The organism is Vibrio sp. 10N.286.48.F5 (assembly GCF_041469785.1).
In the GTDB taxonomy this organism is placed as follows: Bacteria; Pseudomonadota; Gammaproteobacteria; order Enterobacterales; family Vibrionaceae; genus Vibrio; species Vibrio crassostreae_C.
In genome coordinates this window covers 1-57671 of the sequence record NZ_JBFRLG010000014.1, presented here as the reverse complement: position 1 = coordinate 57671, position 57671 = coordinate 1, and the positions used below count along the sequence as shown (strand labels likewise).

Genomic DNA, 57671 nt, shown 5'->3' with positions numbered 1-57671 from the left:
CACCCAGTTCATAAAGTTTCTGATCCAGTTGCGGAGACAGCTGAACATCGCTGAATTCACCGCGAGCACCGAACACAGTCAGGTAGTCGTCGATGGTGATGCGGTCTTGAACTTGTGCATCTTCTTTACCATTTGGGTACAACCAACACAGCTTGTCACTGTTTGGTTCAACCACGAAGATTGGCCAGTGGTAAGTACGGAATACTTCGTACACAGAAAGTAGGCGGTGACGAAGGCCACAACTTGCGTTGAGCTTCACTTCTTGACCGCGTGCTTTGAGGTCTTCGGCAAGGGTTTGGATAGATTCTTTAATGACGGACGTATTTACGATGGTCGGAATTTCGAAAAACTCACTCGTAATGTCGCGCTTATGCAAAACGCTGTCTAAACGTTTGTACATACTGACTTGATTCTTGTCGCCGATAAACACGATGTGGGTGCTGACCGTTCGGTTATCAAGTAATGGGGTGAGCAAGCGAATGGGGTCTTGATCGATAATGCCAACATGAACAGCCATATAAATTCCTTAATAGCGGCTCGCTCATAAAGGTGAAAGAAAAAACGGGAAGCAGCAAGCCTTAATAATCATATAATGACAAAGCTCATAAAAAACAAGGGCAACCCTTGATAAAAGTTGCCCTAGCTCAATTAGTTACCACTATTGGGTAAGAAGTCTCAACAATCTCACTAAATATCTATCGATTCTTCATTTATCTATAGTTTGAATTGATGTACTAAATCACCTTGCTGATTCGCCAAAATTGTTAGGTTTTGGCTGGCTTCTGCAATTGAAGACATCGCTTGGTAACTCTTATCTGCGATATGGTTGATGTCTTCGATGTTGCGTGCAATATCACCAGACGTTTCACTCTGCTCAGCGGCTGCTTGAGAGATGTGTGTACTCATGTGGCTGATCTCTAGAATCAAGGCTTGGATCTCTTCCATCGCACTGTTTGCACTTGAAGCTTGTTGAACCGACATGTCCATATCGCTCATACAGCTTTCAATAACGTTGCTTGCTGTTTTCGAGCTTGATTGCAGGTTACTGATCATGGTCTCGATTTCAGAGGTCGATTGAGTGGTCTTTTGCGCTAGCACTCGTACTTCATCGGCAACGACTGCAAACCCACGGCCTTGTTCACCAGCACGCGCTGCTTCGATTGCCGCGTTAAGTGCAAGTAGGTTGGTCTGTTCAGCAATACCACTAATAACGTCAAGGATTGAACCAATCTGGCTACTCATCTGTTGTAGCTCGCCTACAGCGCCCACTGATTCAGTAAGGCGAACTTCAAGCTGATTAATGGTGCTGATGTTGGTGTTCATGATCTGACGACCAGACTCAGAAGCCGATTCTACTTGTTGAACCATGGTGAGTGAGCTTTGCGCGCTGTTCGCCACTTCTTGTACAGAATGAGACATCTCTGTCATTGCGGTCGCAACAGTCGCGGTTTGCTCACGTTGGCTGTTCAATTGAGCCTGCGTTTCAGATGACGTCTTCTGGTTGACGCTTGCAGTCTTAGTTAAGTCATCTGAAGCGTCATTCAGCTTCACAAGGATGTTGTGTAGGTTGTCAGCCAAGGTGTTGATGTGACGGCTCACGCGGCTGAATTCGTTGTCGTAGCGAATATCGATACGCTGAGTCATATCGCCTTCGGTTAGACCTTCTAACGTACCGAGGATGCGAGTTAATGGCTCTCGTACGCTATGTGCAATGTGGTAACCAATTGCAGCTGCGAACACGGTTACAACAATGCCAATTGCAATCGCGTTGAATAGGCCTTTGTCGTAGATGCTGCTTGCGTCTGCTAGTGATGAGTTGAGTTGCTCTTCAGCAGTTACGTTGAACGAGTCCAAAACAGCCATTGCTTGGTCAACTTCTACAGCTAGGTTGGCGATGTTCACGTACAGCGCTTGCTTGGCTTGTAGGTAGTTGTTGTGTTTGTCTAGTACGCCACCTTTCTGACCAACGTCTTTGGTGAACTTCTGAACCGACTCATCGAAGACATTTTTAAGTGCTGGTAGTTGTGTTGATAGACCGCGATAAGCATAGTTAAGGTGAGTAACGGCCTTTTTATTTTGGTTAACGGCTTTCTGAACGAAGGCAACATCAGAGCTAGCTAGTGCATCAGAGGTGATGACCTCTGCGTCTTGCAGTTTAATGAAGTAGCTCTTTGCCATCACTTTAACAGAGATGCTTTTTTGGTCGGCAACGTACTCTTTCATGCCAACGGTTAATTCTGAATGTAAGCGTTGGAAGTCACGAGAGGCTTTTTGCACTTGTTCTTGTGCTTCGAACATCGCGACGTAGTTGTTCATCGCTTCGTCTGCTTCTGTAAAGTAGCGTTCTTCCATCGCTCGTAATTGTGCAATTCGTTCGATGAGTGTTGAGTCGTTCTGGCTTGCCGCTTCTAGATTGCTTAGAACTTCAGAAAAAGAGTTTTGTGATGCAGCAAATTCTGTACGCATTGCGGACATGCGTTCAGCGTTTTGTGTGGTTAAGAAATCTTTGAATGACTTATCAGCAGAAAGCAATTGAACACTTGTTTGATTTGAAAGCGCGACAAGTGGTAATGAGGTTTCTGAGACACTCTCAAAATTGCTGTGTATCTGATTCATGCTGTTCATCATGATGGTTATCGTGACTGCGAACATGATGATGATCAGTGCGAAACCAGCGTACATACGCTTGATCACAGATCCCTTCATGGCTTTCTCCCTAAATAAAAATTCAGACCTAATGTCAGGTCAAAGTAAAACTAACAAAATTATCAGCATTCTATTGAGCTCGGCTTACGCATTTTATGACGCACACGTCAAAAATAGCGCTCAGTTATAACCAACATGCCATTCTTGAGAGCTAAGGCTCGTTTTCTTTGATTTGAACGGTGTTTTTTATTATGCTTTAAAGCAGATTTATTGTGGTTTGATGCGGCATAGCGCATACTCAAAGCATTAAAAAATAAATGTTTTATCGGAGAGAAACATGGCTGAAGAAACCATTTTTACTAAGATCATCAACAAAGAAATCCCAGCAGATCTACTATACCAAGACGATTTAGTAACCGCATTTCGCGATATTAACCCTCGCGCGCCAAGCCATATCCTAATCATCCCAAACAAGCTGATTCCGACAACCAACGATGTTGAAGTCGAAGATGAAGCGATGATGGGGCGCATGTTTACTGTTGCTCGCAAGTTAGCAAAAGAAGAGGGCATTGCAGAAGATGGCTATCGTCTTATCGTGAACTGTAACTCTCACGGTGGCCAAGAGGTTTATCATATTCACATGCACTTGGTTGGCGGCCGTCCACTTGGCCCCCTATTAATGAGCTAATAAAAAGTTAATGAGCTAATGAAAAGCTAACGAGTTAATGAAAGCTAATGAGCTAGTTTAAACGCGCTCATTAGTGGGTTAACACAAGTAGTTAGTTGGAAAATTTGTAGTTTGTATGCCAACTTTAAGTTCTATCTGTTGTCTGAATATCGGCATCGCCTAGGCAGAGGCTAAATCAGTAGGGTTTCAACTGGCTTGAGATCCTTTTTACAACGCGTTTCGTTTTGATAATGAGACCATTAAAGGTCAACAGACCCTAACAAAGTTGGCATTTTAAACATGCACGGAGACGATAAGTGAAGCAACAGTTTAGATTCGCTTCCATTGCCCTGTTATCGGCGTTGACTGTGGGCTGTGCAAGTATGTCTGCAGGAAACCTGTTCAGTCATTACAGCGCGCAAAACAAAGAGATCTACCAAGCCGTTAAATCTGGAGATTATTCAGAGGCTCAACAAGAGCTACCAGATTACGCTGCGGGTGACATCCTTGATAACTTTGAAAGAGGTAGAATTAACCTTCTGGATCAGCAATACCCAGAGAGTAAGTCTTCGTTTGAAGTGGCGGATCAGGCGGTAACTGAGCAGCAAAGAAAAGCCGTTATCTCGATTTCAGACAGTGCGACCAGCGTGGGTGCGTTGGCGGTGAATGATAATATTACCGAGTATGTGCCAGCCGATTATGAACTGGGGTTTCTTCATCTGTATCTCGGTTTAAATTATCTCAAGAAAAACGATTTAGAAGGTGCGGTGATTGAAATGCGTCGCGCCAACCAAGTTCAAGAACAAGCAAAGAAGCAACGTGAAGCTGAGTTAGACCGTGCAGCCAGCGATGCGAAGAAGCAGGGGTTGTCTGCCAATGTGGGTAGCATCCTTGCTAATTACCCTGATGCGGGTAAAAAGCTGCAGTCAGTACAGAATGCGTATCTGATGTTCTTGTCTGGTCTGCTTTATGAAGCTTCAAATGATTTAAACAGTGCCTATGTTGACTATCGTCGTGCTTTGGCTGTGATGCCAGATAACCAAGAAATCATCGACAGAACGATGGCAACTGCCGCACGTTTAGGGATGCGACAAGATTTAGCGACATTAGAAAAACGCTATAAGCAGTCTTCTAAACTTAGTACAGGTGAAGGGCGAGTGATTGTTCTTCAAGAGCAGAGCGCTGTACAAGCTATGGACAGTTGGCGACTAGATTTACCTGTTTATGACAGTCGCGATCAGGGGGCAATATACTCTCTTGCGCTGCCCTATTACCCGAGTCAAAACGTAGAGCGTTTTTCTGCCTTGCGAATCAGCGGACAACCTTTACAAGAACACCTGATCACGGATGTAAACGCGATGGCTCAGAATGATTTATCTGAACGTATGACGAGCATTGTTATTCGCCAAGCGCTACGTGTAGTCGCGAAAGATCGCATTCGTAAAGAAGCAACCAAAGGCAACGATGTCGGCAATATCTTGTTCAATGTGTGGAATACATTCACCGAACAACCAGATACTCGCAGTTGGCAATCTCTACCGGCTGAGATTAAGAGCAGCACGTTCGTAGCAAACAGCGGTCAATATACGCTAGAAGCGGGCGCTAAAACGTATGACTTTGATATCCGAGAAGGGCAGACCACTTTGGTGTGGATTTCTCGACAAGGTAACAACGCAACAATGTGGCATAAACAGCTAGGGAGGCTGTAATGAAAAAGTGGTTAGTGAGTTTAGCAGCGGTTATGGCTCTGGCTGGTTGTGCTGATAATACAGCTGGCGTAAGGGTTGATAGTCTGACTCAGAACGTTTTCTTTGGTGACAAGGTATTGGGCAGCCGTTTACAGGTTGAAGATATCCGTACCGATCTGGTCGACGGTCATACGCGCGGAATCGTTCGTTTAAACAGTAACTATAAAGGCGATCAACATATCCTTTATCGTTTTTACTGGTACGACGATGCCGGGCTTGAGGTCAATCTAAAACAAGGCCCTTGGAAGCAAGCCATTGTTCGTGGTTTTGAAAGCATTTCGTTGTCGGAAGTGTCGGTAAACCCGAAAGCAACTCAGTTCAGAGTCCAGTTCCGAGAGCAGTAAGTCTGATAAAACGGGTCTAATGATTCGTAAATACAAGAATTTAAGAGTGTGGGTAACCCCGCTCAGTGATAAGTTGAGGAAACAAAATGAAAAAGAGTGTCGTTGCGCTACTAGGTTTAGCGGTTATTTTAGGCGGTTGTTCAAACAAGGTAAGCTACGGTGATGCACAAGCAGTAGAAACCACGACAATCGATTTCGGTTCAACTGACCTTCAAACGATTGCGGGTGAAATGGTCGATAGCATGATGGCGTCTGGTTCAGTGTCTTACATTACTCGAGAGCAACGTCCAATCGTGTTCGTAGAGCGAATCAAGAACAAGACAAGTGAGCACATCGATACTGAGTCAATCACTGACACTATCAGTACTAAAATGCTGAATTCTGGTAAGTTCCGTTTCGTTGATATGGACCGTGTAGAGTCTGTTCGTGACCAATTGAACTTCCAAAACAATGATGAGCTTGTAAATCAAAGCTCAGCAATTCAATTCGGTAAAATGGTCGGTGCTCAATACATGCTGTACGGCAACCTATCAAGCATCGTTAAGAAAGACGGTAGCGACGAAGACGTTTACTACAAAATGACGATGCGTCTAATGGATCTTGAGTCTGGCTTGATTGAATGGGCTGACGAGACTGAAATCCGTAAGCAACAATCTAAGAGCCTACTAGGCCTTTAATTTCGCTTACTTGCCAACTAAACGCAGCCAGTTTTGACAGCGTCTAGTCTTGGCAGCGTATAGCTTGGCCACACATAGCTTGGTCACACGCCAATGCAGTGCATGATGTGCTGTTTATGAAGAGACACTGGCTTTTGGTCAGTGTCTTTTTTGTAGGGAAATGAAGACGTTTATAGGGCAGTTAAGACGTTTATAGGGAGTAAATATGGCAATTTTTTCTTGGTCTGAGGCTAAGCTTCTTGATACCAGTTTGAGTTCGCTTGACGGTTACTTTTCTGAGCCTCCAGTTAGAGCACAGACATTAACAGGCGGTTTGACCAATCGATGTTGGAAGTTGGTCGATGCCGATGGTACTGCGTATGTTTGGCGGCCAACCACACCTATCACCAAAGCGTTCTTCATTTCTCGCCATGAAGAGTACCAAGTGCTGTCTGCCATTGAGCGACTCGGTATCGGGCCAAGCCCAATGGTAGTGAATGAGCAGGGGTTACTGGTTGAGTGGATTGCGGGTGAGACACTTTACGAAGATCTAGAACTCGATGACCTGTTGAAAACGCTGATCTCTGTTCATCTGGTTAATACTGCGCGATTACCACTGCAACCATTCAGTTTCACGGCGCGAGTCGACCATTACTGGCTGCAGCTTGATGCGATTCATAAGACTGAAGCCTGCACTAAGATTTATCAAGAGTGGCGCGTGGCTCCGAGTATTACCAATGTTGACCTGTCTTTGTGCCATTTTGACTTAGGTGGTTATAACCTAGTGAGAAACAGTGACTGCATTAAGATTATTGATTGGGAATACGCTGCGCTCGCAGACCCTAGGCTCGATTTGACATTAACCATTGCGGTTGCTGGCGCGCCAGTCACAGAAGCGGTTGAGAAGTACTGTCAGCTGCGAGGAATCCATGATGTTCAGCCTTGGCTTGATGGTGTAGAAGCATGGTTACCAAGAAGCCAGATGATGGCGATGCTATGGTATTTACTTGCTCATCAGCTTTGGGGCGATGAAAGTTATCTGCGTGAAGCGGAGGCTCTGAGTCACACTTTATGTAGCTAGGATCACGTTTAGGAAGTGAAAAATATAATTTCTCAGCTGTTACCTTTAAAACCTTGTTTTTCGTGTTAGATTGATCAAAACGTACCAATATTCAACGGGGGAGGTACAATGATTATCTATCTACATGGCTTCGACTCAACAAGCCCGGGCAATCACGAAAAAATACTGCAGTTGCAATTCATTGATGATGACGTTCGTTTCATCAACTACAGTACTTTGCATCCAAAACACGATATGCAGCATCTGCTAAAAGAAGTGCATAAGGTGATAGAGCAATCCGATGATCCGCATCCCATTATTTGTGGTGTAGGTTTAGGTGGTTTTTGGTCTGAGCGTATTGGTTTCTTATGTGGGATTAAGCAGGTGGTGTTCAACCCTAATCTGCACCCTGAGAACAACATGGTAGGTCGAATTGACCGTCCAGAAGAGTACGAAGACATCGCAACTAAATGTGTTGCTCAGTACCGTATGAAAAACAAAGGACGCTGTTTAGTGGTGCTTTCTCGTGAAGATGAAATTCACGACAATACCAAAACAGCTGCCGCGCTAGAAGATTACTATGATGTAATCTGGGATGAGAAAGAGAGTCATAAATTCAAAAAGATCTCTCAACATCTTCAAGCAATGAAAGCGTTCAAAAACGCTTAATCAATCCAGATGTTTTATAAAAGCAGTGCTCAATGAGTGCTGCTTTTTCACATCTGAATCTTAGAGACTGGTATTGATAAAGTAGTTGTATATGTTTTATCGGTCGGTTTGTGCATTTATAGATCAGTTTGCGCAAACGTTAACTAATTAGTCGCGAATCCTCATTGAGGGTAAGGATTTTTTTGTTGCGGTCATCTTTTTGCTATATATAATGTTCCCAAGCAAAATATTTTGACAAATATCAAAAAAAATTGAGAGCGAGTGAAAAAACTTGCCCATAATTTGTGTTCTGCCTCTCAGGTAGTCACCTTTTATATCCACGTGAGCAAAGCAACAAACCATTATTTGTTGTTTGTAACCCCTCTAACTACTCGGTGAGCTGTCGTTATTCTTTTTCGCGGTAACCCAATTTGTAACAGCCTTCGCATTCAAGGCCGAGTAGATACATAGAATTTATCGGTTGGAGTAATCGAGCCGAACCCCATTTATTCATTTTGTAGAGGATTGTCATTGTGACAAAAATTATCGTAGTAGGCGGCGGTGCTGGTGGTTTAGAACTAGCAACTAAGCTAGGCCGCACTTTAGGTCGTAAGAAACGTGCCCAGATTACTCTGGTAGACCGTAAAGCAAGCCACCTATGGAAACCATTACTTCATGAAGTAGCAACGGGCTCACTGGATGAAGGTGTTGATGCATTAAGCTACCGTGCGCACGCAAAAAACCATTACTTCGATTTCCAAATGGGCAGCCTGAACGACATCGATCGTGAGCGTAAAGTGATTGCACTAAGCGAGCTTACAGACGAGCACGGTGAACTGCTGATGCCAAGCCGTGAACTTGAATACGATATTCTAGTGATGGCGCTAGGCTCAACGTCAAACGACTTCAACACTCCAGGCGTTCGTGACAACTGTATTTTCCTTGATAGCCCAGAGCAAGCACACCGTTTCCGTACAGAAATGAACAATCAGTTCTTAAAGCTTCACGCTAAGAACGGACAAGGCACGGTAGACATCGCGATTGTTGGTGCTGGTGCAACTGGTGTAGAGCTTTCTGCAGAGCTACACAACGCCGTTAAAGAACTTCGTACTTACGGCTTCGGCGACCTAGATTCAAGCAAGCTGAACGTAAACCTAGTTGAAGCGGGTGAGCGTATTCTTCCAGCTCTACCTCCTCGTATTTCAAGTGCAGCACACTCTGAGCTAACCAAGCTTGGTGTGAACGTTCGTACGAATACGATGGTGACTCAGGCGGATTCTGACGGCCTAACAACCAAAGATGGTGACAAGATCCCAGCTCAAATCATGGTATGGGCAGCAGGTATCAAAGCACCAGATTTCATGAAAGATATCGGTGGTCTTGAAACCAACCGTATCAACCAGTTGGTTGTGAAGAACACGCTGCAAACAACACTGGATGACAACATCTTTGCAATCGGTGACTTGGCGCAATGTACACAAGCAGACGGTTCATTCGTTCCGCCACGTGCACAAGCGGCTCACCAAATGGCAAGCTGTGCATTCAGCAACATCATTGCTAAGTTGAACGGTCGTGACCTGAAAGACTACATCTACAAAGACAAAGGCTCGCTAGTTTCACTTAGCCGTTTCTCTACGGTAGGTAGTTTGATGGGTAACCTGACGAAAGGCTCGATGATGGTCGAAGGTCGTATTGCTCGTGTGGTTTACATCTCTTTGTACCGCATGCACCAGATGGCGCTTCACGGCTTAATCAAAACATCACTGATGATGCTGGTTGGTCGTATTAACCGTGTACTTCGTCCAAACCTAAAGCTTCACTAATCAGGTAAGCCTTCTCAGAGCATTACGCTGATAATAAAAAAGAGCTCTTCGGAGCTCTTTTTTGATCGTGTCGATTATGGATTATCGCAGGTGTTGAACTCATTTCTGCTGTTAAGACGTTGGAGGTAGCACAGAATAAACCACGCCATCTTTCGGCTTACCGTTAAACAGAAATCGATTCTGGGCAATGGTTTCTCGCTCAGCGCCACACTTCTCGATCAACTTTTGGCTGGGTAGGTTCTCGGTATCGCAGACAATCTCCAAACGCGTTAACTTGAGTTGCGCGAAACAAAATTCAAATAGGGCGAACATCGCTTCTTTGGCGATCCCTCTCCTTTGAAAGTCATCACCGACCCAATAACCTAAACTCGCCATATTAAAGGTGTGGTAAAGCTCATTAATGGCAACCATACCGACTAACTTATCGCTTTTTCGTTCAAAGATGCCAAAGCCAAACGCATCGGCTTTCACCCAGTTCAGGCGAGTTGCCAGAATAAATTTCTCGGCCTCGACGATAGAAAACTCTTTATGACACCAGTCGACCCATGGCAGCAAGCTAGGGGAGGACTTAACCAGCTGAGAAAATTCTTGAGCATCTGAGGCCTCAATGATTTTAAGGCTAAGATTTTGTGTGTTGATCTGAAATTCAGGGCTCATAGAGCGTACCAAGTAACGTGTAAGTACTGAGCAAAGAGAGTCAGTACAGAATAAAGATAGATAGCACTTAATAAAACGCCCTCACTAGGAGGGCGGATTGAATTATTTATATAATTATAGCCGAATCGGCAAGTAATTTACTGCGCTACACGTCTAACTTGAATCACCATTCCAAGAAGTGGGTGGTCAAGGTAATGAGTTTCTGTACTGCGCATACGACGTTTTTGGTCCATGCGGTAGCTCTTAAGGAACTCTTGGACTTCAACCGTCGGAGAAATTTCAGTTAGATTGCCCACCTGGACGTTGCTTTCTGCGCCACTTACTGGTGAATCTAGCTCAATTTGTTGCTCTTGTAGAGTCACTTCACGAACGCTTGGCGCTTTTAAATCTAATGTCGTTTCAGCGTATAGGTAGTGCTGAACGTAGATTTGCAGCTTGCCGTCTAATTCGTAGAGTGGCTTATCAATGATCTCTTCTTGGAACCCATCAGCGCTGCCTGCAGTGATTGCGCCTTTTTCAGAGCCATCAGCATTAAACTGTTTAGAGAAATCTTTACCTGCTTGAATATGGAAAACAGGTGCCGAGCTCTTACCTTGGTCGCCTTGACGCCAAGCGGTATGCATCAGAACTTCAAAGCCAGCGTGTTTACGTAGCTTGTCTTTCTGAGGCGTTAACTTGTATTCCGAGTAAGGTAGCATTTGAACGCCTTTCTTTGCTCGGTATTGGGTATCTTGAAATGAACCAACGCGTTCAAGTGAAATCTTAGGCTGTGTATTTGGCCAAGATTCGTTCACCTTCTCTGCATCAACAGCGCGCTTAAAAATGATCACTTCTATATCAAATTGTCTCTGCGCCAAACTTGGCAGTGAGACGAACAATAGTAGCAGTGGGATCAGTCTTTTCATTTTTACTCCGTCTTCCAGCCGAACTACCGGCTGGATAATTTATATGTGCAAGTGGATTGGGTCTTATGCTGAAGGCAGCAAGTTTTGTCTGAATTCGCCCAATAAATCACTAACAAATTGAATTCGCTTCCGTCTGTCGACCAATGGTATCGTAAACTTGAACTTTGTTGGTCCTTCCATTGAAAACTTTTGCGGTTGAGATTGCAACAGTTTAACAAGGTAGGTCGGGTTTATGTCAGCATCCGGGTAGAATTCTAAGAATCCACCCTTATCGTGGGCTTCAATTTTCTTCGCTTTGATAGACGCTGCGGCTAATTTTAGCTCAGAAACTGATAATAAGTTCTTGGTTGCATCAGGCAGAAGGCCAAAGCGATCAATCAGCTCGACTTTCAACTCTGCCAATTCGTCGGTGTCACTCACACTCGCAATACGTTTGTATGTTGATAAACGCGTGTTGATGTCTGGAATATAGTCGTCTGGCAATAGTGCAGGCAGACGCATCTCAATTTCAGTTTGTTCACGCAATAGATCATCAAGCGAAGGCTCTCGACCTTCTTTCAACGCTTCAACCGCTTGTTCAAGCATCTCCATGTACAAGGTGAAACCAACCGACTGGATTTGACCACTCTGTTCATCACCCAACAGCTCACCCGCACCACGAATCTCTAAATCGTGAGTTGCTAAGGTAAAGCCTGCGCCCAAGTCTTCGAGCGAAGCAATCGCATCCAATCGCTTGATCGCATCTTTGGTCATTGCTTTAGGGTGTGGCGTTAACAAGTAAGCATAAGCTTGGTGGTGCGAACGACCTACACGACCACGTAATTGGTGCAGCTGTGCTAAACCAAGGTTATCGGCTCTGTCCATCAAGATGGTATTTGCCGTTGGTACGTCGATACCGGTTTCAATGATGGTTGTACACACCAGTAAGTTGAAGCGCTGGTGGTAGAAGTCATTCATGATGCGTTCCAGTTCGCGCTCTCGCATCTGGCCATGAGCTACAGTCACGCGCGCCTCTGGAATCAGCTTTTGCAATGACTCTGCTGTTTTCTCAATCGTGTCGACTTGGTTGTGTAGGAAGTAAACCTGGCCACCACGCATGATTTCACGCAGCACCGCTTCTCTGACGATGGCATCATCACTCTCGCGAACGAAGGTTTTAATTGCCAAGCGTCGTGCGGGTGGTGTAGCGATGATCGAAAGGTCACGCATGCCACTCATTGCCATGTTCAGCGTTCGCGGGATCGGTGTCGCAGTAAGCGTTAGAATATCGACATCCGCACGCATCGCTTTCACTTTCTCTTTCTGACGTACACCAAATCTGTGTTCTTCATCGACAACCAGCAGGCCTAGGTCTTTAAACTTAATATCGCTCGAAAGCAGCTTGTGAGTCCCGACTAGGATATCCACTTTACCGTCGGCGACATCTTGCATGATTAGTTTTTGCTCTTTAGCTGATTTGAATCGGGATAGAACCTCAACACGAATCGGCAAGTTGGCGAAACGGTCACGGAAGTTTTCGAAGTGTTGCTGAGCAAGTAGAGTAGTAGGAACTAAAACCGCTACTTGTTTGCTGTTGTCGGTACAAACGAATGCTGCACGCATCGCGACTTCGGTTTTACCAAAGCCAACATCACCACACACCAAACGGTCCATGGCTTTGGCTTGGCACATATCAGACATAACAGCATTGATGGCCATCGCTTGATCATCGGTTTCTTCAAACGGGAAGCCAGATTTGAAAGTCGCGTATTGGCCACGGTCGAGCACAAATTTGTAGCCAGGTTTTAGCTCTCGCTTGGCGTAAACATCAAGTAGCTCTGCTGCAACGTCACGGACTTTCTCCGCGGCGCGTTTACGAGCTTTTTGCCACGCTTCGCCACCGAGTTTATGTAGTGGTGCTGAATCTTCAGCGCCACCCGAGTAACGTCCGATTAAGTTCAGAGAAGCAACAGGTACGTAGAGCTTGGCATCGTTTTGATACTCAAGGGTTACGTATTCGGTTTTCATACCACCGGCTTCGAGAGTCTGTAGGCCGATGTAGCGACCTATACCATGGTCAATGTGTACAACAGGCTGACCTGGTTTAAGTTCGGCTAAGTGACGAATGACAGTGTCGCTGTTAACACTTTTTTTGTCTTTCTTACGGCGCTGAACAACGCGATCACCCAACAGGTCGCTTTCACAGATAAGGGCGATGTTTTGCTCTTCGTGGATAAAGCCATGTTCCGCTGACCCTAAGATCAGGCTGAACTTATCTATACCTTTAATCGCCGCATCGAGGTTTTCAACTTCGCTTGGACGAACTTTAATGCCTCGCAGTAATTCACTCAGAGCTTCACGACGACCTTCAGACTCAACTGAAAAGACCACTTTTCCTTCGAAGGCTTCAGTGAACTTTCTTAGGTTTGCGAGTGGCTCTTTATTCTGATGCTGAACACTGAGATCAGGAAGAGACACAACCGGAAGGTTGGTACGTCCAGCTTTCTCTTCAATTGAATCTAAGCTCAGATTGACTTGTGGCTTCTGTTTGAAGTGTGCGAACAGCTCGTCTTTCTTCAGCCACAGTTGTTCAGGCGTGAGAAGTGGCCGTAATGGGTCAACACCGCGCTGTTCGTATCGATGAGCAACGTCCGTTAGGAATGAGTCTACTGCAGTCTCGACATCACCTAGAATCAGCAGTTGCGCTTCATCGGCAACGTAATCAAACAAGGTTTCTGTGTGATCGAAGAACAGTGGTTGCCAATACTCAATACCAGCAGGCCATGTGCCTTTAGATACCTGCATATAAACCGATTCTGGTTCGCGGCGGGCATCAAACTGTTGGCGCCAACGAATACGGAAATCTTCAATTGCCGTTTCCGAGGTTGGGAATTCGTGAGCTGGCAGCAAACGGATCTCAGAGATGTCTTCAATAGAGCGCTGATTTTCAGGATCGAAAGTACGGATGGTGTCGATCTCGTCATCGAAGAAGTCGATACGATACGGGTCTTTGCTGCCCATTGGGAACAAGTCGAGAATTGAACCTCGACTCGCATACTCACCCGGGCCAAACACTTGGTCTACATAACGATAGCCAGACTTTTCAAGTTGAAGACGCAGCTTCTCTAACGAGTACAGATCACCCGTTTTCACCATTAAGGTGTGCTGCAACAAGAAGTCACGTGGCGACTGACGTTGTAGTAGCGTGCTGATCGGTACGATCGTGATGCCATCTTTTAACGTTGGCAGTGCATAAAGGCGAGCGATACGGTCAGAAATGATCTCTTGGTGCGGTGAGAAGCTGTCGTATGGCAGAGTCTCCCAATCAGGGAATAGTGCCACTTCATGTGACGTAAACTGTTCAATTTCTGATTGAAGCTTGAGTGCGATTTGAGGATCGGGTACAGCCAAGACGGTATGGCTGTTGTGTTGCTCTGCGAGTTTGGCAATGGCAAGAGCGAGAGACGAACCGACTAGGTTACCGATGTGCTTTTTGTCACCGGCACCTTTAAGTTTAGGTAGTGTAAATATGGATTTTTTGGTCATGTTAATTTACTTGTTATCTCGGTCTAGAGAGCGTTGACGCAAGAGTTTCTGTTGTTGATAAAGTGCCGCTTTAATTAGCAGGTCTTGGTCGGTATCGCGAAGATGAGCGTATTTAAATTTGATTTCGAAACCTGAGTCTTTCGCCTCGCTAGCAAATACTTCTGCGTAGCAATAAATGGCTGCAGCTGGGTGCTCTAGAAAAAGTTTGGCTTTTACTAAGCGACCCGGTTCGATGTCTGCTTTTGAAAAGCAGGAAAACTGACTCGCACCAAATGAATAGGTGTGAGTGCGAAATTTCTCATCATCTTGCTGCGATAACATAAAGCTCAACAAGAGGTTTAATTTTGAGTTTTGTGCATCCAATAAACTGGTGACATTCTTCAAGTCGCTGTTTTTCAGTTCCGCTCGAGCGCTGTCAGCTAACAGATCCAATTGGCTAAATTCACTTGCCACCACAAATGGTGCTGGGATCTCAGATTCGAATTGAATTTGAGAGGGTAAAGTGAAGCCGCTGTCCATTGGTTCAATATTAGCGGTAAGGCTATGGTGAACGGTGAAAAACTCTTGTTCTGTCATGCGTTAGTTCCTTGAAGTGATCTATTGATTATCGCTATGTGGCCGCAGTAATCAAGGTCAGTTAATTGAAAGTCTCAAATAGTTGTTTGAAATTTGGCAATTTGACAAGGTTCTGTTTTTCAAGCCTAACTAATTGAGTTAATTCACTCTATATTTTCAATTAACCCCTACACAGTAACAGCAATACCCGTTACATTAACCCGCATCCCCTTTAGATGGTTCAAAGTATGTTTCATCCTATTTCGTTGTTTGTTGGCCTACGCTATTTGAAAGGCCGTTCAGGTGATCGCTTTAGCCGTTTTGTTTCTTATATGTCGACGGCAGGTATCACCATTGGTGTGCTGTCTTTGGTTACTGTTTTATCGGTAATGAATGGATTCGAAGCGCAGTTAAAAGACCGAATTCTTGGAGTTCTTCCTCAAGCTGTGGTTTATGAGCAAGGTGGCACTACCTCTCTTTCTGCCCAAGCGCCTAATTTTGCAGAGCAAATCTCGCTTAATGGTCACGTTGAACCGATTGTCCGCAGTGAGGCAGTGATTCAGAGTCCGGCTCAATTATCTGCGGGTTTGTTAATTGGCATTGAACCCAATTCAGATGACCCTCTTCAGAACCACTTGATTGCGGGCAGATTGTCTTCACTTAAAGCGGGTCAATATCAGTTGTTCCTCGGTCATACTTTGGCGAGAAATTTGAAGGTATCTATGGGTGACAAAGTTCGCCTGATGGTGACCAGCGCGAGCCAGTACACCCCGTTAGGTCGTATCCCAAGCCAACGAAATTTCACCGTTGCCGGTATTTTCAATACAGGTTCTGATATCGACGCTCAACTGATGGTGACAGACATCCAAGACGCTGGGCGTTTGATGCGTTATAAATCAGACACTATTTCAGGCTGGCGACTATTTTTTGAAGACCCGTTTGAAGTCGCAGAGTTATCAACTCAGCCATTACCGGAAGGTTGGTTGTGGAGCGACTGGCGAGACCAACGAGGTGAGCTATTCCAAGCCGTTCGTATGGAAAAAAACATGATGGGTTTAATGCTTGGGCTTATCATCGGTGTTGCTGCTTTCAATATTATCTCAGCACTTATCATGGTGGTGATGGAGAAGCAGTCTGAAGTCGCGATTCTTAAGACCCAAGGCATGACTGATGGTCAAGTCATGGGGATCTTCATGGTTCAAGGCGCAAGTAGTGGCGTGATTGGTGCGCTCTCTGGTGGTGTGTTAGGCGTTGCTCTAGCGATGAACCTTAATACTATTTTAGAGGCGATGGGCGTTGCTCTATTCTCGTTTGGTGGACAGTTACCAATTTTGATTAACCCAATTCAAATCGCTGTTGTTGTGGTTCTGGCTATTGCACTTAGCCTGATTGCCACTGTATTCCCTTCTTATCGTGCATCGTCTGTGAAACCTGCTGAGGCCCTTCGTTATGAGTAATTTTCTTCAATGTAATGATATCCGTAAAACGTACCGTGAAGGCTCGTTAGATACTGAGGTGCTCAAGGGAGTCAGCTTTGACATCGAAAAGGGTGAGCTAGTAGCAATCATCGGTACCTCTGGCTCGGGCAAAAGTACCTTACTGCATATCTTAGGCGCATTAGACGATGCTTCTGCGGGCAGTGTGAGTTTTCTTGGTCAAGATTTAGCATCTTTGAGTTCGAATAAGCAGGCGAAGCTTCGCAACCAGCATCTTGGCTTTGTGTATCAGTTCCATCATCTTCTATCTGACTTTTCAGCTTTAGAAAACGTGGCGATGCCGTTATTGATTGGCGGCGAAAAGCCCGCTAAAGCAAAGCAAGAAGCACAACGTTTGTTGGACAAAGTTGGATTGAGTCACCGCGTGGACCACCGACCTTCAGAGCTTTCTGGTGGCGAGAGGCAACGTGTGGCGATTGCTCGTGCATTGGTGAATAAGCCTGCGCTAGTGTTGGCGGATGAACCAACCGGTAACCTTGACCATAACACCGCACTGTCTATTTACGACTTAATGCGTGAACTGAACCGTGAATACGATACTGCCTTTTTGGTCGTGACTCACGATGGTGAACTTGCCGGTAAGATGGATCGCCAACTTCACATGCAAGATGGTTTACTGGTCAACGTAGAAAAAGAGGAGAGCTAAGTGTTTTCCTCTTTATCTCTATTGATAGGCGGCCGATTTAGCCGTGCGAAACAACGAGACAAGATGGTGTCGTTCATCTCATTGTCTTCGACCATTGGTATTGCGGTTGGTGTCGCGGTGATCATTATCGGCTTATCTGCGATGAATGGCTTTGAGCGAGAGCTTCAATCACGAGTACTTTCTGTCATTCCTCATGGTGAATTTGAAGGCGTGAATGAGCCTGTGACTCGTTGGGAGCACGTGATTGAGGAGTCGGTTAAGCACGATAAAGTCGTTGCTGCTGCGCCTTATGTAAAAATTACAGCGCTTGCTGAAAAGGGCAAAGAGCTCAAAGCAATTGAAGTTCGCGGTGTTGATCCACAACTTGAACAACAGGTATCAAGTCTATCGAGTTTTATCGATAAACAAGCTTGGAGCGAGTTTAAGGCAGGACAACAACAGATCATTCTGGGCTCTGGTGTAGCGAATGTGTTGGGTGCGAAAGTGGGTGATTACCTGACTTTGATGATTCCAACGGTAAACGGTTCTGTGAAGGTTCAGGCGCCAAAGCGTGTTCGAGTGAAAGTGGTTGGCTTGCTGACGCTTAATGGCCAGATTGACCACAGCTTGGCTCTGATTCCGATTGGTGATGCTCAGGTCTACGCCAACTTAGGTGAGGCGGTAACTGGAGTCTCTTTAAAAGTGACCGATGTGCTGAACGCGAACTCTATTGTGCGTGAAGTGGGCAATCAGCTTGATGTGTATGTGTATCTACGAAGCTGGCAGCAGAAGTTTGGTTTCTTGTATCGAGATATCCAACTCGTTCGTACCATCATGTATCTGGTGATGGTACTGGTTATTGGTGTGGCTTGTTTCAATATTGTCTCGACGCTAATGATGGCAGTAAAAGACAGAGCATCAGAGATCGCGATTTTAAGAACCATGGGTGCATCAGACGGCCTTGTGAAGCGCATCTTTGTTTGGCAGGGCGTATTCTCAGGCGTGTTAGGCAGTTTAGTGGGCAGTGCAATAGGTGTGCTAGTCGCTCTTAATCTCACGACACTAATCAAAGGACTTGAAAAGTTGGTCGATCACCAGTTCTTGTCCGGTGATATCTATTTTGTCGACTTCTTGCCATCACAACTTGATATGACGGATGTTGTTGTGGTTTCCGGCACTGCGATTGTGCTGAGTTTACTGGCGACATGGTACCCAGCATCACGCGCGGCGAAGTTGAATCCAGCCTCAGTGCTGAGTTCTAAATAGCATTCGCCTAAATAACAGGCCGTCAGTTTTCAGTCGATACAAAAAAGGATCCCAGTGGGATCCTTTTTTATTGAATTCAATTCGTGTTCTTTACGACTTTCGTTACATGCCAATCTTGCAGAGGTAAGTAGCTCATCCGATTTTAACTTGTGTACGTTTTAAGTGAAGCGCATACAAGGTTAGATTGAATAACAAGAAATGGCGTTCAGTGCCTTGCTTGTCGCTTCTTCCAACTTCTTACTACTGAGTAGCGCCATAAACCGCGAATACCAAAGTAGCCAATCATTGCTGAAACCACGCCACAAATCAGACAACCCAATAAGAACGGAGGCCCTATAGTGCTCATTTGCGCCAAGATGAAGTCCCAAGACAATTCGAAATGGAAGGCTTGCGGTGGCACATGCATAACAAACGCCCCGACTTTATAAGCAAAGTAGAAGAGAACAGGCATGGTAACCGGGTTACTGATCCAAACAAGTGCGACAGCTAAAGGCAGGTTAACGCCACATGCAACAGCAAGGCCTGCAGACATAATCATTTGACTTGGTAGAGGGACAAACGCCATGAATAACCCAACAGCAAACGCGCCAGCCGCAGAGCGACGATTAAGGCACCATAAGTTGGGGTTGTACAAAACATTGCCAAAAACTTTCAATGCTTTCTGACGCTTGATTAGATCATGGTCAGGCATAAATCGTTTGATAAACTTTCTTGGCATAGGAGGAAGCTACTCTCTTGTTTAACACTTGGTTCTTGATTTCATTTGCTGCGACAGTTGTGTCTGCCAGCTTCTGGCCTGTGATGCCACATTGGGTTTGGGCACCATTGATGCTGTTGTTACTGCTAGCACCAACAAAGTATAGCGTTTTCCGGAGTGCAAGAGGTCCAGTAACAGCATTGATACTAGTTATCTGCCTAGGGAATGCGATTGAAATACAAACGAGTCGCTTATTCCAATCAGGGCAGAATACTACCATAAATGCGTCGGTTGTTAGCCTTTTTAGTGAAAATAGCCACGGTTTTGAAAGCGTAATAGTAGTCAGATCAATTGGCGGCGAAAAATTAATCTTTCCTCAATTGATAAAATTGCGTTTGTTTACTCCTTTCAAGCTAACGCTTGGAGATGATGTCTATTTATCGGCCTCAATAAAGCCGATATGGGGCAAACTCAATGAAGCCGGCTTTGACCGAGAAAAGTACTTGTTTAGTGCTGGCGTGGTTGCCAATGCAACTTACAGAGCAGATACCAAGTACCGAATTCATTCTAGCACCAACTTACGCGCCCAATGGTTTGAAGCCAGCCTTGAAAGGTTAAGTCTGCTGGCAAATCAAGATCTCATTATCGCTTTGAGTTTTGGATATCGAGACCTTATTCCGCCTCAGCGGTGGGATATGCTTAAAAGCAGTGGCCTGATTCACTTGATGGCTATTTCGGGGCTGCATATTGGGATTGCCTTTGGTATCGGCTATCAGATTGGCAAGATATTAAGGTTACTTTCCCCTTCATTTCTTTGGTTACCTACAATATTCGGGCTCGGCTTGGCGTATTTCTATAGTTGGTTTGCTGGATTCACGCTGCCAACTTTGAGAGCTTTGGTGATGTGCGTTATCGCGAGTTATTTCTTGTGGCGTGGGCAAAATATCAGTTTGCTTCGGTATGTTACTTTAAGTCTGTGCGTGGTTCTGCTGATTTGGCCGTTTTCAGCTTTGTCGAGCAGTTTTTGGTTGTCCTTTGGTGCATTGGGCGCTGTTTTCTATATCGCCTGTAATACTCAGCGCTCAGCTTCAAGCTTTACATTTATCGACCACGCACTCCAACTTATTAAGCTTCAACTGATGCTGACATTCCTTATCGCACCTTTCTCGATGTTGTTTTTCAAAGGAGTCAGTTTAGTCTCTGTTTTCTACAACTTGTTCCTTTTGCCTTGGGTATCGATGGTGACGATCCCGCTGTTGTTTCTGGCAATGTTTCTAAGCTTAATATCGGAGTCAGTGTCTGGCGTGGTTGGTATAACAGCGCTAGACAATGATTTGGTCAGTCAGCTGTGGAAGTTAGTCGACTTATCGCTTGAGCCTCTCGTATTTAGTCTTCCTTTCTCTGAGCGATTTTGGATCCAAGTCGATAATCAGACGATTGCATTATCAGTATTCCTTATCTTGTTTTTGAGCTTTGTTAGTCGGTATTTCAAGCGAACATTATCGATATTGGTAACTGCAGTGTTTGTGCTGTGGTGGGAGTTCAGCAAACCCCAGCAAGACAAACTAACTATTGATATCTTGGATGTTGGGCATGGGTTGTCTTTGGTCTTGGAAAAGAACAATCAGATTGTTGTTTATGATCTTGGCAATGCGTGGCCAGGAGGCTCGGTTGTTGAGTCTTTGTTGATTCCTACTTTGAATCAGCGGGGGATTTATGAATTAGAAGGCGTGATTGTGAGTCATTTCGATTCTGACCATGCTGGTGGTTATCCGGCATTACTTGAGAACTATACGCCAAAGTGGATAAGAACCAGTCAGAACATTATTCAAGAACGCCAATCTATCACTCAAGCCCCGTCTAATATTCAAACATGTACTATTGGAGAGGTTTGGAACTGGCAAGATGTTGTTTTTGAGGTGTTGTGGCCGCCTAAGCAAGTAAAGAGGGCGTATAACCCACATTCGTGTGTGGTCAAGGTCTCAGATCATAGTGCTGATTTCTCAATGTTGCTCACTGGTGATATTGAACTGGTAAGTGAGTGGTTACTTGCTCGTGAAGGAGAACAGCTAAGGAGTGATGTTATGTTGGTTCCGCATCATGGCAGCGATTCGTCATCGATTAAGTCGTTTATTGAGGCGGTGTCTCCTCAGCTGGCGATAGCTTCTCTTGCCAAAGGCAACCAGTGGGGAATGCCGAGTGAGTTTGTTATTGAACGTTATCAGGAAGCGGGGAGTACTTGGCTAGATACTGGAGAAAGCGGACAAATAACCATCACTCTTAGCAAAGAAGGTTGGCAATATCATGCGATTAGAGAACAACAAGGCGGGCAGTGGTATAGGCAGATGCTCCGTAAGGGAGTAGAATAGATAGATTATTGTGAGAAAATTAAGCGATTCTATGTCAACACAAACAGATGAAACTACCTGGGTCACATTTAAAAGACTTTGGACTTATATTCGATTATATAAGGCCGGCCTAGGTGTTGCGGTAATTGCGCTTATTATAAATGCCGTTTCTGATACCTATATGATTTCCTTACTAAAGCCGTTACTTGATGAAGGCTTTGGTAATGCTGAATCTGACTTTTTACGTACACTTCCACTTATTATCTTTGCCATGATGTTCGTTCGTGGCGTCAGTGGCTTTGTTTCAACCTATTGCTTGAGTTGGGTCTCTGGCAATGTGGTGATGGAAATTCGTCGTAAGATTTTCAGCCATTTCATGCACATGCCTGTTTCTTTCTTCGATAAAGAACAGACAGGCGCATTGCTATCTCGAATTACTTACGATTCAGAGCAAGTGTCTGCAGCAACCAGTAAAGCGTTAGTCAGTATTGTCCGTGAAGGTGCAAGTATTATAGGCTTGTTGACGCTGATGTTCTGGAATAGTTGGCAGTTATCTTTGGTGTTATTTGCTGTAGCGCCTTTGGTTGCGTGGGCGATCAGTATCGTATCGAAGCGATTCAGAAAGATCTCTAAGAACATGCAAACTAGCATGGGTCACGTTGCTTCTTCAGCTGAACAAATGCTGAAAGGGCATAAAGTGGTTCTAACTTACGGTGGTCAAGATCTAGAAAAACACCGCTTTGATAAAGTTAGTAACCAAATGCGCCAACAAAGCATGAAGTTAATCACTGCTCAAGCGGCCGCTAACCCGATTATTCAAATGATCGCATCAGTTGCGATTGTTGTTGTTCTATTCCTTGCTAGTGTCGATTCTATTAAAGCCGAGCTTACTGCTGGTACGTTTACCGTTGTGTTCTCTGCAATGTTTGGTCTATTACGTCCGCTAAAGGCGTTAACTAACGTAACGTCTGAATTCCAACGTGGTATGGCTGCGAGTACGACTCTATTTGGCTTGATGGATCTAGATACCGAGCAAAACAAAGGGACGTTGAAACCTGAAACTGTAATGGGTGAAGTGGCTGTTAAAGATGTCACGTTTACTTATGACGGTGCAGAGAAACCAGCACTTGATAAGATCAGCTTCAATATACCGAAAGGTAAAACGGTTGCGCTTGTTGGGCGATCTGGCTCGGGTAAGAGTACCATTGCTAACCTATTCACTCGTTTTTATGACGTAGACTCTGGTTCAATTGAGCTTGATGGCCACGACATTCGTGATTACGAATTGAGAAATCTGCGTGAGCACTTTGCGCTCGTTTCTCAAAATGTACATCTGTTTAACGATACGGTGGCTAACAACATCGCTTACGCAGCAGAAGAACAGTATTCACGTGAACAGATCGAATACGCGGCTAAGCTTGCTCATGCAAGTGAGTTTATCGAAGGCATGGAAAATGGCATCGATACCGTTGTTGGTGAAAATGGCGCAAGCCTTTCTGGTGGTCAAAGACAACGTATTGCGATTGCACGTGCTTTATTAAGAGATGCGCCTGTGCTGATTCTTGATGAGGCGACGTCTGCACTGGATACTGAGTCAGAGAGAGCGATTCAATCCGCACTAGAAGAACTGCAGAAAGACAAAACAGTATTAGTTATCGCACACAGACTCTCTACCATCGAGCAAGCTGATGAGATTCTAGTGGTTGATGATGGACATATTGTAGAAAGGGGCGCACATGCTGAGCTAATCGCGCATGATGGTGCTTATGCACAATTACACCGAATTCAGTTCAGCGGATAAATTAGGTCTTGTTGTGATCGAAAAGATTTGGTTTAACAATCACCCGTTGAAATATCTTCTCTGGCCGCTTTTGTGGCCACTGAGTCTGCTGTTCAAAATGATCAGTAGTCGGCGTCGTGACGCTTATCTCTCAGGGAATAAAGAGACCTACCGCCCGCCTTTACCTGTTATTGTTGTGGGCAATATTACTGCTGGTGGAAATGGTAAAACACCGGTTGTGATTTGGTTAGTTGAGATGCTTCAGGCTCACGGCTTTAAACCCGGAGTCGTATCTCGTGGCTACGGTGCAAAAGCACCAAGCTATCCGTTGGTGTTGGATGAAAATACCCCAGCTGAGCATTCGGGTGATGAACCTCGCTTGATTCGTAAGCGAACTGGTGCGCCAGTCGCAGTCGACCCTGTGCGAGCTAACGCAGTGAAAGCATTGCTGAGCAAAGGCGTTGATGTGATTATCACTGACGATGGCCTTCAGCATTACGCGCTTGAACGCGACATTGAATTTGCAGTTATCGACGGCGCAAGACGCTTTGGTAGCGAATGCCTAATTCCTTTAGGCCCGTTAAGAGAGCCTGTATCTCGTTTAGATGAAGTCGACTTTTTGGTTAACAATGGCGGTAAAGCGCATGGGCGAGAGTCCTCGATGTCTTTGCTTCCAAGCCAAGCGGTTAACCTAAAGACTGGTCAGAAAAGGTCTGTGGCAGAATTACAGAAGCTGGTTGCTTTTGCCGGTATTGGCCACCCACCGCGCTTTTTTAAAACATTGGAAGATCTTGATGGTGATGTGGTATTCACACAGGGTTTCGCCGATCATCAAGATTTTGATAAAGATGAACTTCATGCCTTAGCTAAGAAAGGTATGAATCTGATTATGACAGAAAAAGACGCTGTAAAATGCGAAGAATATGCTCAAGATAACTGGTGGTATCTTCCAGTTTCTGCGCAGTTCGATGAAGATTCGCAACAGCAAATTTTAAAAAGAATAAAAGAGGTTATGGAATACTATGGATCACCGTCTACTTGAGATCGTTGCTTGCCCTGTATGTAAAGGTAAACTAACTTTTGACAAGGATAAGCAAGAGCTTGTTTGTAAAATTGATCGCCTTGCTTACCCAATTAAAGAGGGTATTCCTGTTCTTTTAGAACCTGAAGCTCGCACCGTTTCTATGGATGAGGGTAAGTAATGTCTTATACGGTTGTTATACCTGCAAGATACCAATCGAGCCGTTTACCAGGGAAGCCACTTGCTGACATTGGTGGAAAGCCGATGATTCAATGGGTATACGAACAGTCAATGAAAGCGGGTGCCGATAACGTTATTATCGCTACCGACGACGCTCGAGTTGAAAAAGCGGCTAAAGCATTTGGCGCGACCGTTTGTATGACATCACCGAATCACGAATCGGGCACTGAACGCCTAGCTGAAGTGATTGAAGTTATGAATATTCCTGATGATCATATTATCGTTAATGTTCAAGGTGATGAGCCACTTATCCCACCTTCGATCATTAATCAGGTTGCCAACAATCTTGCTAACAGTACAGCTCCGATGGCAACGTTAGGTGTGGAAATCACTCATGCTGATGAAGTGTTTAACCCTAATGCCGTTAAAGTTGTAACCGATAAAGACGGTTATGCCTTGTATTTTAGCCGAGCAACCATCCCTTGGGATCGCGATGCTTACGCGAACAACGGTACTGCAGCGGAATCTCCTTTGCTTCGTCATATTGGTATCTATGCTTACCGAGCGGGTTTTATCAATACCTACATTAACTGGGAACCAAGCACTCTTGAACGTATTGAGTACCTAGAGCAATTACGAGTACTTTGGTACGGTGAAAAAATCCACGTAGACGTTGCGGCGGAAGCACCTGCTGCTGGTGTTGATACGCCTGAAGACCTAGAAGCGGTTCGAGCTATTATTGGTTAAGCTTCTTTGAGCGAATTCTTGTTTGCTCTACAAAATGAAAAATCATGAGCCTTGCCTATTGCGAGGCTTTTTTCTATCTATCGAAAAGTGCGCTATCGAAAAGCGCGTGCGTGTCTTATTAACCTAAGCAAACGGATATTGAGATAGTTGCATTGGTTTATGCATCATCAACACGGAATTATCTGAGATTTACCTCGCTCGAGTTCCAATTTTTCTCTATAATATGCCGCCTATAAAGTAGTGGCGAATCGCTAGTACAGAATAAAACTTACGACAAAACGTGGAGTAAAAGATGCCTTCTCAAAGCCCAGTGATTACGGTTGATGGACCAAGTGGTGCAGGTAAAGGTACCCTGTGTATGTTGCTAGCAGATAAGCTAGGCTTTCATCTTCTAGACTCAGGCGCGATCTATCGCGTATTGGCTTTAGCGGCAATTCACCATGGTGTGGATACTGAATCAGAGGATGCTTTAGTACCGCTTGCTACACACTTAGACGTGCAGTTTATTGCTGAAGGCGACTTAGTTAAGGTTATCCTAGAAGGTGAAGATGTGTCTGGTGAACTTCGTAAAGAAGAGACTGGCATGGCGGCTTCAAAAGTTGCTGCTTTACCTCGCGTTCGCGAAGCACTGCTTCGTCGTCAACGTGCATTCAGCGCTGCGCCTGGTTTGGTTGCAGATGGCCGTGACATGGGAACGGTTGTGTTTCCTGAAGCTGAAGCGAAAATATTTTTAGATGCAAGTGCTGAAGAGCGTGCGAGTCGCCGCCTTAAACAGTTGCAACAGAAGGGGTTAGATGTTAAATTTGACGACCTTTTGAGCGAGATCCAAGAGCGAGACGACCGAGATCGTAATCGCCCAGTGGCGCCACTTCGCCCTGCAGAGGATGCTCTAGTGCTTGATTCCACCTCAATGAATATTGAGCAGGTAGTAGAAAAAGCACTACACTATATTGAATCGAAACTGGCTGGGTAATTTCGCCGAGCTAGTACGAACGTTGGTCGCAAGGATGATGACCGGCGAATTTATCAACCCCATGCGGTAGGATACCCATGGACGTTTAATTATTGAAGATTAAATAATGACTGAATCTTTTGCTCAACTCTTTGAAGAGTTTCTATCTGAAACTGAATTCCAACAAGGCAGCATCGTTAAAGGTACTGTAGTAGCTATCGAGAACGGTTTCGTTCTTGTAGACGCTGGTCTTAAGTCTGAATCTGCTATCCCTGCTGAACAATTCAAGAACGCTGCTGGCGAACTTGAAGTTGAAGTTGGTGCTGAAGTAGACGTAGCTCTAGACGCTGTTGAAGATGGTTTCGGTGAAACTCAACTTTCTCGTGAGAAAGCTAAGCGTCACGAAGCTTGGATCGTACTTGAGAAAGCTTGCGAAGAAGCTGAAACTGTTGTTGGTATCATCAACGGTAAAGTTAAAGGCGGTTTCACTGTTGAACTTAACGGTATCCGTGCTTTCCTTCCTGGTTCTCTAGTAGACGTACGTCCTATCCGTGACACTGCTCACCTAGAAAACAAAGAGCTAGAGTTCAAAGTAATCAAGCTAGACCAGAAGCGTAACAACGTTGTTGTTTCTCGTCGTGCTGTTATCGAATCTGAAAACAGTGTTGAGCGTGACGAACTTCTTGAAACTCTACAAGAAGGTACTGAAGTTAAAGGTATCGTTAAGAACCTTACTGACTACGGTGCATTCGTTGACCTTGGCGGTGTTGACGGTCTTCTACATATCACAGATATGGCTTGGAAGCGCGTTAAGCACCCATCAGAGATCGTTAACGTTGGTGACGAAATCCTAGTTAAAGTTCTTAAGTTCGATCGTGAGCGCACTCGTGTTTCACTAGGTCTTAAGCAACTAGGCGAAGATCCATGGGTAGCAATCGCTAAGCGTTACCCAGAAGGTCACAAGCTTTCTGGTCGTGTTACAAACCTAACTGACTACGGCTGCTTCGTTGAAATCGAAGAAGGCGTTGAAGGTCTAGTACACGTTTCTGAAATGGATTGGACTAACAAGAACATCCACCCTTCTAAAGTTGTTAATGTTGGCGACGAAGTTGAGGTTATGGTTCTTGATATCGACGAAGAACGTCGTCGTATCTCTCTAGGTCTGAAACAGTGTAAAGCTAACCCATGGCAGTCATTTGCAGAAATGCAAGCTAAGGGCGACAAAGTTACTGGTAAGATCAAGTCTATCACTGACTTTGGTATCTTCATCGGTCTAGAAGGCGGTATCGACGGTCTTGTACACCTATCTGACATTTCTTGGAACGCTGCCGGCGAAGAAGCTGTACGTGAATACAAGAAAGGCGACGAAATCTCTGCTGTTGTTCTAGCAGTAGATGCAGAGCGTGAGCGTATTTCTCTTGGCGTTAAGCAAATGGAAAACGACCCGTTCAACGCATACGTTGCTGACAACAAGAAAGGTGTTCTTGTAAACGGTACTGTTACTGCAGTTGACGCGAAAGGCGCTACTATCGAGCTAATCGAAGGCGTTGAAGGTTACATCCGCGCTTCTGAAGTTTCTCGCGACCGTATCGAAGATGCATCTCTAATCCTAAGCGTTGGCGACAGCGTTGAAGCGAAGTTCACTGGTGTAGACCGTAAGAACCGCGTAATCAACCTATCTATCAAAGCTAAAGATGAAGCTGATGAGCAAGAAGCAATGGCTTCACTGAACAAGTCTGAAGAAGGCGCGTTCGGTAACGCAATGGCAGACGCATTCAAAGCTGCTAAAGGCGAATAATAGCTTCTCATTAAGAGAATTATAGCTATCTAGCCAAGAAAGGAGCCGTAAGGCTCCTTTTTTTTTGCTTATTTTTCCGATAGGTCTATAATTTCTAAAAAGAAAACCAACGAGGGTAACTATGACTAAGTCTGAATTGATTGAGAGACTGTGCGCTGAGCAAACGCATCTTTCTGCAAAAGAAATTGAAGACGCTGTAAAAGACATTTTAGAGCATATGGCTTCAACACTAGAAAGTGGTGATCGAATCGAAATTCGCGGTTTTGGCAGCTTTTCTCTGCATTATCGTGAGCCTCGTGTTGGACGTAACCCAAAGACTGGTGACAAGGTTGAGTTAGAAGGTAAATACGTTCCTCACTTCAAACCAGGTAAAGAGCTGCGTGAACGAGTAAACTCAGGAATGTAGCCTACTTATCGGAATTAAGAAAAGCGGCATACTATAATGTATGCCGCTTTTTTATGACCATAATATGGTGGTCTGATTAGTAATTTTCCTGCATAATCGTACAGCTAACCAACCAATGAGTGATGAACTATGAAAATTATAAAAATAGTCGCCGTTATCGCACTTTTCCTAATTGCACTGGCTTTAGGCTCTCAAAACCAAACAACTGTGAATTTCAACTATCTGCTAGCGCAAGGTGACTTCCACCTATCAAGTTTATTAGGTGTTGTATTCGTTTCAGGCTTCGTCCTTGCTTGGTTAGTCTTTGGTAATATGCACATGCGGTCTCAGCTAAAAATTCATCGCTTGAAGAAGCAACTCAATAAGCAATCAAAGCAGGTCCCTGCTGATACTAAAGCTTAAAGGCTATATTTGATGTTAGAGTTACTGTTCTTACTTTTGCCCATCGCAGCCGCTTATGGCTGGTATATGGGTAATCGTAACGCTCAGCAAGAAAAACAAAAGCAATCACACCAGATCTCCCGTCAATACGTGACGGGTTTGAACCTATTACTGTCAGATCAATCTGACAAAGCGGTTGATCACTTTATTGAACTGCTTCAAGTAGACAATGAAACCATCGATACTCACTTGGCTTTGGGCAACTTGTTCCGCTCAAGAGGCGAAGTCGACCGCGCTATTCGTATTCACCAAAATCTCATCTCTCGTTCGGGGCTTACCCTCGATCAGAAAAATCTCGCACTGCAACAATTAGCTAAAGACTACATGGTCTCTGGCTTCCTTGATCGCGCTGAAAAAATCTTTGAACAACTTGTAGAAGAACCTGACCATAAAGAGGGCGCTTTACAGCAGTTGGTGGCTATTTATCAGCAGACCCGTGAGTGGAACAAGGCTATCCATTACGGAAATATCTTAGTTAAGCTCGGCAAGAAAAAAATGAAGATGCGTGCCACAGTCGCGCATTTCTGGTGTGAGCTTGCAATGCAAGAACAAGCCGATGGTAATCGTTCTAAAGCGCTTCAGCATTTTAAGAAGGCGCTTTCTGAAGACCCTAAATGTGTTCGCGCAAGTATCGCACTAGGGAAGTTCCACTTAGCGAACGAAGATTACCAAAAGACAATTGATTGTCTTGAATCGGTACTTGAACAAGATATCGATTTTATCAGTGAGGTGTTGCCAACCCTTGCTGAGTGTTACCACAAGCTTGGACAAGAAGCTCAATTGGTCGAGTTCCTCAAAGCGTGTATTCAGAAGAAAGCCGGTGTATCTGCCGAACTGATGCTGGCGCAATTGGTTGCTCACCATGAAGATGTAGGCTCTGCTCAAGAGTTACTGACAAAGCAGCTTGTTAAAAATCCAACCATGAAAGGTTTTTATCGATTAATCGATTACCACCTAGCGGAAGCAGAAGAAGGCCGAGCAAAAGACAGCTTAACCACACTTCAATCTATGGTTGGTGAACAGCTTAAGGTTAAGCCTCATTACCGTTGTCGTCAGTGTGGTTTCTCGACACACTCTTTGTATTGGCACTGCCCTTCATGTAAAGGGTGGGGGACGATCAAGCCTATTCGTGGGCTTGATGGTGAATAGATTTGTGGTCTCTTTAAGACCAAATTATTAATTGCAGCTTTCGGGCTGCATTTTTATGACTGTTATTTATCACCTGCTTAGGTGATTAGAAATTTTTAGAAAGTTAACTGCGTTAGGAGATGAAATGAACGACCAAAAAATCATTGTAGCCTTGGATTATGATAATCAAGCGGATGCGTTAGCCTTTGTCGATCGAATTGACCCAGCATCTTGCCGCCTAAAAGTGGGCAAAGAGATGTTTACCCTGTTTGGCCCTGAATTTGTTCGTGAATTACATAAGCGTGGTTTCTCAGTATTTTTAGACCTTAAATTCCACGACATCCCGAACACATGTTCAAAAGCAGTCCGTGCTGCCGCTGAACTGGGTGTTTGGATGGTGAACGTACACGCAAGTGGCGGTGAGCGTATGATGACGGCTTCTCGCGAAATCTTAGAACCTTATGGCAAAGATCGTCCACTGTTAATCGGTGTAACGGTACTCACCAGTATGGAGCAATCTGACTTAGCGGGTATCGGTCTGGATCTTGAACCACAACAACACGTGATGCGCTTGGCTTCTCTAACGAAAAACTCTGGCTTAGACGGTGTTGTATGTTCTGCACAAGAGGCTTCTTTGCTTAAAGGTGCACTTGGTCAAGAGTTCAAGCTAGTTACTCCAGGTATTCGTCCTGTCGGCGCAGATGTTGGTGACCAGAAGCGCATCATGACGCCTTCTAAAGCGATTGAATCAGGTTCAGACTACCTTGTTATTGGTCGTCCGATTACGCAAGCGATAGACCCTGCTGCTGTACTTGCAGAGATCAACGGTACGCTTGCTTAAGTCTATATTTGGATTGAGATATAAATAAAGAAGGCCAGCAAATTGCTGGCCTTAATTTTTTAGTCTGGATTAGTCTAAACTGGACTGAATGTTCTGTGTGGAGCCTAAACCGGAGCACCACTATGGAATTTGAAGTCGCTGTCTTCTGAAGTGATAAGATCAGCTTCTACTTGAGCAAAATGCGAAATACGCTCTGAAATATCTTTCCCTGCGATCTGTTCTGCTAGCTCAAGGTAATCTTGGTAGTGGCGAGCTTCTGAACGAAGTAGAGACACGTAAAACTTCTCCATGTCTTCTTCCAAGAAAGGAGCCAATTTAGCGAAGCGCTCACAAGAGCGAGCTTCAATAAACGCACCGATGATAAGCTTATCAACCAGAGCATCAGGCTCGTAAGTCTTAACTTGTTTGATCAAGCCCTTAGCGTAACGACCCGCCTCGATTGGCTGGTAAGTCACGCCTTTCTTCTCCATCAACTCCATGACTTGGTAGAAGTGATGCAGCTCTTCTTTGATCAGTAAAACCATCTTATCGATTAGGTCAGCACCGTAATTACAGCCTTCTTTCGCTGTTATTTGCTTGGATACGTTGCTTTTACCACGCAGAGACTCTAAGTCTCCGATACGACGGTAAGCAAATTGCTCGTATGGCAAAATCCATTCATTCAGTTGCTTCGCGCTTTCTTTATCGACGGCGTACTTGCGAATAAGGAATAAAGCACTCTGTGCCGCCTTAAGTTCACACAGCATGTGATCGCGTAGAATGATGTGAAGATTTTCTGGCTTTTTGGCTTCATCTATCCATGAATCTGGCGTTTCGGCTTTAAGAAAAGAGTGGATTGGAGCGAGTAATTCTTGATACATGGTCAGGGAAAGTTTGTTGATAATGCGGGGATTTTATCACAGCTCAAGAGATCTCCCTATACAGAGAAAGGAAATTCAACAGCTACAAAAAAGGCCGCCTATTTAATGTAAATAAGGCGGCCTTTAAGTGTTGAGTTAGACTGTTACCATTTCTTCTTCTGACCGAAGAGGGCATCCATATCGTCTTCTCGTTCTTTAGATTCCATCTGCTGCAAATCTTGAGCGTTTTTGTCTTGGCGTTTCTGGTCAAGCTCGTTAAGCATCTGTTGAAGCTTTTCTTTGGCTTGATTAGAGTACGAGTCGTTCTTAGTCGCCAAAGCATCAATACCTTTGCGTAATAGCTGAATCGCTGTTCCCGGTTGTCCGCGAGAAATCGAATCGTTTGCACGTTTGATAACATTTTCAATGTTAATACGGATTTGAATTGTTTCTAGGCGAGCATTTTCAACCACATAAGCTTGAGTCTCGAAACGGCCTTTATTGTGCTCGTTGCGCACCGTATCACGCAGGCGTTTAACTAACTTAAGCATCATGATCGCTTGCTTGTCACTACTTGGTACGCGGAAAGCGGTACTCTCGCCACCTTTGTAGTTCTCTTTTAGCTGAGTGATTTGTTGTTTTACGCTTTCAATGCGTTGGTCAAGCTGCTTATTTTTTGGATCGAGTTGATACATGTTTTCTAATGCATCAAGAATTCGATTGTTTAAGCATACAAGAAGATCTTGGCTAAACGGCATGTGATGAGCGTTGCCAATCAGTTCTTCTGTACCGTCAATAATGGTTAGATAACGAGAAGCTTCCTGTTTCTTCGCTGTTTCTACCTTAACTTTATATTGAAGCATGATGTTGTAGCCTAAAACTAACACCAAAAGAACGGCTACTAAGACGATTATTAAACCAATATTCATATATTTGAGTCTGCTTATTATTTTCTATAGCTAACTGGAGAGGATACACGATTCCATTGTGTATCGGCACTCGTAAATTGCAATTTCTGATTATCTCTTGTTGAGCGAAATCGGCAATCAAAACTTACCAACTAATGTATGAGAATGAGGGTTGGGTTGCAAAGCGTTAGTGATGTTTTTGTTTGTTAAGCTAGAAAAACTCAATTTTCCTGTCATTTTTGTGTTCGAAGCGTTATAACTATTAATTATATTACACGCGACTATAACGCTCTCTTTGCAAATAAGTTAGCACAGAAATGAGTAAAGGATTACGAGGTTAGATATGAAGTTACAGCAACTGAAGTACATTGTTGAGGTTGTAAACCATAACCTAAATGTTTCAGCTACAGCAGAGAGTTTGTACACATCTCAGCCTGGCATTAGTAAGCAAGTTAGATTACTTGAAGACGAACTAGGCATTCAGATTTTTGAGCGTAGCGGCAAGCATCTAACGCAGGTTACCCAAGCGGGTGAGGATATCATTCGTATCTCTCAAGAGATTTTGGCGCGCGTTGAAAGCATTAAAGCGGTAGCGGGTGAACACACACATCCAGAGATGGGTACATTGAATATTTCAACGACTCATACTCAAGCTCGTTATGCACTGCCTGATGTGATTAAAGGTTTCACGGCGCGCTATCCAAAAGTATCGCTTCACATGCACCAAGGTACGCCAAGCCAAATGTCAGAAGCCGTCGCTAAAGGTACAGCGAATTTTGCGATTGCAACGGAAGCGCTACACCTTTACCAAGATGCGATTATGCTGCCTTGTTACCACTGGAACCGTTCGATCGTCGTGACCAAAGATCATCCCCTGGCACAGAAGCGTAATATCACGATCGAAGATCTTGCGGCTTACTCTCTCGTGACTTATGTATTTGGTTTCACTGGCCGTTCTGAGCTTGATACCGCGTTTAACAAAGTAGGTTTAACACCGCGTGTTGTGTTTACTGCGACCGATGCAGACGTAATCAAAACCTACGTTCGTATGGGCATTGGTGTTGGTGTAATTGCAAGTATGGCTATTGACCACGAGCAAGATACTGATTTGGTTGCGATTGATGCGAGCCATCTATTTGGTGCGAGTACAACCAGCATTGGTTTTAGAAAAGGCACCTTCTTGCGTTCTTACATGTTTGATTTCATGGAGCGTTTTGCACCGCACTTAACTCGCCCTGTGGTTGAGCAAGCTATTTCTTTGAAATCGAATGAAGAGATCGAAGAGATGTTTAAAGATATCGAGCTGCCAGTTCGTTAATCTCGTCGTGTAAATCTAGATTCTTATTCGGCCTGTATTTGCAGGCCGTTTTTCTTTTGGGCTTTTAGTTTTCGTTTTCTTTATCGAGCCTTTCCATTTCGACCTCTTACCCCTACAATCCACGCATCATAGGGGGAAGCATGCATTCACGATTTAAAATACTCGATTCATTTTTGCTAGAGCACCAGATTTACTGGCGTTCAGAGCCTTTTCACCTATGCCAAACTCAACAGCAGCCGTGGAAAGAGGTCAATCGTCCACTCGTTGATTGGTTAGAAAGCTTAGATAATGAAAGCATTCAAACCTTAAAAGAGCAGCCTCAGCTTTTGATTGAGGAACTGACTCGTTTCCTACCTGAATTAGAAACTGCTACCCAAAACATCCAGTTCGATAACACTGCTTTGGTTGGTTTAGACCTCCCACGTGGTACTGCTGATGGTATTCCTGGCCGAAAGCTACATCAAATTGTCGCAATGGGCGAGGCTGCATTATGCCATCACCATGGCAAAGAGTGGCTCGAGTGGTGTTCTGGTAAAGGCTTTCTTGGTCGAATCCTATCTCAGCAATCGGATCAAAAAGTCACTAGCTTTGAATGGCAGCAATCGTTATGCGAAAGCGGACAAAAGATTGCGGATGACCAGAAGTTAGCGATGGATTTTGTTCAAGGAGATGCGTTTTCAGACAAGGCCGATGACGTGTTTAATTCGTACCAACATGCCGTGGCCCTTCATGCTTGTGGTGATCTTCATGTTGAGCTAGTTAAAAAGTCAGTGTCACATGGGCTACCAGCGGTCACTATTTCTCCTTGTTGTTATCATCTTATTCGAGACGAAAACTATCAAGCGATGTCTTCTATCGCGAAAAGCTCAGCATTAACGTTAAGTAAGAGCGACTTGAGAATCCCGCTTCAAGAAACCGTTACTGGTGGTGAAAGAGTAAAAAGACATCGTCAACTAGAGATGAGCTATCGTCTAGGCTTCAGCCAGTTGCTTAAGGCTGAACTTAACATTGACGAATACATTCCTGTACCGAGCATCAAAAAATCAGAGTTAGCTGAGGGTTTTGAATCTTTCTGCCGTTGGGCATCTGAAGTGAAAGAGCTATCGCTGGGCTCAGATATTGATTTTGACTCTTATTTGATTCAAGGCGAAGCGCTTTTCTGGGAAATGGAAAAGCTGAGTTTGGTTCAACAAGTCTTTAGACGACCATTAGAGATATGGCTGGCTTTAGATCGCGCTATCTATCTGAAAGAGCAAGGTTATGAAGCTACGATTGAAGAGTTCTGTGAACGCAGTATTACGCCAAGAAATCTATTGATTCATGGGGTTAAAATCGAGCGCTAGTGGTAAACCGTACTGTTACGTGTTTTTACGAACTAAATCCATTAATGCAAAAAAGCCAGCGCGACATAATGTCGTACCGGCTTTTTGTTTAATGTGTATGAGTTAACTGAACGCTTCAACGAGAAGATTATTGCGTTCAGTTAGTCATTACATCATTAGTTAAACATTGCGATTGCTTCTGCTGGGTCTACGTATTCAAGGTCAAAGCTTTCTGCAACTTCTTTACAAGTTACTTTACCGTGAATAACGTTTAGACCTTCTAGGAAGCCTTCATCAGATAGAAGTGCTTCGCGGTAGCCTTTGTTCGCTAGCTTAACAATGTAAGGAAGTGTTGCATTGTTTAGTGCGTAAGTTGAAGTACGAGCAACAGCGCCAGGCATGTTTGCAACACAGTAGTGAACTACGTCATCAACAATGTAAGTTGGGTCTGCGTGAGTGGTTGCGTGAGAAGTCTCGAAACAACCGCCTTGGTCGATTGCAACATCAACAACTGCTGAACCTGACTTCATCTTAGCGATGTGCTCTTTTGTAACCAATTTTGGAGCTGCTGCGCCAGGAATTAGTACTGCACCAATTACTAGGTCTGCTTCTAGAACATGCTTCTCAATGGCGTCTTCAGTAGAATAAACCACTTTTGCGCGACCTTGGAATTCTTCATCAAGTCGACGCAGTGTATCTACGTTACGGTCAAGAATTGTAACATCAGCGCGAAGGCCTACAGCCATACGTGCTGCGTTAGCACCTACAACACCGCCACCAACAACAACAACTTTTGCTGGTTCAACACCTGGAACGCCACCAAGAAGAAGACCACAACCACCGTTAGATTTCTCTAATGTTTGTGCACCTGCTTGAATAGACATACGACCAGCTACTTCAGACATTGGTGCTAATAGTGGCAAGCGACCCATATTATCTGTTACAGTCTCATAGGCTACGCAGACAGCTTTGCTCTTGATAAGCTCTTCAGTTTGTGGAAAATCTGGTGCAAGGTGTAAATAGGTAAATAATATTTGCCCTTCGCGAAGCATAGCTCGCTCGACAGCTTGAGGTTCTTTAACCTTTACAATCATCTCTGCTTTCGCGAAAACGTCAGCAGCAGTAGGAAGAATGGATGCGCCTACAGCGATGTAATCATCGTCTGAAAAACCGATACCAGTACCGGCATTGGTTTCTACAAAAACTTGGTGGCCGTGTGAGATTAGTTCTCTCACGCTAGCTGGGGTCATACCAACGCGGTATTCGTGGTTCTTGATTTCCTTAGGTACGCCAATGATCATCCTGACTCCTCATTTTATTTTGGTTGTTTTATCTATGTGTAGGGTAATTCTGTCGAATTAATATCTAGTATAGATAGGTTTAGATAAAATTTGATACTGAATATTAAAAAGTTGTAGTATATTTTTTTGCAAGGAAGTAATAAGGTGGAATAAAAAATGGCAGACAATTATAAGAAGCCGTCCAAGGAACTAGATCGTATTGACCGCAACATTCTTAATGAGTTGCAAAAAGACGGTCGTATCTCAAACGTTGAACTCTCAAAACGAGTAGGACTTTCTCCAACTCCATGTCTTGAACGTGTTCGTCGTTTAGAACGTCAAGGTTACATTACTGGGTACACAGCGTTGCTGAACCCACAGTACCTTGATGCTTCACTTTTAGTGTTTGTTGAAATTACATTGAACCGTGGTGCGCCAGATGTGTTCGAACAATTCAACACCGCTGTGCAGAAACTGGATGACATCCAAGAGTGTCATTTAGTGTCGGGTGATTTTGACTATCTTCTAAAAACACGTGTATCTGATATGGGTGCTTACCGTAAGCTACTGGGTGATACGTTACTTCGTCTACCGGGCGTAAACGACACTCGAACTTACGTAGTAATGGAAGAAGTGAAACAAACCAATCAACTTGTGATTAAAACTCGTTAGTCACAATTGGTGAAATGAAAGAAAGCGGACATTTGTTCCGCTTTCTTGCTTTCTGGAATTGGGTTTTTCTGTTTGATATGGTTAAATCAACAGTAGTTTCATTGAAACGAGCGGCTTTGGCCGCTCGAGATGTTTTTATCCCGTTTAATTATTAAGTTGGTTTATGTTCAAGCAGAGCAGTAATAAAGTAGAAACAATCATTAAAACGAGTGAAGAGCCTCAGTCTCCTCGTTTGAGTGGTTCTCAACGTCTCAAAGAGTGCAGTCTGATTCTCGGTGTTCTCTTCTCTATTCTACTTGCCGTTGCGTTATTAACTTTTAGTCCTGCAGACCCATCATGGTCGCAAACGGCGTGGGGTGGTGACATTCAAAATGCGGGTGGCTACCTAGGTGCTTGGTTGGCGGATACGCTTTTCTTCGTATTTGGCTCTTTGGCTTACCCTCTGCCTATCTTAGTGACGGTTGCTGCGTGGGTTTTATTCCGCAAACGTAATGAAGACGAGCAGATCGACTTCATGCTGTGGGGCACTCGCTTACTTGGCCTGACTATCCTAATTCTTACGAGTTGTGGTTTAGCGGATATCAACTTTGACGACATCTGGTACTTTTCATCCGGTGGCGTGGTAGGTGACGTTTTAACAAGCCTTGCACTTCCAACGTTGAATGTTCTTGGTAGTACGCTGGTTCTTCTTTTCTTATGGGGTGCTGGTTTCACTCTATTAACCGGTATCTCTTGGCTAAGCATTGTGGAATGGTTGGGTGAATGTGCCATCAAATTCTTCACGTCTACTGTTAATAAGGCTCGTGGCCAAGACCAAGAGCTGCTTGAGCCTCAATTAAGAGAATCAGCAGACCGCGATTTAATCGAAGAACGTCATCAGCAGCATCAAGCGCCAACTTACCGCGATGTTCCTGCTATAGAAGGCAACAAAGAATCAACAGAGCATGATCCGCTAGATCCTGCGATGAGTTTTTCTGCGACCAATGAGTCGGCAGACGTGGCGACAAATGCGCGAGACAATGCTGCATCGCCGAAGCGTCATTACAATATTCATATGCCTGTCGATGCTCCTGCGAAACAAGAAGCTCCTGTTCATGAAGAACCTCAGGTTCAGCCTCAAGCGGTAATTGAGTCAGAGCAAACGATCCCTGCAGCAGCTGTTTACCAAGCGCCAGAAGAACCGCTAGAAGAAGGTATTGAGCGCTCTAAACAGTTGAATGCAACGATAGAGCAGCTAGAAAATGCGGCCATGTATGAAGATGACCTAGCAGAACAAGATCAGGTTGACGCGCATGATTCTCAGGTTGCTTACCAACAATACATGCAGAACGAACAACCAGAAGTTGGCCCTGCTCATGCTGACCTTAGAAGTGCTGAACCAGAATTAGATAGCTCACCACAAGTAAATGGCGAATTTGGTTCTGAAGATGTTCAACCTGAATCTTTATACGCTTCACCTATGGGCGAGCCAGAAGCAACCGTGGAAGACGATTTCTCTGCACAACCTTCACCGTTTGATGTTACGGAAGAGCAAAGCTACCAACAGGGCTCAGAGCTTGAATCAGAACAGGCTGAAGCTGAATTAGCTGACGCAGCATTAATCGAAGAACAGTTTGAACCTTTCCCTTATCAAGAAGAACATTCAGAACCTGAACAGCCAACAGCACAAAACCTAGAGCCAACTGTTGATCTTCCTTGGGAAGAAGTAACGGAAGAAGAACCTGCGCATCAAGATCAAGATCAAGATCAAGATGTCGCCGCATTCCAAAGCATTGTTTCTGAAGCACAAGCGAATATGGCAGCGGCGCAGAACCCGTTCTTGGTTCAACAAGACGTTAATTTACCTAAGCCTGCTGAGCCATTACCCACGCTTGAATTGTTATTCCACCCTGAAAAGCGTGAAACCTTTATTGACCGTGATGCGCTAGAGGCAATTGCTCGTCTTGTTGAATCTAAGCTAGCGGACTACAAGATCAAAGCCGATGTGGTTGATATTTTCCCTGGCCCAGTAATCACTCGATTTGAACTCGATCTGGCTCCGGGCGTGAAAGTAAGCCGTATTTCTGGCCTTTCTATGGACTTAGCGCGTTCGCTCTCTGCATTGGCAGTACGTGTCGTAGAAGTGATTCCGGGTAAACCTTATGTTGGCTTAGAACTGCCGAATATGAGTCGCCAAACGGTATTCTTCTCAGACGTGGTTGCTAGCCCTCAGTTCCAAGAAGCGAAATCGCCAACGACAGTGGTTCTAGGACAAGACATCGCTGGTGAAGCCGTTATTGCTGATCTATCGAAAATGCCTCACGTTCTGGTTGCAGGTACAACCGGTTCTGGTAAGTCGGTAGGTGTGAACGTAATGATTCTGAGTATGCTTTACAAAGCATCACCGGAAGATGTTCGCTTCATCATGATCGACCCGAAAATGCTTGAGCTATCGGTTTATGAGGGTATTCCTCATCTATTGTCTGAAGTGGTAACCGACATGAAAGATGCGTCGAACGCCCTTCGTTGGTGTGTTGGCGAGATGGAACGACGTTATAAGCTGATGTCAGCATTAGGCGTTCGTAACATTAAAGGTTACAACGATAAGCTTAAGATGGCAGCGGAAGCGGGTCACCCAATTCACGATCCACTGTGGAAGCCGGGCGACAGCATGGACCCAGAAGCGCCATTGCTTGAGAAACTGCCTTACATTGTGGTTATCGTTGATGAATTTGCCGACCTAATCATGGTGGTTGGTAAGAAGGTTGAAGAACTGATTGCACGTTTGGCACAAAAAGCACGTGCGGCGGGTGTTCACTTGATTCTAGCGACGCAACGTCCATCAGTGGATGTTATTACTGGTCTTATTAAAGCGAACATTCCAACCCGTGTGGCCTTTACGGTATCAACTAAAACGGATTCACGAACTATCCTTGACCAAGGTGGTGCGGAATCACTATTGGGCATGGGTGATATGCTTTACTTGCCTCCTGGTTCTAGCCATACAACTCGTGTTCACGGTGCCTTTGCATCTGATGACGATGTACACGCAGTCGTGAATAACTGGAAAGCGCGTGGTAAGCCAAACTATATTGATGAAATCACCAACGGCGAACAAACCCCAGAAACCTTGCTTCCGGGTGAGAAGATGGAAGGTGATGAAGAGGTCGATCCTCTGTTTGATCAAGTGGTAGAACACGTTGTTCATTCACGTCGTGGCTCAGTTTCAGGCGTACAGCGTCGATTCAAGATTGGCTACAACCGTGCTGCACGTATTGTCGAGCAACTTGAAGCTCAAGGTATCGTAAGTGCTCCAGGTCATAACGGTAACCGAGAAGTCTTAGCACCAGCGCCACCAAAAGATTAGTTCCGGTAGGAACTCATAACTATTCAGTCGGTCAAATCGAAAATATGACCGACTTATGTTCTAACAGGATTATTGATGAAAAAAGTATTCGCACTTTTATTTATGAGCTTCTCAGTGTTTGCTTCTCCGAAAGAAGAGTTGAGTAGCCGCTTGGCATTAAACGCAGGCTTCAGCGCTGACTTTAAACAAGTCGTGACCAGCCCTGATGGTGATGTTGTTATGGAAGGTGAGGGCACGGTAGAGATTGCACGCCCAAGCCTGTTCCGCTGGGAGACCACGTTCCCTGATGAAAACTTGTTGGTATCTGATGGCCAAAGCTTGTGGTACTACAGCCCGTTCATTGAGCAAGTGAGCATTTATTGGCAAGAGCAAGCGACATCACAGACACCTTTTGTCCTGCTTACACGTAACCAAGAAAGTGATTGGGATAATTATAATGTGGCGCAAACGGGTAACCAATTCACGCTAACGCCAACTGCTGTCGATTCTAATCAGGGTGACTTCCAGATTAATATCACCGAAAAGGGCATTGTTCAGGGCTTTAATGTGATTGAACAAGACGGTCAAAAAGGTGAGTTTACCTTTAGCAATGTTGATTTGGGTAAACCTGCAGCAGACCGCTTTACTTTTGTGGCACCGGAAGGTGTCGAGGTCGACGACCAAAGAAACTGATCTAAACAAGCAGATCGTTTGGTAGTACGTCGATAGGCATTAATGCCATCAACGAATCAAGAGATTGCAATTGAGTAATTACAGCTTAGATTTTGCGGGGGACGAAGATTTTCGTCCCCTTGCTGCTCGTATGAGACCGGAAACTGTCGAACAGTACATCGGTCAGCAGCATATATTAGGCCCAGGTAAACCACTTCGCAGAGCGTTGGAAGCGGGCCATATCCACTCGATGATTTTGTGGGGGCCTCCGGGCACCGGTAAAACGACGTTAGCCGAAGTTGCAGCAAACTATGCGAATGCTGAAGTGGAACGCGTATCGGCGGTAACCTCGGGCGTAAAAGACATTCGTATTGCAATTGAAAAAGCGCGCGAGAACAAGCAAGCAGGGCGCAGAACCATCCTGTTTGTGGACGAAGTCCATCGCTTTAACAAAAGTCAGCAAGATGCTTTTCTGCCTCATATCGAAGATGGCACCGTGACCTTTATTGGTGCGACGACAGAAAACCCATCTTTTGAACTGAACAACGCTTTGTTGTCACGTGCGCGTGTCTACAAACTGACGTCCCTGAACACAGATGATATTTCTCTTGTCATTCGCCAAGCGATTGAAGATAAGCAACGTGGGTTAGGTGATGTGCCTGTTGATTTTGCTGATAATGTTTTAGATCGCCTTGCAGAACTGGTTAACGGCGACGCGCGTATGTCGCTTAACTACCTTGAACTGCTGTATGACATGGCAGAAGACAACGATAAAGGCGAGAAAGCGATAACCTTGCAGTTGTTGGCTGAAGTGGCTGGTGAGAAAGTCGCTCGTTTCGATAACAAGGGTGATATTTGGTACGACCTAATCTCCGCGGTTCATAAGTCAATTCGTGGCTCAAACCCTGATGCGGCCTTGTACTGGTCAGCACGAATGATTGCTGCGGGGTGTGATCCTTTGTATATCGTTAGACGCTTGCTGGCGATTGCTTCTGAAGATATCGGTAACGCTGATCCTCGCGCCATGCAGGTAGCGATGTCGGCTTGGGATTGCTTCACGCGCATTGGCCCTGCTGAAGGGGAGCGTGCGATTGCGCAGGCGGTTGTTTATCTCGCATGTGCACCAAAGAGTAACGCCGTTTACACCGCGTGGAAGCAAGCGTTAACAGATGCTCACAATCTTCCTGAATATGAAGTGCCGCATCATTTGCGAAATGCACCGACAACTTTGATGAAGGACATGGGCTACGGGCAAGAATACCGTTATGCTCATGACGAACCAGGAGCCTACGCCGCTGGTGAAAAGTATCTGCCTCCTGAAATGGGAGAGAAGCAATACTATTTCCCAACAAAACGAGGCTTAGAGACCAAAATTGGCGAGAAGCTAGATTATCTGGCGGATTTGGACGCAAAAAGCCCACAAAAACGCTATGAAAAGTAGTCTTTTTTGGATATCGTTACCTAGTCATAAAATTTCAATTAAATCGTTATAAATTGGTCGAAATAACACCAGTTTTAGGGGTTTAGCAGTGATTCAGTAGCAAGCTACTGAATATTCAAATAACTAAAGCATAGGATTAGCAATGCTGGATTCTAAATTACTTCGAGCTGAGCTGGATGAAACAGCGGCAAAATTAGCACGTCGAGGCTTCACCCTTGATGTAGAGACAATTCGTGAACTTGAAGAAAAACGTAAGTCCCTTCAGATGAAAACTGAAGAGCTACAAGCGTTACGTAACTCTCGATCGAAGTCCATTGGTCAAGCGAAAGCAAAAGGCGACCATGAAGAAGCTGAGCGTATCCTTGCAGAAGTAGGCAACTTAGGCGCAGAACTAGACCAAGCTAAAGTAGCATTGGCTGATCTTCAATCTGAGCTAGAAACGATCACAATGTCTATTCCTAACCTACCTGATGCAGAAGTGCCAGATGGTAAAGATGAAGACGATAACGTAGAAGTTTCTCGTTGGGGTCAACCTAAGACTTACGACTTTGAAGTGAAAGATCACGTCGATCTTGGCGAAATGTCTGGCGGTCTTGATTTTGCTAGCGCAGTTAAAATCTCGGGTTCTCGTTTCATCGTGATGAAAGGCAAATTTGCACGTCTACACCGTGCTATTGCTCAGTTCATGCTGGACCTTCACACTGATGAGCACGGCTACACAGAAATGTACGTACCGTATCTAGTGAACCACGATAGCCTTTACGGTACTGGTCAACTTCCTAAGTTCGGCGAAGACTTGTTCCACACAAGCCCGCTAACTGAGCAAGTAAGTGACGTACCTCTTAAGACTTTATCGCTTATCCCTACTGCGGAAGTACCGGTAACGAACATGGTTCGTGACACGATCACTGATGAAGCTGAACTGCCACTTAAGATGACAGCCCACACGCCGTGTTTCCGTTCTGAAGCGGGTTCTTACGGTCGTGACACTCGTGGTCTTATCCGTATGCACCAATTCGATAAAGTTGAATTAGTACAAATCACTAAGCCAGAAGACTCAATGGCAGCGCTTGAAGAGCTAACTGGCCACGCTGAGAAAGTACTTCAACTTCTAGAGCTTCCTTACCGTAAAGTGATTCTATGTACAGGTGACATGGGCTTCGGTTCTGCGAAAACTTACGACTTAGAAGTATGGGTTCCAGCACAAGAGACTTACCGTGAGATTTCTTCTTGTTCAAACATGTGGGATTTCCAAGCGCGTCGTATGCAAGCTCGTTTCCGTCGTAAAGGCGAGAAAAAACCTGAACTTGTACACACACTAAACGGTTCTGGTCTTGCTGTTGGTCGTACTATGGTTGCTATCCTTGAGAACAACCAAGAAGCAGATGGCCGTATTGCTATCCCAGAAGTACTTCAACCATACATGGGCGGCGTAACGCACATCGGTTAATTAGATTGATTAAGCATTAGGTTACTTATAAAACCCAGCCAACAGGCTGGGTTTTTTATTGCCTATAGAATAGTGCAGTGGCGAGAAATAAATAATTTTTGTTACCTATGTGTAATAGTGTTTTATTGATTTTGATAATTATTACAATCCTTAAATGTGGCTATAATATGCTCTTACCGCGGTAGGTATAGATTTTCTCGTTCAAATACTGAGGAGGGCTTATGGCCGTAGGATGGGCTGGTGACGATAGTGTCAGCCAGCAAATACAAAATACCATTGATGATGAGATCTCTCGTGTAAGAGGAAACCTTCGAGGTGGTGAGGGTTTGCGTTATTGTGATGAGTGTGGTGATGAGATTCCGGAACAAAGACGACGCGCGATCAAAGGCGTTCGTTTGTGTATAGAATGTCAGTCAATATTAGAGCATGACGCACATCGACATTCATTGTTTAACCGTCGAGCAAGTAAAGATAGCCAATTACGTTAAACTGACGGTTACCTTCAAGCAGTTAAGGCCTTACTTTTATGTAAGGCCTTTTAGTTTAATTAAATGATTTATTAATGAAGATATATAGAAATAATCGTCGCTCTTGTTTAGAGCAATAAACGCCTTATTTAAAGCAATGAGTATTTTGTAATGCAGTGTCGATAGCAGCGACCAATTGCTCAATATGTTGTGGTTTGATAATAAACGGAGGCATCATATAAATTAGCTTACCAAACGGACGGATCCAAACGCCTTGCTCTACAAAGTGAGCTTGGATGGTTTCCATATCGACAGGTGTGTGGGTTTCAACGACGCCAATCGCGCCCAACCAGCGAACGTCTTTGACAAGATCATGCTCTCGCAATGGTGGTAGCAACTCAGAGAAAAGCTGTTCGATCTGTTGAGTTTGATTTTTCCAATGACCTTGCTCGATGATGGATAAACTTGCCGCACCGACTGCGCAAGCCAATGGGTTGCCCATAAAGGTTGGCCCATGCATAAAGCAGCCTGCTTCACCGCCACATACCGTGTCAGCAACTTCCTTACTCGCAAGCGTCGCTGACAATGTCATATAGCCACCAGTTAAAGCCTTGCCTACGCATAAGATGTCCGGTTGAACATCGGCATGCTCACAAGCGAATAGTTTCCCTGTACGGCCAAACCCGGTCGCAATCTCATCCAAGATCAGCAATACGTTGAATTCATCACACAGTAAGCGAACTTGTTTTAGGAACTCAGGGTGGTAGATGCGCATGCCACCAGCCCCTTGAACGATTGGCTCTAAGATCACCGCTGCGACTTCTTGATGGTGTGCTGCCAGCTTTTCTTTAAAACTATCGATGTCACTTGAGTTCCACTCATCCCAAAAGCCTGTTTTTGGTGAATCAGCGAAAATATGTTCCGGTAAAAAGCCTTTGTAGAGGCTGTGCATCGAGTTGTCAGGGTCGGTCACTGACATCGCCGCAAAGGTATCACCGTGGTAGCCATCTCTTAGTGTGAGGAACTTTGAACGAGGTTGTCCTTTAGCGTGCCAATATTGCAGTGCCATTTTTAGGCTAACTTCTACGGCAACTGAACCTGAATCGGCCAAAAATACATGCTCAAGATTACTTGGCGCGAGATTCAAAAGCTTCTTACATAGATCGATAGCGGGCTGGTGGGTGATGCCACCAAACATAACGTGTGAAACCTTATCGATTTGACTATGAGCTGCAGCGTTTAGCTCTGGATGATTGTAGCCGTGGATGGTTGACCACCAAGATGACATACCATCAATAATTCGTTTTCCGCCTTCTAATTCTAGGTGAACACCGTCTGCGTTGGTGACTGGATAGCAGGTCAGAGGCGTTAACGTTGATGTGTAGGGATGCCAGATATGCTGGCGATCAAAGGCGAGATCCATAGTAACTTCCATTCTTGGTGCGGTTAAAAAATAACCATATGTAAACTTTTGATATTATCAATGTGTTGACAGTCTAAAGCTTGTCGGTAGACTAGCCAAGCATAAATGCAATCTCTATTGATAGAGATGAAACATCAAATAATAAAAAAGGATCGACACGTGGAAGTTCGTCATGACTGGACAGTTGCTGAAGTAACAGCACTGCTTGAAAAACCGTTTATGGATTTAATGTTTGAAGCTCAAGTGGTTCATAGACAGTACCAAGAGCACAACCACGTGCAGGTGAGTACGCTTCTATCGATTAAGACTGGTGCTTGTCCTGAAGACTGTAAGTATTGTCCTCAAAGTGCTCACTACCGAACGGATGTCGACAAAGAACGCCTAATGGAAGTAGAGCGTGTTTTGGATGCGGCGCAAAAAGCCAAGAACGCGGGCTCGACTCGTTTCTGTATGGGCGCGGCGTGGAAAAACCCGAAAGAACGCGATATGCCTCACTTGACTGATATGATCAAAGGTGTGAAAGGTATGGGTCTAGAAACCTGTATGACACTAGGCATGTTAACCCCTGATCAAGCTGGCGAGTTAGCGGATGCAGGCTTGGATTACTACAACCATAACCTTGATACGTCTCCCGAGTTTTACGGCAGCATCATCACCACTCGTACTTACCAAGATCGTTTAGATACGCTATCTCACGTACGTGATGCCGGTATGAAGATCTGTTCTGGTGGCATTATTGGTATGGGCGAAAGTACCAATGACCGTGCAGGCCTGCTGGTAGAGCTAGCGAACCTTCCGGTACACCCTGAGAGTGTGCCAATCAACATGCTCGTGAAAGTGAAAGGCACACCGATGGAAAACGTCGATGATGTTGAATCTTTTGACTTCATTAAGTTGATTGCGATTGCTCGTATCATGATGCCAATGTCAGCGGTTCGTCTATCTGCAGGTCGCGAGAATATGAATGAACAGATGCAGGCGATGTGCTTCATGGCTGGCGCGAACTCTATCTTCTACGGTTGTAAGCTACTGACTACGCCAAACCCAGATGAAGACACGGACATGCAGCTGTTTAAGAAGTTAGGCATCAACAGCCAACAAGTGGCTCAGAAGCCTGATGAAATTCAAGAAAACGAACTGTTAGATCAAGTAGTGGAGCGCGTTGCTGCTCGTCCAACGAAAGATGACATGTTCTACGATGCCACTGTTTAAATCCCGTATCAAAGATGCCCTTGTTCAACGCCGTGAGCAGGGGCTAACTCGTCAACTTAAAGTGCTCGAAAACAGTAATGGTCCTTTGCTTAATTGCGAAGGTTCTCGCTTTATTAATTTTTCGAGTAATGATTACCTAGGCTTGGCGAACGACCCTGAATTGGTAGAGGCGTGGCAAGCGGGGCTTTCCCTTTATGGTGCTGGCAGTGCGGCATCGCCATTGGTCACGGGTTTTAGTCCTGCTCATAGAAATTTAGAAGCTCAGCTGTGTGAATGGTTGGGCTTTGAACGTGCGATTCTCTTTAGTTCTGGTTTCAGTGCGAACCAAGCCTTGTTGTTTTCTCTGCTCGAAAAAGACGACTCTCTGCTGCAAGACAAGCTTAATCACGCCTCTTTGATGGAAGCGGGGATGCTTTCTCATGCAACCATGAAACGCTTTAAACACAACGACACGCAGCATCTAGAGTCTCTATTAAGCCGATCTCTACAATCCTTGGTCGTCACTGAGGGCGTATTCAGCATGGACGGCGATCAAGCGCCTCTCAGCCAGATATCTAACCTGACTCATCAATACGACAGTTGGTTGGCGGTTGATGATGCCCACGGTATCGGCGTATTAGGTGATAAAGGAGCTGGGAGTTGCAGTGCAGCACAAATCTCCCCCGATATTTTGGTGGTGACCTTTGGCAAAGCATTTGGCGTTTCTGGTGCTGCGATTCTTTGTTCGTCAGAAGTGGGTGATTACTTAACTCAGTTTGCTCGTCATCATGTGTACTCGACGGCGATGCCACCTTCACAAGCGGTGGCTTTATCTCATGCCTGTAAGATGACTCAAACTCAAGAGTGGCGCCGAGAAAAGCTGACTGAGTTAGGGTCTCTCTATGCAGAGCAGGTGAGCGGCTTGAAAGGCTTTGTGGATACTCAGACTCCGATTAAGCCATTTGTGATAGGTGAAGCACAAGCGGCATTATCAATAGCTGAAGAGTTAAAGCAAAACCAAGTTTGGGTGACCGCAATAAGGCCGCCAGCCATACCTGCTGGAACTGCTCGATTACGAATCACGTTAACAGCTAACCATAGCCCAAAACAGATTCTCCAGTTAACCAGGTCGTTGCATCAAGCCATTGAACGAAACATCGACTTAAGCACTGAACCGGGTATCCATCCAAGCTTTGAATCAAATAAAGAGGCTCAGTAAATGTCACAAGAAGCAGTAGTGCATAATTACGTTGGCCAAGATAAGAGTGCGATTGCCGAAGCCTTTGGTAAAGCGGCAACAACCTATGACAAACACGCTGAATTTCAACGCGATGTTGGCCATCGATTACTGGATAAATTACCCAGCGATCTGTCAGGCTTTAAGGTGCTGGATCTAGGTTGTGGTACTGGCTATTTCTCCGAGCAACTTGTAAAACGAGGCGCCGAAGTGGTTTGCGCTGATCTTTCTGTTGGAATGCTAGCAACAGCAGAGAAGCGGTGTGGTGCATCTGTATCTTTATATCAACAAGCCGATGCCGAACAATTGCCGTTTGAAGATGGGTGCTTTGACATCGTTTTCTCTAGCCTTGCGTTGCAATGGTGTGACGATTTGTCGTCGCCTTTGAGAGAGATGAAGCGTGTTACAGCGGCTGGTGGGCGTGTTATTTTCTCAACTTTGCTTGATGGGTCGCTGTTTGAACTGAAAAAGTCGTGGTCCAAAATTGACGCACATCAACACGTTAACCATTTTATTACAATCAATAAGGTAAAAATTGCGTTAGCGCAATCTAGCTGTACCGTTCATCAACTAGACTTGCCCACCATCACCGTTTGGTACGACACTGCGTTTGAACTGATGCGCGACCTTAAAGGTATCGGCGCTAATCACGTAAGTGGTCGCTCACAAGGTTTAACAAGTCGTCGCATGTTGCAGCTTGTTGATCGGGAATATCGAGAGTTTAAGAACCATCAAGGTTTCTTACCAGCAACATATCAAGTTTGTTTAGGGGTTATTCAATTATGATTGATGCATTATTCATTGCAGGTACGGATACCGAAGTGGGAAAAACTGTGGTTTCAAAAGCGATTCTTCAAGCTTTGGCCGCACAAGATTTATCAACAATTGGTTACAAGCCAGTTGCTGCAGGGAGTGAAAAATTCCCTGAAGGACTACGTAATAGTGATGCACTGCATCTTCAAGAAGCGGCGACGCAAGATATTGCTTACGAAGACGTCAATCCATACGCGTTGTTGCTACCATCATCGCCTCACATCGCTGCTAAGCATGATGGTGTTGTAATTGATGAGGCGGTATTATCAGCGAAGCTAGAAGAGCATAAGAAAAACTCTGACATCGTGTTAGTTGAAGGTGCTGGTGGTTGGCGAGTCCCGGTTTCAGACGATGAATATCTTTCTAGCTGGGTTAAAAAAGAGCAACTGCCAGTGGTACTGACTGTGGGTATTAAACTTGGTTGTTTGAGCCACGCTCTATTAACGGCAGAAGCGATTCGTGCTGATGGCCTAAACCTAGTAGGTTGGGTCGCAAACCGTATCAATCCAGGTACTGAGCACTACGCAGATATTATTGCGATGCTTGAAGATAAGTTAGGTGCACCTAAGTTAGGTGAAATCCCTTACGTCCCAAAAGCGAAGTCTAAAAACATTGGTAAGTACATTGATGTGCAGCCTTTGCTTGCGCTTTAATTACCACGTTATGTACTAAATAAGAAAAGGGCTGCGATTGCAGCCCTTTTGCTATTTTAAGCCTTTAGACCTTGAGTTGATAAACAACCGGTCTTTTAATAAACAAGCTTAGAACTAATGTTCTTTAGTCAGTCCCATTAAAGCTTGCTGAGTTTCTGTGATTTTTGTCTGTGCCGTTTGCGGTGTTAGGATTCCAACCTGCTTTTTCGCTTCTTCTTCAGTAATCCCTAGGTGACAGCACAGTAAATCGATAGCCATTTGAGTGTTAGTACCTTCAACCATGATCCTTTCCTTTTTGTACATGGACTAGACAATAAATCATCTGAAGTCACTGTAAACGGATTGTTATATCGACACCATACGACTTAGGTCTAATAGAGTGTATTTAATTCGGATGTGGTCTCGTAATCAAATGTTGCAATTTAATGCTTAACCTTGTTTTCTTAATCTAAGACTATATGTATAAGTAAGTATAAGTCTTCAAGGTTGGAATCTATTGCTGTCTGCCTTGTCTATAACAATAAGTTTTATAAAAACAGCTTTCATGCGGAGATAAGTAATGAAGCGAGTAATGTTGTTCCTTGCAACTAACCTAGCGGTTGTATTGGTACTAAGTGTTGTTCTTAATGTTGTATACGCAGTTACAGGTATGCAACCCGGTAGCCTCTCAGGTTTATTGGTGATGGCTGCGGTATTTGGTTTTGGCGGCTCATTCATTTCATTAATGATGTCGAAGAAAATGGCGCTACGCTCGGTAGGCGGCATGGTCATTGAAAGCCCACGTAACGAAACAGAACATTGGTTGATGGAGACGGTAAGCCGTCAATCTCAACAAGTTGGTATTGGTATGCCAACAGTGGCGATCTACGACTCGCCAGACATCAACGCATTCGCGACAGGTGCTAAGCGTGACGATTCATTGGTAGCAGTATCAACAGGCCTGCTGCACAACATGACGCGTGATGAAGCTGAAGCAGTATTAGCGCATGAAGTGAGCCACATCGCGAACGGTGATATGGTGACCATGACGTTAATGCAAGGTGTAGTGAACACGTTCGTTATCTTCCTATCTCGTTTCATCGCCAACATTGTTGCGTCGAATGACAACGAAGAAGAGGGTGGCAGCAACATGATGGTGTACTTCGGTGTGTCTATGGTGTTGGAATTGGTATTTGGTTTCTTAGCAAGCTTCATTACGATGTGGTACAGCCGTCATCGTGAATTCCATGCCGATGCAGGTGCAGCGAACCTAGTGGGTAAAGAGAAGATGATTGCAGCGCTAGAGCGTCTAAAGGTGAGCCATGAGCCACAACTACAAGGTTCTATGATGGCATTTGGTATCAACGGTAAGAAGTCTCTAACAGAGCTTCTAATGAGCCACCCGCCGCTAGACAAGCGTATTGCTTCTCTACGTAACATGTAATCGCTACGTATTCTTCAGTCGCTAATCGACAAGATACATTTGAAAGGCTTCCTTCGGGAGGTCTTTTTTGATCTTGGCATCTAAGACAGTAAGTATTCGAGGAATAGGTGTCTGGCGATAGAGGGTTACTGGTGATGAAGCATTACGATATTGATTGGTTGATATCGCACGGATTGAGATGAGTAGGGTAATGATACTGGGTTGCTTTGTATTATTTTGCTGACGTCTCTTGTGCTCAATACACTTTGTTCCGCTCAACAAAAAGGCTTCCACATGGGAAGCCTTAGTCTATTCTGCGATTCGAAATTCGAATATTACAGCTTGTCAGTTAGCTCGATTGCTTGACCGATGTAGTTTGCTGGAGTCATCTCTTTCAGACGAACTTTCTCGTCTGCAGGAATCTCAAGACCATCGATGAATGCACGCATGCCTTCGCCATCTACACGTTTACCACGAGTTAGCTCTTTTAGCTTCTCGTATGGTTTTTCGATGCCGTAACGACGCATTACTGTTTGTACTGGTTCAGCCAATACTTCCCAGTTCTTGTCTAGTTCAGCAAGTAGCGCAGCGCGGTTAACTTCAAGCTTGCTAATACCTTTCAGAGTCGAAGTGTATGCAATGATTGCGTAGCCAACACCCACACCTAGGTTACGAAGAACCGTAGAGTCAGTAAGGTCACGCTGCCAGCGAGAAACTGGAAGTTTTTGTGCAAGGTGGCTGAATACTGCGTTCGCTAGACCAAGGTTGCCTTCAGAGTTTTCGAAGTCAATTGGGTTAACTTTATGCGGCATTGTCGAAGAACCGATTTCGCCAGCAATAGTCTTCTGCTTGAAGTGACCAAGAGCGATGTAGCCCCAAACGTCACGGTCGAAGTCCAGAAGGATTGTGTTGAAACGAGCAACAGCATCAAACAGCTCAGCGATGTAATCGTGAGGTTCGATTTGAGTTGTGTACGGGTTCCAAGTTACGCCAAGAGATTCAGTGATGAACTCTTCGCTGAACTGGTGCCATTCAACTTCTGGGTATGCAGAAAGGTGTGCGTTGTAGTTACCTACAGCACCGTTGATTTTCGCTAGGATCTCAACGTTTTCGATTTGCTTGTATTGACGTTCCATACGGTACGCAACGTTAGCCATCTCTTTACCCATAGTAGAAGGAGAAGCTGGCTGACCGTGTGTACGAGACAGTAATGGAATATCACGGTACTCGTTCGCAAGTGCTTTGATAGCATCAATTACGTTACGGATTTCTGGAAGAATCACTGTGTCACGAGCTTCTTTAAGCATAAGCGCGTGAGAGGTGTTGTTGATGTCTTCAGAAGTACATGCAAAGTGAATAAATTCGTTTACAGCGTGAAGTTCAGGAACGCCAGCAACTTTCTCTTTCAAGAAGTACTCAACCGCTTTAACGTCGTGGTTAGTCGTGCGCTCGATCTCTTTGATACGTAGAGCATCTTCTTCGCTGAAGTTAGCGGCTAGTTCATCAAGAAACTGGTTAGCTTCTGCACTGAACGCTGGTACTTCTTTGATTGCATCAGTTGCTGCAAGCTTTTGTAACCAACGAATTTCAACGATAGAGCGGTACTTTAGTAGTCCAAACTCACTAAAGATGCTGCGTAATGCAATAGTCTTACTTCCGTAACGGCCGTCTACTGGTGAAACAGCAGTCAATGCTGACAGTTCCATGGTGTTCTCCTGAATTGAGTTTTCTAAATTTTGAGAGGTTTATACCAGTAACAATCTCAATTGTCACGCACATTGCGCAATCGTTTGCGTGAGAGTTGTGTTGATACAAAAAACAAGCTCGCGACGAGGCGCGAGCTAATAAACTACATTCGAGCTAGTAGGATTTGAGCCTGCTCGATCATCTTCTTACGACCGAAGATAAGGTGGCGACGTTTACCGCCAACTTGACGCCATAACACAGCGCTTCGAATCCCTGATAGAAGCAGTGCGCGAACCTTATGTTGGCTCGATGTCTGCTGAAGTACAGACGGAGTACCAGAAACCTGAATGCGAGGGCCGATAGGGCTGACGACATCAAGGTAGATACTTGCAAGGTTGCTGATCATTTGCTCGTCAAACAGATCAAAGTGTTCAGTTTGGCGCTCTGCAGTTTGAATGCGGTCACCAAGCTGAGACATAGAGTCGTTGCGAGAAGACAGCTTACGCTCAAGCGCCATCAAGCTGATGATGTAACGCGTGATATCGCTACCTGCTGGAGTACTATCGATACCTTTTACTAAGCACTCAAGGCCAAGCTTTAGGTTCGCTTCACGTCCAAATACGCCCACGGTATTCGATGGGTTGGTATTTAAAATGGCACTGAGTGAAGCTTCAAAGGCATCTTTATCACAATGGCCGTCTTTCGCTACTTGTTGAACCAAAGCCACAGCTTGGCAAATTCCGGCGAAAGCAATAGTACGGTCATAAAGTGTATTAGCCACGTAGTAACTCCTAGTTGTCTTCTATCGTTTGTCGTTTGATTGATTAGATGCGCTTTTCGATGATACCACCACCAAGACATACTTCGCCTTGGTAGAACACTGCAGATTGACCTGGGGTCACTGCGATTTGTGGCTCATCAAAAATAACCTTAATGTTCTCATCATCAATTGGGATGATTGTACAAGGAATATCTGTTTGACGGTAACGTGTTTTTACCGTGCATGTCATAACTTCAGTAATTGGTGTGCGATTTACCCAATGAAGTTGAGATGCGATCAAGCCTTCTGATTTCAGAAGAGGGTGGTCTTTACCTTGTACTGCGATAAGTACATTACGCTTAAGGTCTTTTTCACCAACAAACCATGGTTCTTCGTTACCGCCACCACCTTTAGTGCCGCCAATATGAAGGCCTTTACGCTGACCTAGCGTGTGGTACATCAAACCTTGGTGTTGACCAATCACTTGGCCTTCAGGTGTTTCGATGTTACCCGGTTGTGCTGGTAGGTATTTGCCTAGGAACTCAGTGAACTTGCGCTCACCGATAAAGCAGATGCCTGTTGAATCTTTCTTCTTAGCTGTGATCAAGTCTTGCTCTTCAGCAATACGTCGCACTTCTGGCTTCTCTAATTCACCGACAGGGAATAGGCTGCGTGCCACTTGATCTGAGCTTAGCGTGTATAGGAAATAGCTTTGGTCTTTGTTGCTGTCTAGACCGCGTAGCATTTCTGGTTTTACGCCGCCATCAAGCTCTTCTTGAGTTGGGAAAGTACGACGAACGTAGTGACCCATCGCAATGTAGTCTGCGTCTAGCACTTCATCCGCAAACTCTAAGAATGCTTTAAATTTGATTTCTTTGTTACAAAGAATATCTGGGTTAGGTGTACGACCTGCTTTGTACTCTTCAAGGAAGTATTCGAATACGTTGTCCCAGTATTCTGCAGCAAAGTTGATAGTGTGAAGGTGGATACCTAGTTTGTCACATACCGCTTGAGCATCAGCAAGATCTTCAGCTGCCGTGCAGTATTCTTCGTTATCGTCTTCTTCCCAGTTTTTCATGAAAAGGCCTTCTACCTGATAGCCTTGTTGCTGAAGAAGATACGCCGAGACTGACGAATCTACACCGCCGGACATACCGACAATTACTTTCTTTTCGCTGTTTCCAGAGCTGATATCTGACATGTCTAAACACCGTTACTATTACTTGGTCGCAGATTCTAACAGAAAGAGAAACGCCGTGACAGATCCGAGACCGGAATCACAGTTTCATTTGCACAAATAGTGCGCTGACTTTGTTAGAGAATCGCATGAGAGCGAGGTGAGTCGCTATGATGTCAGAAGTATATGTGGCATAGTCGCTCGAAATCCAAGACCTGAGATAAAAAAATGTCTGAACAAAATGAATTTATGCAAGAAGAAGAGCTGATTGAGATCATCGAGAACCAGCTTGAAGATGGCGAACCAGTGAAAGTGAAAGAGACGTTGATGCGTTTAATGATGACAGGCACTCCACGTGAAGAAGCAATTGCGGCTATGGCATGTGCACTGGCAATTGAAGTATTTGACGTTATGAAAAACGGCGCGGAGTTTAATCAAAAACGTTACGCAGAGCATTTGGGTATGCTGCCTGATTTAAGCTTTATGGAAGCCGAATAAAAAAAACCTTCAGCAAACGTTTGCTATAGTTTGAAAGATTGCCGCGTTAAATATAGCGCGGTAGAATCCGCCACCTATTTCCCCTTGACTTAGACTAGCCCTATGAAATTCCCTGGACAACGTAAATCAAAGCACTACTTTCCGGTTCACGCTCGTGATCCTCTAGTGAGCCAAGCTCAAAGCAGTAAAAGAATGTCACGCACTCATATTATCGGTATTGACCAAACATTGGTGGATATTGAAGCAAAGGTGAGTTCTGAACTTATTGAGAAGTATGGTTTGAGCAAGGGACATTCACTGGTTATTGGCGACGCAGCCGCTGAATCTTTGTATCAAGAATTAAAAGAGCAGTGCCTGATTACCAATGAATACGCTGGTGGCACAATTGGTAACACATTACACAACTATTCAGTGCTAGCGGATGACCGTTCTACACTGTTAGGTGTAATGAGCCAAGATATTAAGATTGGTAGTTACGGTTATCGCTATTTATGTAATACATCAAGCAGAATGGATCTGAACCATTTACAAGGGGTAGATGGCGCAATTGGTCGCTGCTTTGCATTAATTACAGAAGACGGTGAACGTACTTTCGCAATTAGCGAAGGACAAATGAACCAATTAAAACCAGAAAGCATTCCTGAAAAAATCTTCAAAAGTGCTTCTGCTTTAGTTTTAACGGCTTATTTAGTTCGCTGTAAGCCAGGCGACCCGATGCCTGAAGCAACAATGAAAGCGATCGAATACGCGAAGAAATACGATGTGCCAGTCGTTCTTACACTAGGTACTAAGTTCGTTATTCAAGATGATCCAGAATTCTGGAAAGATTTCCTTGAGCAACACGTAACGGTTGTTGCAATGAATGAAGACGAAGCTGAAGCGTTAACGGGTGAAAGCGATCCACTGGCTGCATCAGATAAAGCGCTAGACTGGGTAGACCTTGTTCTATGTACTGCGGGACCTGTTGGCCTATTTATGGCTGGTTATACAGAAGATGCAGCTAAGCGTGAAACGTCACTGCCTTTACTTCCAGGTTCAATTGCGGAATTCAACCGTTTTGAATTTAGCCGTCCTGCGCATAAAGATTTATGTGAAAACCCAACTAAAGTGTATTCGCACATTGCGCCATACATGGGTGGACCAGAAAAGATCAAAAATACCAATGGTGCAGGTGATGCTGCGTTATCAGCTTTATTACATGATATGGCTGCTAATAAGTACCACAAAGAAAACGTGCCAAACTCAAGTAAACACCAACATTCATTCTTGACGTACTCTTCGTTCTCACAAGTTTGTAAATATTCTAACCGTGCTAGCTATGAAGTGTTGGTTCAACACTCTCCACGTTTATCTCGTGGCCTTCCTGAAAGAGAAGATAGCCTAGAAGAAGCGTACTGGGAAAGATAAGTTACTTTCTTTAATCAGTAGTACTATCAGTATCAGTTGGTTTCTAATACTGATAGTACAAATATAAAAAAGGCTCCGAAAGGAGCCTTTTTTGTTTCTGAATATATTGAAGTCGTAAATAATACTTGGGTCGACTTAAATATTAATTCTATCGCTTAGCGTGTAATTGATTACTCACTAAGTAAACTAAATGTTTAGATAGCAAACTCTTCTAGAGATTTACCAGCATCTAGCTGTTCTTGGATAGCTGAAGGCGTACGGCCTTGACCTGTCCAAGTCTTCTCGTCGCCGTTTGCGTCTACGTATTTGTATTTCGCTGGGCGAGGAGCGCGTTTAGCTTTTGTTGTTTTAGATTTTGCTTCACCAGAAAGTGCAGCAATAAGATCGGCAACATCAATTCCGTCTTTTGCAATTTGTTCAGCAATAGCAGAAAGCTTAGCTTCTTGCTCTGCTTTAGCAGCACGCTCTTCAGCTTCAGACTCTTGACGCTCTTGTACAACAATAGTCAGCTTGTCTAGCGCTTCTTCAAGTTGCTCAAGAGTTAATTCACGTGAGAACGCACGAAGGCTGCGGATATTTAATAGAGTTTTTGTTAATTCAGACATGATATTTTCCATCAAGGTAAACTAAATAATCTTCCTAATAATAAACAGAGCCTAGGAATAAAACAAATAGTATTTCTTCTATTACATATTTAAATATAAAAGTGAGATGAATAGTTGAAAATTCAGAGCAGTATTTCTATTGAATTTATAATAATTATTAAGAAT

52 protein-coding genes (1 of these 52 running past the window's edge) are annotated in these 57671 nt (G+C 44.6%); 36 read left to right on the top strand and 16 right to left on the bottom strand.

Going from position 1 to position 57671, the window contains the following annotated elements; genetic code table 11:
• Both AB4185_RS10495 and AB4185_RS10490 read right to left on the bottom strand, forming a co-directional pair.
• On the bottom strand, positions 1-517 hold the 5' end (the start) of the coding sequence (locus AB4185_RS10495) for a DUF1887 family protein (RefSeq protein ID WP_019822442.1). 650 nt of this gene lie to the left of the window's left edge; the window shows 517 of its 1167 coding nt (coding positions 1-517); the start codon lies at positions 515-517; its stop codon lies off the left edge, out of view.
• Positions 518-714: 197 nt separating this feature from the next.
• A complete protein-coding gene (locus tag AB4185_RS10490) occupies positions 715-2706 on the bottom strand; it encodes a methyl-accepting chemotaxis protein (protein WP_372135426.1) in 1992 nt (663 codons plus the stop codon).
• 277 nt (positions 2707-2983) lie between these two features.
• Between AB4185_RS10490 and hinT the strand changes: the two genes are divergently transcribed.
• The 7 genes from hinT (at position 2984) to AB4185_RS10455 (ending at position 9592) form a co-directional block, all read left to right on the top strand.
• Entirely contained in the window at positions 2984-3334 is a 351-nt protein-coding gene (hinT, locus tag AB4185_RS10485; protein WP_017065295.1) for a purine nucleoside phosphoramidase, read from the top strand.
• Positions 3335-3630: 296 nt separating this feature from the next.
• Entirely contained in the window at positions 3631-5022 is a 1392-nt protein-coding gene (locus tag AB4185_RS10480; protein ID WP_108121520.1) for a COG3014 family protein, read from the top strand.
• Positions 5022-5405, top strand: a complete 384-nt coding sequence (locus AB4185_RS10475; protein ID WP_017060222.1) for a YcfL family protein — start codon at positions 5022-5024, stop codon at positions 5403-5405. The genes AB4185_RS10480 and AB4185_RS10475 overlap by 1 nt, the downstream gene beginning before the upstream one ends.
• Positions 5406-5491: 86 nt before the next feature.
• Positions 5492-6082 (top strand): penicillin-binding protein activator LpoB, encoded by a 591-nt coding sequence (gene lpoB / locus AB4185_RS10470; RefSeq protein WP_004736264.1) that lies wholly within the window; start codon positions 5492-5494, stop codon positions 6080-6082.
• Between the two features lie 205 nt (positions 6083-6287).
• Positions 6288-7142 (top strand): phosphotransferase, encoded by an 855-nt coding sequence (locus AB4185_RS10465; protein ID WP_017060224.1) that lies wholly within the window; start codon positions 6288-6290, stop codon positions 7140-7142.
• A 108-nt stretch (positions 7143-7250) separates the two neighbouring features.
• On the top strand, positions 7251-7790 hold the full coding sequence (gene ycfP, locus AB4185_RS10460; protein WP_009847155.1) for an alpha/beta hydrolase YcfP: 540 nt from the start codon (positions 7251-7253) through the stop codon (positions 7788-7790).
• Between the two features lie 512 nt (positions 7791-8302).
• The gene (locus AB4185_RS10455; protein WP_009847154.1) at positions 8303-9592 is read left to right on the top strand and encodes an NAD(P)/FAD-dependent oxidoreductase; all 1290 of its coding nucleotides are present in this window, start codon (positions 8303-8305) and stop codon (positions 9590-9592) included.
• A 111-nt stretch (positions 9593-9703) separates the two neighbouring features.
• Here the strand turns inward: AB4185_RS10455 and AB4185_RS10450 are convergent, their stop codons facing one another.
• The 4 genes from AB4185_RS10450 to AB4185_RS10435 form a co-directional block, all read right to left on the bottom strand.
• On the bottom strand, positions 9704-10249 hold the full coding sequence (locus AB4185_RS10450; RefSeq protein WP_017060225.1) for a GNAT family N-acetyltransferase: 546 nt from the start codon (positions 10247-10249) through the stop codon (positions 9704-9706).
• Positions 10250-10386: 137 nt separating this feature from the next.
• Complete coding sequence (locus AB4185_RS10445) at positions 10387-11154, bottom strand: peptidoglycan binding protein CsiV (RefSeq protein ID WP_372102290.1); 768 nt, start codon at positions 11152-11154, stop codon at positions 10387-10389.
• A gap of 63 nt (positions 11155-11217) precedes the next feature.
• The gene (gene mfd / locus AB4185_RS10440; RefSeq protein WP_372102289.1) at positions 11218-14679 is read right to left on the bottom strand and encodes a transcription-repair coupling factor; all 3462 of its coding nucleotides are present in this window, start codon (positions 14677-14679) and stop codon (positions 11218-11220) included.
• A gap of 6 nt (positions 14680-14685) precedes the next feature.
• Positions 14686-15255 (bottom strand): hypothetical protein, encoded by a 570-nt coding sequence (locus tag AB4185_RS10435; protein ID WP_017065300.1) that lies wholly within the window; start codon positions 15253-15255, stop codon positions 14686-14688.
• Positions 15256-15482: 227 nt separating this feature from the next.
• On the opposite strand from AB4185_RS10435, the gene lolC reads away from it, so the two are divergent.
• The 3 genes from lolC to lolE are packed head-to-tail and all read left to right on the top strand — an operon-like array spanning position 15483 to position 18621.
• On the top strand, positions 15483-16691 hold the full coding sequence (gene lolC, locus AB4185_RS10430) for a lipoprotein-releasing ABC transporter permease subunit LolC (RefSeq protein WP_102429154.1): 1209 nt from the start codon (positions 15483-15485) through the stop codon (positions 16689-16691).
• The gene (lolD, locus tag AB4185_RS10425; RefSeq protein WP_017060230.1) at positions 16684-17376 is read left to right on the top strand and encodes a lipoprotein-releasing ABC transporter ATP-binding protein LolD; all 693 of its coding nucleotides are present in this window, start codon (positions 16684-16686) and stop codon (positions 17374-17376) included. The genes lolC and lolD overlap by 8 nt, the downstream gene beginning before the upstream one ends.
• The gene (gene lolE / locus AB4185_RS10420) at positions 17377-18621 is read left to right on the top strand and encodes a lipoprotein-releasing ABC transporter permease subunit LolE (protein WP_017072111.1); all 1245 of its coding nucleotides are present in this window, start codon (positions 17377-17379) and stop codon (positions 18619-18621) included. It begins immediately after the preceding gene.
• 205 nt (positions 18622-18826) lie between these two features.
• On the opposite strand, the gene AB4185_RS10415 is transcribed toward lolE, so the two are convergent.
• Positions 18827-19339 carry a DUF2062 domain-containing protein gene (locus AB4185_RS10415; RefSeq protein ID WP_017060232.1) on the bottom strand — a complete coding sequence of 171 codons (513 nt, stop codon included), beginning with the start codon at positions 19337-19339 and terminating at the stop codon, positions 18827-18829.
• A 17-nt stretch (positions 19340-19356) separates the two neighbouring features.
• On the opposite strand from AB4185_RS10415, the gene AB4185_RS10410 reads away from it, so the two are divergent.
• From AB4185_RS10410 to pyrF, 11 genes are all read left to right on the top strand, one after another.
• Entirely contained in the window at positions 19357-21687 is a 2331-nt protein-coding gene (locus AB4185_RS10410) for a DNA internalization-related competence protein ComEC/Rec2 (protein ID WP_372135425.1), read from the top strand.
• 31 nt (positions 21688-21718) lie between these two features.
• Positions 21719-23467, top strand: a complete 1749-nt coding sequence (gene msbA / locus AB4185_RS10405; protein ID WP_017060234.1) for a lipid A ABC transporter ATP-binding protein/permease MsbA — start codon at positions 21719-21721, stop codon at positions 23465-23467.
• A 13-nt stretch (positions 23468-23480) separates the two neighbouring features.
• Positions 23481-24488, top strand: coding sequence for a tetraacyldisaccharide 4'-kinase (lpxK, locus tag AB4185_RS10400; protein ID WP_372135450.1), 1008 nt, complete (start codon positions 23481-23483; stop codon positions 24486-24488).
• Positions 24469-24648 carry a Trm112 family protein gene (locus AB4185_RS10395; RefSeq protein ID WP_004736429.1) on the top strand — a complete coding sequence of 60 codons (180 nt, stop codon included), beginning with the start codon at positions 24469-24471 and terminating at the stop codon, positions 24646-24648. The genes lpxK and AB4185_RS10395 overlap by 20 nt, the downstream gene beginning before the upstream one ends.
• Positions 24648-25394 carry a 3-deoxy-manno-octulosonate cytidylyltransferase gene (kdsB, locus tag AB4185_RS10390; RefSeq protein ID WP_372135424.1) on the top strand — a complete coding sequence of 249 codons (747 nt, stop codon included), beginning with the start codon at positions 24648-24650 and terminating at the stop codon, positions 25392-25394. Before AB4185_RS10395 ends, kdsB begins: the two co-directional genes overlap by 1 nt.
• Positions 25395-25686: 292 nt before the next feature.
• Positions 25687-26367, top strand: a complete 681-nt coding sequence (cmk, locus tag AB4185_RS10385; RefSeq protein ID WP_017060237.1) for a (d)CMP kinase — start codon at positions 25687-25689, stop codon at positions 26365-26367.
• Positions 26368-26473: 106 nt separating this feature from the next.
• Positions 26474-28144: a 30S ribosomal protein S1 gene (gene rpsA, locus AB4185_RS10380; protein WP_010439921.1), complete on the top strand. Its 1671-nt coding sequence runs from the start codon at positions 26474-26476 to the stop codon at positions 28142-28144.
• A 121-nt stretch (positions 28145-28265) separates the two neighbouring features.
• Positions 28266-28550, top strand: a complete 285-nt coding sequence (gene ihfB, locus AB4185_RS10375; protein WP_017060238.1) for an integration host factor subunit beta — start codon at positions 28266-28268, stop codon at positions 28548-28550.
• A 129-nt stretch (positions 28551-28679) separates the two neighbouring features.
• Complete coding sequence (locus tag AB4185_RS10370; RefSeq protein ID WP_372135423.1) at positions 28680-28952, top strand: LapA family protein; 273 nt, start codon at positions 28680-28682, stop codon at positions 28950-28952.
• 12 nt (positions 28953-28964) lie between these two features.
• Complete coding sequence (gene lapB, locus AB4185_RS10365; RefSeq protein ID WP_017060240.1) at positions 28965-30140, top strand: lipopolysaccharide assembly protein LapB; 1176 nt, start codon at positions 28965-28967, stop codon at positions 30138-30140.
• Between the two features lie 124 nt (positions 30141-30264).
• Entirely contained in the window at positions 30265-30960 is a 696-nt protein-coding gene (gene pyrF, locus AB4185_RS10360; RefSeq protein WP_017060241.1) for an orotidine-5'-phosphate decarboxylase, read from the top strand.
• Positions 30961-31064: 104 nt separating this feature from the next.
• Here pyrF and miaE read toward each other — a convergent pair whose 3' ends face one another.
• Both miaE and AB4185_RS10350 read right to left on the bottom strand, forming a co-directional pair.
• Entirely contained in the window at positions 31065-31820 is a 756-nt protein-coding gene (gene miaE / locus AB4185_RS10355) for a tRNA isopentenyl-2-thiomethyl-A-37 hydroxylase MiaE (RefSeq protein ID WP_017060242.1), read from the bottom strand.
• Positions 31821-31963: 143 nt separating this feature from the next.
• Entirely contained in the window at positions 31964-32728 is a 765-nt protein-coding gene (locus tag AB4185_RS10350; protein WP_102332954.1) for a DNA repair protein, read from the bottom strand.
• Between the two features lie 322 nt (positions 32729-33050).
• Here AB4185_RS10350 and cysB point away from each other — a divergent pair, with 322 nt between their 5' ends.
• Complete coding sequence (gene cysB / locus AB4185_RS10345; protein ID WP_017060244.1) at positions 33051-34025, top strand: HTH-type transcriptional regulator CysB; 975 nt, start codon at positions 33051-33053, stop codon at positions 34023-34025.
• A 140-nt stretch (positions 34026-34165) separates the two neighbouring features.
• Positions 34166-35368 (top strand): methyltransferase, encoded by a 1203-nt coding sequence (locus AB4185_RS10340; RefSeq protein WP_102332953.1) that lies wholly within the window; start codon positions 34166-34168, stop codon positions 35366-35368.
• 155 nt (positions 35369-35523) lie between these two features.
• Here AB4185_RS10340 and ald read toward each other — a convergent pair whose 3' ends face one another.
• Positions 35524-36648 carry an alanine dehydrogenase gene (gene ald / locus AB4185_RS10335; protein WP_102332952.1) on the bottom strand — a complete coding sequence of 375 codons (1125 nt, stop codon included), beginning with the start codon at positions 36646-36648 and terminating at the stop codon, positions 35524-35526.
• Between the two features lie 156 nt (positions 36649-36804).
• On the opposite strand from ald, the gene lrp reads away from it, so the two are divergent.
• From lrp to AB4185_RS10305, 6 genes are all read left to right on the top strand, one after another.
• Entirely contained in the window at positions 36805-37299 is a 495-nt protein-coding gene (lrp, locus tag AB4185_RS10330; RefSeq protein WP_004734558.1) for a leucine-responsive transcriptional regulator Lrp, read from the top strand.
• Between the two features lie 163 nt (positions 37300-37462).
• The gene (locus AB4185_RS10325) at positions 37463-40645 is read left to right on the top strand and encodes a DNA translocase FtsK 4TM domain-containing protein (RefSeq protein ID WP_372106192.1); all 3183 of its coding nucleotides are present in this window, start codon (positions 37463-37465) and stop codon (positions 40643-40645) included.
• A 75-nt stretch (positions 40646-40720) separates the two neighbouring features.
• On the top strand, positions 40721-41317 hold the full coding sequence (gene lolA / locus AB4185_RS10320; protein WP_017060248.1) for an outer membrane lipoprotein chaperone LolA: 597 nt from the start codon (positions 40721-40723) through the stop codon (positions 41315-41317).
• 64 nt (positions 41318-41381) lie between these two features.
• Positions 41382-42737, top strand: a complete 1356-nt coding sequence (locus AB4185_RS10315) for a replication-associated recombination protein A (protein ID WP_017060249.1) — start codon at positions 41382-41384, stop codon at positions 42735-42737.
• 142 nt (positions 42738-42879) lie between these two features.
• A complete protein-coding gene (gene serS / locus AB4185_RS10310; RefSeq protein WP_017060250.1) occupies positions 42880-44187 on the top strand; it encodes a serine--tRNA ligase in 1308 nt (435 codons plus the stop codon).
• Positions 44188-44408: 221 nt separating this feature from the next.
• Complete coding sequence (locus AB4185_RS10305; protein ID WP_017060251.1) at positions 44409-44675, top strand: DksA/TraR family C4-type zinc finger protein; 267 nt, start codon at positions 44409-44411, stop codon at positions 44673-44675.
• 124 nt (positions 44676-44799) lie between these two features.
• Here AB4185_RS10305 and bioA read toward each other — a convergent pair whose 3' ends face one another.
• Positions 44800-46077 (bottom strand): adenosylmethionine--8-amino-7-oxononanoate transaminase, encoded by a 1278-nt coding sequence (gene bioA / locus AB4185_RS10300; RefSeq protein ID WP_372058558.1) that lies wholly within the window; start codon positions 46075-46077, stop codon positions 44800-44802.
• Between the two features lie 159 nt (positions 46078-46236).
• Between bioA and bioB the strand changes: the two genes are divergently transcribed.
• From bioB to bioD, 4 genes are read left to right on the top strand one after another with little or no spacing between them, the layout of a single operon-like run.
• On the top strand, positions 46237-47289 hold the full coding sequence (gene bioB, locus AB4185_RS10295; protein ID WP_016792500.1) for a biotin synthase BioB: 1053 nt from the start codon (positions 46237-46239) through the stop codon (positions 47287-47289).
• Positions 47276-48487, top strand: a complete 1212-nt coding sequence (bioF, locus tag AB4185_RS10290) for an 8-amino-7-oxononanoate synthase (RefSeq protein ID WP_017060253.1) — start codon at positions 47276-47278, stop codon at positions 48485-48487. Before bioB ends, bioF begins: the two co-directional genes overlap by 14 nt.
• Positions 48488-49291 (top strand): malonyl-ACP O-methyltransferase BioC, encoded by an 804-nt coding sequence (gene bioC / locus AB4185_RS10285; RefSeq protein WP_017060254.1) that lies wholly within the window; start codon positions 48488-48490, stop codon positions 49289-49291. It abuts the gene before it with no gap.
• The gene (gene bioD / locus AB4185_RS10280; RefSeq protein ID WP_372106193.1) at positions 49288-49971 is read left to right on the top strand and encodes a dethiobiotin synthase; all 684 of its coding nucleotides are present in this window, start codon (positions 49288-49290) and stop codon (positions 49969-49971) included. Before bioC ends, bioD begins: the two co-directional genes overlap by 4 nt.
• Positions 49972-50085: 114 nt before the next feature.
• On the opposite strand, the gene AB4185_RS10275 is transcribed toward bioD, so the two are convergent.
• Positions 50086-50253, bottom strand: a complete 168-nt coding sequence (locus tag AB4185_RS10275; protein WP_017060256.1) for a hypothetical protein — start codon at positions 50251-50253, stop codon at positions 50086-50088.
• Between the two features lie 277 nt (positions 50254-50530).
• On the opposite strand from AB4185_RS10275, the gene htpX reads away from it, so the two are divergent.
• A complete protein-coding gene (gene htpX, locus AB4185_RS10270; protein ID WP_372135422.1) occupies positions 50531-51394 on the top strand; it encodes a protease HtpX in 864 nt (287 codons plus the stop codon).
• A gap of 314 nt (positions 51395-51708) precedes the next feature.
• Here the strand turns inward: htpX and purB are convergent, their stop codons facing one another.
• The 3 genes from purB to mnmA form a co-directional block, all read right to left on the bottom strand.
• The gene (gene purB, locus AB4185_RS10265; RefSeq protein ID WP_372058557.1) at positions 51709-53079 is read right to left on the bottom strand and encodes an adenylosuccinate lyase; all 1371 of its coding nucleotides are present in this window, start codon (positions 53077-53079) and stop codon (positions 51709-51711) included.
• Between the two features lie 143 nt (positions 53080-53222).
• Positions 53223-53840 (bottom strand): high frequency lysogenization protein HflD, encoded by a 618-nt coding sequence (gene hflD, locus AB4185_RS10260; protein WP_017060259.1) that lies wholly within the window; start codon positions 53838-53840, stop codon positions 53223-53225.
• A 43-nt stretch (positions 53841-53883) separates the two neighbouring features.
• Entirely contained in the window at positions 53884-55020 is a 1137-nt protein-coding gene (gene mnmA, locus AB4185_RS10255; RefSeq protein ID WP_372058556.1) for a tRNA 2-thiouridine(34) synthase MnmA, read from the bottom strand.
• Positions 55021-55224: 204 nt separating this feature from the next.
• Here mnmA and AB4185_RS10250 point away from each other — a divergent pair, with 204 nt between their 5' ends.
• The gene (locus AB4185_RS10250) at positions 55225-55494 is read left to right on the top strand and encodes a hypothetical protein (protein ID WP_371720809.1); all 270 of its coding nucleotides are present in this window, start codon (positions 55225-55227) and stop codon (positions 55492-55494) included.
• A 102-nt stretch (positions 55495-55596) separates the two neighbouring features.
• Complete coding sequence (locus AB4185_RS10245) at positions 55597-56901, top strand: inosine/guanosine kinase (protein ID WP_017060261.1); 1305 nt, start codon at positions 55597-55599, stop codon at positions 56899-56901.
• Positions 56902-57095: 194 nt separating this feature from the next.
• Here the strand turns inward: AB4185_RS10245 and AB4185_RS10240 are convergent, their stop codons facing one another.
• On the bottom strand, positions 57096-57506 hold the full coding sequence (locus AB4185_RS10240) for an H-NS family nucleoid-associated regulatory protein (protein ID WP_017060262.1): 411 nt from the start codon (positions 57504-57506) through the stop codon (positions 57096-57098).
• Positions 57507-57671: the final 165 nt, after the last annotated feature.

What these genes read in the sequence shown, in the direction of transcription:
- htpX (WP_372135422.1), top strand. Translation starts at nt 50,531, where the DNA reads ATGAAGCGAGTAATGTTGTTCCTTGCAACTAACCTAGCGGTTGTATTG.
- purB (WP_372058557.1), bottom strand. Translation starts at nt 53,079, where the DNA reads ATGGAACTGTCAGCATTGACTGCTGTTTCACCAGTAGACGGCCGTTAC.
- cmk (WP_017060237.1), top strand. Translation starts at nt 25,687, where the DNA reads ATGCCTTCTCAAAGCCCAGTGATTACGGTTGATGGACCAAGTGGTGCA.
- AB4185_RS10275 (WP_017060256.1), bottom strand. Translation starts at nt 50,253, where the DNA reads ATGGTTGAAGGTACTAACACTCAAATGGCTATCGATTTACTGTGCTGT.
- hinT (WP_017065295.1), top strand. Translation starts at nt 2,984, where the DNA reads ATGGCTGAAGAAACCATTTTTACTAAGATCATCAACAAAGAAATCCCA.
- msbA (WP_017060234.1), top strand. Translation starts at nt 21,719, where the DNA reads ATGTCAACACAAACAGATGAAACTACCTGGGTCACATTTAAAAGACTT.
- AB4185_RS10445 (WP_372102290.1), bottom strand. Translation starts at nt 11,154, where the DNA reads ATGAAAAGACTGATCCCACTGCTACTATTGTTCGTCTCACTGCCAAGT.
- lpoB (WP_004736264.1), top strand. Translation starts at nt 5,492, where the DNA reads ATGAAAAAGAGTGTCGTTGCGCTACTAGGTTTAGCGGTTATTTTAGGC.
- cysB (WP_017060244.1), top strand. Translation starts at nt 33,051, where the DNA reads ATGAAGTTACAGCAACTGAAGTACATTGTTGAGGTTGTAAACCATAAC.
- AB4185_RS10450 (WP_017060225.1), bottom strand. Translation starts at nt 10,249, where the DNA reads ATGAGCCCTGAATTTCAGATCAACACACAAAATCTTAGCCTTAAAATC.
- AB4185_RS10350 (WP_102332954.1), bottom strand. Translation starts at nt 32,728, where the DNA reads ATGAATATTGGTTTAATAATCGTCTTAGTAGCCGTTCTTTTGGTGTTA.
- lolD (WP_017060230.1), top strand. Translation starts at nt 16,684, where the DNA reads ATGAGTAATTTTCTTCAATGTAATGATATCCGTAAAACGTACCGTGAA.
- bioD (WP_372106193.1), top strand. Translation starts at nt 49,288, where the DNA reads ATGATTGATGCATTATTCATTGCAGGTACGGATACCGAAGTGGGAAAA.
- kdsB (WP_372135424.1), top strand. Translation starts at nt 24,648, where the DNA reads ATGTCTTATACGGTTGTTATACCTGCAAGATACCAATCGAGCCGTTTA.
- pyrF (WP_017060241.1), top strand. Translation starts at nt 30,265, where the DNA reads ATGAACGACCAAAAAATCATTGTAGCCTTGGATTATGATAATCAAGCG.
- AB4185_RS10340 (WP_102332953.1), top strand. Translation starts at nt 34,166, where the DNA reads ATGCATTCACGATTTAAAATACTCGATTCATTTTTGCTAGAGCACCAG.
- AB4185_RS10370 (WP_372135423.1), top strand. Translation starts at nt 28,680, where the DNA reads ATGAAAATTATAAAAATAGTCGCCGTTATCGCACTTTTCCTAATTGCA.
- miaE (WP_017060242.1), bottom strand. Translation starts at nt 31,820, where the DNA reads ATGTATCAAGAATTACTCGCTCCAATCCACTCTTTTCTTAAAGCCGAA.
- AB4185_RS10415 (WP_017060232.1), bottom strand. Translation starts at nt 19,339, where the DNA reads ATGCCAAGAAAGTTTATCAAACGATTTATGCCTGACCATGATCTAATC.
- ald (WP_102332952.1), bottom strand. Translation starts at nt 36,648, where the DNA reads ATGATCATTGGCGTACCTAAGGAAATCAAGAACCACGAATACCGCGTT.
- lapB (WP_017060240.1), top strand. Translation starts at nt 28,965, where the DNA reads ATGTTAGAGTTACTGTTCTTACTTTTGCCCATCGCAGCCGCTTATGGC.
- serS (WP_017060250.1), top strand. Translation starts at nt 42,880, where the DNA reads ATGCTGGATTCTAAATTACTTCGAGCTGAGCTGGATGAAACAGCGGCA.
- rpsA (WP_010439921.1), top strand. Translation starts at nt 26,474, where the DNA reads ATGACTGAATCTTTTGCTCAACTCTTTGAAGAGTTTCTATCTGAAACT.
- AB4185_RS10250 (WP_371720809.1), top strand. Translation starts at nt 55,225, where the DNA reads ATGTCTGAACAAAATGAATTTATGCAAGAAGAAGAGCTGATTGAGATC.
- mfd (WP_372102289.1), bottom strand. Translation starts at nt 14,679, where the DNA reads ATGACCAAAAAATCCATATTTACACTACCTAAACTTAAAGGTGCCGGT.
- AB4185_RS10490 (WP_372135426.1), bottom strand. Translation starts at nt 2,706, where the DNA reads ATGAAGGGATCTGTGATCAAGCGTATGTACGCTGGTTTCGCACTGATC.
- AB4185_RS10465 (WP_017060224.1), top strand. Translation starts at nt 6,288, where the DNA reads ATGGCAATTTTTTCTTGGTCTGAGGCTAAGCTTCTTGATACCAGTTTG.
- AB4185_RS10325 (WP_372106192.1), top strand. Translation starts at nt 37,463, where the DNA reads ATGTTCAAGCAGAGCAGTAATAAAGTAGAAACAATCATTAAAACGAGT.
- bioA (WP_372058558.1), bottom strand. Translation starts at nt 46,077, where the DNA reads ATGGATCTCGCCTTTGATCGCCAGCATATCTGGCATCCCTACACATCA.
- AB4185_RS10245 (WP_017060261.1), top strand. Translation starts at nt 55,597, where the DNA reads ATGAAATTCCCTGGACAACGTAAATCAAAGCACTACTTTCCGGTTCAC.
- AB4185_RS10475 (WP_017060222.1), top strand. Translation starts at nt 5,022, where the DNA reads ATGAAAAAGTGGTTAGTGAGTTTAGCAGCGGTTATGGCTCTGGCTGGT.
- AB4185_RS10435 (WP_017065300.1), bottom strand. Translation starts at nt 15,255, where the DNA reads ATGACAGAACAAGAGTTTTTCACCGTTCACCATAGCCTTACCGCTAAT.
- lolA (WP_017060248.1), top strand. Translation starts at nt 40,721, where the DNA reads ATGAAAAAAGTATTCGCACTTTTATTTATGAGCTTCTCAGTGTTTGCT.
- ycfP (WP_009847155.1), top strand. Translation starts at nt 7,251, where the DNA reads ATGATTATCTATCTACATGGCTTCGACTCAACAAGCCCGGGCAATCAC.
- bioF (WP_017060253.1), top strand. Translation starts at nt 47,276, where the DNA reads ATGCCACTGTTTAAATCCCGTATCAAAGATGCCCTTGTTCAACGCCGT.
- AB4185_RS10395 (WP_004736429.1), top strand. Translation starts at nt 24,469, where the DNA reads ATGGATCACCGTCTACTTGAGATCGTTGCTTGCCCTGTATGTAAAGGT.
- mnmA (WP_372058556.1), bottom strand. Translation starts at nt 55,020, where the DNA reads ATGTCAGATATCAGCTCTGGAAACAGCGAAAAGAAAGTAATTGTCGGT.
- AB4185_RS10305 (WP_017060251.1), top strand. Translation starts at nt 44,409, where the DNA reads ATGGCCGTAGGATGGGCTGGTGACGATAGTGTCAGCCAGCAAATACAA.
- bioC (WP_017060254.1), top strand. Translation starts at nt 48,488, where the DNA reads ATGTCACAAGAAGCAGTAGTGCATAATTACGTTGGCCAAGATAAGAGT.
- ihfB (WP_017060238.1), top strand. Translation starts at nt 28,266, where the DNA reads ATGACTAAGTCTGAATTGATTGAGAGACTGTGCGCTGAGCAAACGCAT.
- lrp (WP_004734558.1), top strand. Translation starts at nt 36,805, where the DNA reads ATGGCAGACAATTATAAGAAGCCGTCCAAGGAACTAGATCGTATTGAC.
- AB4185_RS10240 (WP_017060262.1), bottom strand. Translation starts at nt 57,506, where the DNA reads ATGTCTGAATTAACAAAAACTCTATTAAATATCCGCAGCCTTCGTGCG.
- lolC (WP_102429154.1), top strand. Translation starts at nt 15,483, where the DNA reads ATGTTTCATCCTATTTCGTTGTTTGTTGGCCTACGCTATTTGAAAGGC.